Below are 55179 nucleotides of genomic sequence, written 5' to 3' on the forward strand. Positions count from 1 at the left end.
AAGACAAACCGGCGCCGTCCAGGCGGCGAAGCGCGGCGAGCACCTCGCTGAGCGCCACCGGCGCCAGGGTTCCCAAGAGCCATCTCTGAGTGGGCTGATCCTCCACCGCGCTGGCGTCGGAAGCCCAGGCGGCCAGGATCTCGCGCTTGGCGGCAAGATCGAGGTCCTCGTCCTTGACGACCTCCAGCGGATGGAGAAAGCCGACGGCGGGCCGCACTCGCCAAGGCGAAGCGCGATCCGCAACAGCCGTGGAGAAGGGCATGGCCGTTCCCTCGTTAGGCCGCGCGCCGGGCCTTCGGCGCCTTCAGCGCCAGAGGCGACACCCCGCTCGTTCGGATCGGGATCTGCCGCGGCTTGGACGCCTCGGGGATTTCCCGAACCAGATCGATCGTCAGGACGCCGTCCGCGTGACGGGCCTCCTTGACCACCACATAGTCGGCCAGCTCGAACCGACGCTCGAAATTACGGCGCGCCAACCCCTGGTGGATGAAGGTTCGCGCGGTCTGGCTGTCGGCTTGCGCCTTGCGTCCCCGGACCACCAGGAGATTGGGCTGGGCGATGAGTTCCAGGTCGTCCCGCGCAAAGCCGGCGGCCGCCACGGAAACGCGGTAGCCGTTTTCACTGGTTTTCTCGATGTCGTATGGGGGATAGCCGCCTTCCTCGTGACCGCGCAGCGCGGCTTGCGCCAGATCGACCAAGCGATCGACACCGACCATGGTGCTGTAGAGCGGGGAAAAATCAAAAGCGGTGCTCATTTCCATCTCCTCGAAAGCAAGTTGGACATGAGGGGCGCATCGAAGCGCTCGAGCGCCCCAGGCCGCAGGGCCCTGTCGGCGCCCGGCAAGCACCGGATCAATTAGTTCGCGTCGAACGGCCGTCAAGAGGTGCGTTGTCCCAAAAAACAGCGGCGCTCTCAGCAGGCCGAGCGGCGCCATAAGCCAACCCAACGATCGCTTCACAAAGCGGACCTTCGGGCCTCAGGACTAGAGCGTTAGCCTCTGCTTCAACCGGTCGCGGCCAGCGACGGCCATAGATGTGCACGGTAGGCCTCGTAGCAGCGGCGGCCGGCTTCCAGGCGCATGAGCGCGCCTTCGGCGATGAACCGCGCGCAGTCGGGATCGGCCGTGACCAGCGGGCGCAGGACCTCGGCGTTCCAGGCTTCCGAATGGGCGATGTCGAGCGTGGCGTGCAGCGCGAAGTACTTGCGCGTCTTGCCCACGCCCAGGCGTTTGAGCCCCTTGGCGACCAGATCGGCGCGCCAGGGCGCGGTCAGCTCCACCGTGCCCAGCGCGCCAACAGCGTGGTAGGCGTAGCGCCGCGTGGTCGCGAAGGCGACGAGCGTGTTGCCCAAGGCCAGCGACGCCGGTTCGGTCGTCTCTATCGCCGGCCGTAGCTCCAGGGCCTGGGCTAGCTGGTCCAGCATCGGCCCGTGCATGCCGGCCTGCGCGCCGCGCCCCATCTCGTCCCAGTAATTGCGAGCCAACTCCAGCTTGGCGACGACAGGCATCTTCACCTGGGTCAGGGCGACCAGATCGTCGAAGCCGGCTTCGCCCGCCACTTCTTGCTCAAGGAACCAGCGCATCGACTCGAAGTCGGCGGCCCTCTCGAGCCACGGGAACAGAGGATCGTCCTGGCCTGGACCGTCGACCTTCAGCCCTTCGAACCAGGCGATGAAACCTTCGACGTCGCTGGGCGCGGCGGCGGCGCGGTCGGCGACCAGCAGGCGCTGGCTTTCGACGAAGGCGCCTTCCAGCTGGCGCATCGCGTGCTCTTCCGCAAGGTCGGCTTCCCAGTCGGCGTGGGGCTTGGCCGGGTCGAGCCGGCGGTGGTTCCAGCGCGACAGGCGCCGCTGGAGCGCCGCGTCGATGGCGGCGGAGTCGTCCAGCGCCGGCGTATTGGCCGGGCTGACCTGGGGACGGTGGGCGAACGTGTTGATCATGGCGGCGTAAGACCCTCAGCGCGTCCTGGGTTCCCGCCAAACCATCATCCGATAGGTCGCCGAGCCCGTAGAGGAACCACCCGGAACCGGCCCATGGACGGCGTGTTCTTGCATCCCGTTCTCGGTAGGTGACGACATGCACGACTATCCGATGGTGAGGTTCTCAATCGCCCCGACAAGCTCCGGCGCCTGGCTTTGGCGGACCTTCGATCTGGACGGTCAGCTTCGCGCCCAGGGCCTGGTGGCCACGCGGAAGCTGGCCGCAGCCCTGGTGATCAGGGACATCGTATCTCCCGATCTTCGGTGGGTTTCGCAGCTTTCCGCCAAGGCTGCCTGACATGCGCATCCTGGAGGCGGCGACCTATCGCGGGCCGCATCTCTACGCCGCCCGGCCCATGGTTCGCATCCAGCTGGACCTCGGCGCGCTGGAGGCCTGGCCGACCAACCGGCTCCCGGGCTTCACCGATCATTTGATGGCGGCCCTGCCGAGCCTCGAGGCGCACGGCTGTTCCTATAAGTCCCATGGCGGGCTGCTGCTGCGGATGCGCGAGGGAACGTGGCTCGGCCACGTGATCGAGCACGTCGCCCTGGAGCTGCAGAAGCGGGTCGGGGTGGAGGTCGGGCGCGGCAAGACCCGTTCGGTCAAGGGGCGTCCCGGCGTCTACAACATCCTCTACGCCTATGAGGGCGAAGGCCTGGGCCGGGCCGCCGGACGCGCCGCCATCGAGTTGGTCCACAGCCTGCTGCCCCGCGACCTGCGGGGCGTGGAGGGTCTGGACCGCGTGGCCCCGCCGTTCGGCGACCTGACGCCGCCGCTGTTCGATTTGCCCCGCACCTTGGAGCAACTGCGGGCGATCTCCCGCCGTGAGACGCTGGGCCCGACCACGTGGTCCCTGGTGCAGGAAGCTCGTCGCCGCGGCATCCCCGCCCAGCGCCTGGATGAGCAGAGCCTCGTGCAACTGGGCTGGGGCGCGCGTCGAAAGCTGATCCGCGCCAGCATCACCGGCCAGACCAGCCACATCGCCGTCGTGACCGCGGGCGACAAGGCCCTGACCAAGACCCTGCTGGCGGCCGCCGGCGTCCCCGTCCCTCGCGGCGGTGTCGTGCGCACGCTCGACGAGGCCCAGGCCCAGGCCGCGCGGATCAAGGGACCGGTGGTGCTCAAGCCCCTGGACGGCAATCACGGCCGCGGCGTCAGCCTGGGCTTGGAGACGCCCGAGCAGGTGCGGTGGGGCTATGAGCAGGCGATCAAACACGGCCGCCGCGTGATCGTCGAGGAGCAGTATGTCGGCCGTGACTACCGGATCCTGGTGGTCGGTGGTCAGGTGGTCGCCGTGGCCGAGCGGGTGCCCGCCCAGGTCGTCGGCGACGGTCGCGGCACGGTGCTGGACCTGATCGAGACGGTGAACCAGGACCCTCGACGGGGCGTCGGCCACGAGCAGGTCATGACCCGGATCGTCGTCGACGACCAGGTGCGCGAGATGCTGGCCCGCGCCGGCCTGGGACTGGATGATGTTCCCGCCGCCGGTGCGGCGGTCACCTTGCGCGCCACCGCCAACCTTTCGACGGGCGGCACGGCGATCGACCGGACCGATGAGATCCATCCCGACAACGCCGCCATCGCCCGCCGGGCCGCCCTGACTGTCGGGCTGGATGTGGCCGGCATCGACTTCATGGCGCCCGACATCACCCGCTCCGTGCGCGGGACCGGCGGCGGCATCGTCGAGATCAACGCCGCCCCGGGCTTCCGCATGCATTTGGAGCCGTCCCAGGGCCAGCCGCGCGAGGTGGCCAAGGCCGCGATCGCCAGCCTCTTCCCGCCCGGCGCCCGCAGCCGCATCCCGATCGTCGCGGTCACCGGCACCAACGGCAAGTCGACGGTCGTGCGCATGGTCTCCCGCATCGCCCGCGAGATGGGCAAGACGGTGGGACTGACCAACACGACCGGCGTCTACATCAACGACGAGAAGATTCTCGAGGCCGACGCCAGCGGGCCCAAGAGCGCCCGCATGGTGCTGCGCGACCCGACGGTCCAGGTCGCGGTCCTGGAGACCGCGCGCGGCGGCATGCTGCGCGAGGGTTTGGCCTTCGACCGCTGCGACGTCGGCGTCGTCCTGAACGTCACGGCCGACCATCTGGGCCTGAAGGGCGTCGACACGCTGGAGGACCTGGCGGCGGTCAAGTCGATCGTCACGGAGTCAGTCTCGCGCCGCGGCGTCAGCGTCCTCAACGGCGACGATCCCCTGACCCTGCGCATGGCGCGTCACGCCGGCGGACGGATCGCTTACTTCACGCTCGAAGGCGGGCTGGAGATGAGCCCTTTCCTGCAGAAGCACCAAGCCGAGGGCGGACTGCTGGTCGCGTTGGAACCCTCCGTCGGCGGCGGGGATCTCGTCCTCTACGACAAGGGTCGGCGCTGGCCGATCCTTCGAGCGGACGAGATCCCCGCCACCCTGAACGGCCAGGCCCGTTTCAATGTGGCCAACGCCCTCGCGGCGGTCGCCGCCGGGCATGGGCTTGGCGCGACGCCGGAGGTGATGGCCAGGGCCCTGCGGGCCTTCACCTCCTCGCACGCGGAAAATCCGGGACGGTTCAATGTCCACGACACACACGGCTTCCGGGTCATCGTCGACTACGCCCACAATCCCGGCGCCATGCGGGCGATGGGCCAGTTGGTGACCCAGCTGCGGCCGTCGGTCGGCCGGGTGATCGGCGTGGTCAGCATCCCGGGAGACCGCCGCGACGAGGACATCCTGGAGATGGGCGCGATCGCGGCGGAGATGTTCGACGACCTGATCTTCCGCGAGCTGCCCGACGGCCGTGGGCGTCCGGCCGGATCGGTGCTGTCTCTTCTGACCCAGGGCGCGCTGGAGGCCGGCTTTCCCGCCGAACGGCTGCATCGCATCGCCAGCGAGTCCCGCTCCGTCGACGCCGCGCTGCGCATGGCCCGGCCGGGTGATTTGGTCCTGGTCTTCCCGACCGCCGTCGGGGCGGTCTGGAACCAGGTGGTGGCCTTTCAAGCCGCATCCCCGCCCCTTTCCAACGCCGGACAGGACGCCCTCCATGCCTGAGACCGCCTGGGCGATCATCCTGCACGGCGGGGCCAAGACGATCGCGCCCGACCAGGAACAGGCGCATCGCGACGGCTGCCTGCTGGCCCTGGCGGCCGGCCAAGCCATCCTCGAAGCGGGCGGCGACGCCCTGGACGCGGTGGAGGCCGCGGTCCGCGCCCTCGAGGACGATCCGGCCTTCAACGCCGGCTACGGGGCGGTGCGCAACGCCAAGGGCGAGGTCGAGTGCGACGCCGCGATCATGGACGGCCGAACCCTGGCGGTCGGCGGCGTCGCGGCCGTACAACGCCTGCGTCACCCGATCTCGGTCGCCGCCGCCATGCTGCCCGAAACACCGGTCCTTCTAATCGGACACGGCGCGGAATGCTTCGCCAGGGAGCATAACGCCGAGCTCTGCGAGCCCGCTGACCTTGTCGTCGAGCGGCCCGGCGATCCCGGCTGCGACACCGTCGGTTGCGTCGCCCTGGATATCCACGGCAATCTGGCGGCGGGCACCTCGACCGGCGGCCTGAGCGGCTGCCACCAGGGCCGGATCGGCGACTCTCCCCTGCCCGGCTGCGGCCTCTACGCCGACAACGCCGTCGGCGGGGTGTCGCTGTCGGGCGACGGCGAGAGCCTGATCCGCACCACCTTGGCCGCGCGCCTCATGCACAGCCTGGAAGCCCTTCCCCCGGGCGAGGCCATCGCTGCGGCCCTGGCCCGCCTGGCGCGGGTCGGCGGCGAGGCCGGCCTGATCGTCATTGACGGCGACGGCCGCCTCGACTGGGGTCACAACAGCGCCCACTTCGCCGTCGCCCACGCCCGCGCGGGACATCTCGCGCAGGCCTTCGTGAACCGGGCCGAAGACGCCCAGAAAGAACCGACATGACCGCACCTCCCGCCCCGGAAGGCCCGCTGATCATCATCGGGGGGCATGAGGACAAGGAAGGCGACAAGGTCATCCTCAAGGCCGTGGCCGAACGTCTCAAGGGCGGCCGCCTGGTGCTGGCCACCGTCGCCTCGCACGCGCCGGAAGGCTATTTCGAGACCTACCGTAAGGCGTTCGCGCCCTTAGGCGTGACCGACCTGATCGAGCTCTATGTCGACGACCGCGCCGAGGCGCATGACGCCGGCAAACTGGCCCTGCTGGACGGGGCTGCGGGGGTGTTCTTCTCCGGCGGCGATCAGCTGCGGATCAGCAGCCAGATCGGCGACACCCCCATCGAAGCGCGGATCCGCGAGATCTGGAAAGCCGGCGGCGTGCTGGCCGGCACCTCGGCGGGCGCCTCGGTGATGAGCGACACCATGATGGTTCGAGGCTCCAGTTCCGAGACCCATCGGATCGGCGACCTGCAGATGGCGCCGGGGCTGGGCTTGGTGCGCGACGCGATCATCGACCAGCACTTCGCCGAGCGCGGACGGATCGGACGCCTATTGGGCGCGGTCGCTCAAAGCCCGCGCGTGCTGGGCGTCGGCATCGACGAGGACACCGCCATCGTCGTCGAGGGCGACGACTTCAAGGTGATCGGCAGCGGCGCGGTCTATGTGGTCGACGCCGAGGGCGTCAGCGCGTCGAACGTCGCCGAGGCGCGGGCCGAACGGGCCCTGTCGATGTTCGACGTCCGCTTGCATGTCCTGGCCAGCGGCGACGGCCTGAACCTGACGACACGCCGGCCCCACGGACAGCCACAGCCGCCCATGCCGGCGCAGACCTAGGCCAGGCGCTGGATGACGGCCCCAACGGCGGCGATGCGCTCGACGTCGTCATAGGCCTCGCGCCGCAACTCGCCGGCGAAGATGTCGGGATCCAGCTCTTCGTAGGTGAGATGGTGAGACGAACTCGCCACCAGGCCTTCGAGAGCCGAACGAAAGGCGTCGATCCCGCCGTCCAGGATGGCGCTGCCGCTGTAGAGCACCAATTTGCCGCCGGGGCTCAGGCGCTCCAGCGCTTGGCCGCTCCAGTCCAGGGACATTCGCGCGCCGTGCAGGTCGCCGCCGTCCTTGTATGGCCGGCCGGATTCTCCGGCGACATAGGGCGGATTGGCGACGATGAGATCGTATGGCCCGCCGAGGGCGGCCATGCCGTCGCTCAGCCGCGCTTCGAACGCGGCCCCGGCATGGGCGGCGTTGATCGAAGCCAACTCCAGGGCGCGCGGATTGACGTCACCGAGCGTCAGCCGCGCGCCAGGAAACAACCTGGCGGCGGTCAGTCCGCCGACCCCCGCGCCGCAGCCGATCTCCGCGATCGAGCCCACCCGGTCGCCAGCCGTGGCCTGGGCGATCAGGCGGGCGAAGCGGTAAGAGTCCGGCCCCAGGAACACCGCATCGGCGGCCGTCGCCGGAAAGGCCGAATGCAAGAACAGGGTTCCAGCCAGACGCGACACCCGCAGGTTACTCCGGAACCGCTCTCCCTCCTCGACCAGCGCGCCCCCCGCCGCCAGCAGGTCGAACAGCGCGGGCTCAAGCTCGCCGTGGTCGAAGGTCTGGCTCCAGCCGAGGATGGCCCGGAGCGGATCGCCTTGTGACAACCGCCGTTCCGCCGCCCGCCGGCAGACCGACGGCGTGGGCGTGACGAAGTCGTAGGCCCGCGCGTCGAGCGCCGCCAGCAGGGCGCCGAGCGCCGAGGATCTGTCCAAGTCTGATCTCCCTGGGGCCGTCAACAGCCCCATCTTTTGATGTCGTGGCCGAGCGAGCGCCCAGCGATTGTTCAGCGTCGGGCGGCCCGTTTCGGGGCGTCGTCGACGCTGGACGCGAGACCAGAGCCCGCGCCTGCCCCTTTAAGTCCAGGCTCGCCCCACCGTTCCCTTCCGGCCGGCCGGAAGGCGGGCGGAACACCCCCGGGGACCAACGGTTACAGTCACACGCAAAACGCGTGGTTCCCGAAAGCTGCAATGCCCTTGATCATCCTCGCGCGGATCGCGCTCTCGCTGTTGTCCCTGGTCGTGCTCGCGGCTGGCGGATACGCCCTGTGGTCCTGGTACGACGGGCGATGGATGCTCGATGCGGCCGGCCACGCGCTGCACGTCCGCGACGACTGGCGTCTGTGGCTGGGCCTGGGGCTGCTGGCCTGGTCGTTCCTGGGTCGCCTGGTGATCATGCCGCTCCTGGCCCGCCGCGACAGCGATCCCAGCCGACCGGAGCGCGGCGAGGGCCAGTTCCTGGATAGCCCGACCGGCTCGCGGCTTTATGTGGAAGTCCACGGCCCGGCGCACGGGCCGACCGTGATCCTGACCCACGGCTGGGGCCTGGACAGCACCATCTGGTTTTATCTCCGCCGCGCCCTGACCGCCCGCTACCGCGTCATCGTCTGGGACTTGGCGGGCCTTGGCCGCTCGCGCGCGGCGAAGGGCGCGGTGGACCTTTCCCACTTCGCGCAGGACCTGCAGGCTGTGATGGCCTTCGCGGGCGCGCCGGCCGTGCTGGTTGGCCACAGCATCGGCGGAATGACCATCCAGACCCTCATTCGCGACCATCCCGGCTCGGCCGAGGCCATGGCGGGCGTGGTGCTGGTCGACACCACCTACACCAATCCCCTGAAGACCATGGCCCTGGCGCCCCTGGCCCAAGCCCTGCGCTGGCCAGTCCTCGAACCGGTCCTGCGGTTGGCCATCCTGTTGCAGCCCCTGGCCTGGCTGTCGGCCTGGCAAAGCTATCTGAGCGGTTGGGCCCATCTGGCCAACCGCCTGGGGTTCGCCGAGCACGTGACGCACAGCCAGCTGGAGCACACCACCCTTCTGGCCACCCGCAACCCGCCGGCCGCCCTCGCGCGGGGCAACCTGGCGATGTTCGACTGGGACGCCGACGGCGCATTGCAGGCCGTGACGTCGCCGATCCTGATCCTGGCCGGAGACGAGGATATCGTCACGCTGAAGTCGGCAAGCCAGGTGCTGGCCCGCGCGACGCCGGGCGGCCAGTTGCTGACCATCGACGCGGCCAACCACATGGGCTTCCTCGAGCGGCACGACATCTACCTCGAAAAGATCGAGGCCTTCTGCCTGACCGCCTGGAGCCCAGCGCCTCGGGCCGCGTTCGAGGTGCACACGATCCGTGACCACGGTCTTGAGGTCGGAGAGCGGTCATGACGCGTTGGATCAAGGACAACAGCCTCACCTTGGTTCTGATGCTGATGTTCGCCGCCAGCTTGGTCGGCCAGTGGCTGACCGGGTGGCGGGTGGCGGTCGAGGACCTGCAGCGCCACGGCCAGGCGGCCATCGGCCCGTTGATCTATCTCTCCGACCCGATGTTCATCTCGACAGTGTTCGAGAACTGGGAGAGCGAATTCCTGCAGATGGCGGTCTACGTCGTTCTGACGGCGTTCCTGATCCAGCGCGGCTCATCGGAATCCAAGGATCCGGACGCGCCGGAGCGCGATCGCCTGCCCAGCCGGAATTCCAAGGCTCCTCGCCTCGCGCGTGTCGGCGGCGCGCTTGGCTGGCTCTACGCCCATTCGCTGGGCATCGCCCTGGGCCTGCTGTTCGTGGCCTCGTTCCTCCTGCACTGGACGTTCAGCGCAAAGGCGGCGGCGCAGGAGGCCGCCGAGCATGGCCAGGTAGGAGTTTCGGCGCTGGCCTATCTGGGCGATCCGCAACTGTGGTTTGAGTCCTTCCAGAATTGGCAGAGCGAGTTCCTGTCGACCGCGGTGCTGGTGGTGCTCTCCATTGTCCTGCGCCAGAAGAGTTCACCGGAGTCCAAGCCCGTGGCCGCGTCGCACGGCCAGACTGGGGCCTAGCCAGGCTCAAACCGCGTCGCTCTGCAGACGAAGGTAGGTCGGGTCGAACTGTCCAAGGCTCACCAGCCTGTCCCAATCGGGAATGGTCACCAGGCCCGCCCTCCATTCGAGAAGACCTTGCTGGCGCAGGTCCATCAGGACGCGGTTGACGTGGACGGGCGTCAGGCCAAGGACATCGCCTAGATCGACCTGGGTCATGGGAATGCTGAACCGGTAGTCGCGCGCCAGACCCGCGCTCTCCAGGCGGCGGTAGAGCTCGCAGACCAGGTGAGCCAGACGACTGGCTGCATTCTGCTGTCCCATGGTCACCAGCCATTGGCGATGAATGGCTCCATCGACCACGGTCTCCAGCCACAGGAGCCGCGCCAGGTGCGGATGGCTTTCGGTCAGCCGTCGCAGGTCGGCGTGGGCGGCGGGCGCGATGACGCAGTCGCCCAGCGCCACGACGCCGTGGTCCATCTGGCGCATCAGCAGACTGTGAAGATCGACGAAATCGCCCGGGACATTGACCTCGGTCAGTTGCCGCCCGCCGTCCACGGTCAGGCTGTAGCGCGCGCAAAATCCACTCACCAGGAAGGTGCTGAAGCCGGGCCGGTCGCCCGGTTCGACCAGCAAACCGCCGGCCGGAACGTGCCGTTCGGGTCCGAGCAGGCCCGCCAGGACGCTGCGCTCCTCGTCGGACAGGGCGTCGCGCCGCGCCAGCTTGTGGATCAGGGGCGTAATCGTCGGTGATGAGGACATGGCGCTCAGGGACGCTACGTCCCGCTCTGGGTCAAGACCGGTCGGTCGGCCGACTGATCGCACATCAAATGATCGGTCGAACTAACCTAGATCAACGCCCGCCTCCGCCCATCCGCCTAGGATGTGTCGATCCACGGAGGCTTTGTGTCGACCAGACCTATCGAACGCGGCGGCGCCGACAGGGTTCAGCGAGCCCCAGCCTTAAGAGGGCCTGCTTGAGCCGCCTGCTCATCGCCAGCCTGGACCGCTTCGGTCCCTTGCGCGACAGCGTCCGCGACAGCCTGATGTCGTGCACCCAGACCGTCGAGCGCTTCGAGGCGGGACAAACGATCCTGGCGGCGGGCGGGCGATCGCAGTTGCGACTTCTGTCGCGCGGCCTGGCGGTCAGACAGCGCGTGCTGCCAGACGGCGGGCGGCAGATCTTCGGCGTCGCCACGCCCGGCGACCTGATCGATATGGCTGGGCTGTTCGTCGGCGCCGATCACGAGGTGCAGGCCCTTGGGTCGTGCGAGGTGCGCAAGACCACTACCCACGAACTGCGCACGATGGTCCGCGCGCATCCTAATCTGCTGGCCGCCCTGTGCCGTGTCGTGCTGACCGAAGCCCAACAGCAGCGCAACTGGATGATCGGCCTGGGACGGCGTTCGGCCGCAGCGAGGACCGCCAATCTGCTGTGCGAGGTCTATTGGCGCCATCAGGCGCTGCAGCTGGCGCGGGACGGTCACTGCGAGTTCCCCGCCGTGCAGGGCGACATCGCCGACGCCTTGGGCCTTTCGGTCGTCCACATCCACCGCGTGCTTCGGGGCCTGCGCGACGACGGTCTGGCAACACTGCGCAACGGGACGCTGCAAATCGACGACTGGGACAAGCTCGCGGCCCTAGGGTCGTTTGACGCCGAACGGCTGCGGCCGCAACAGGATCCCGCAGAGCAGGCCACAGTCACGACCGCCCGACGTCACGCGATAAGCCCTGACGAGGCCTGACCCATAGTCCGATCAATTGATCGCAAGCGCGACCAGGCAAGGCGTGAGCGGTCAACCAAAGCTGACCGTTAAACCGCCTATCGGCCTTGGACGTGGAACAGCGCCGCTCAGGGAACCTTGATCAAAGGCGGGCCAGACCGCGCGAGGTGCGGCGATGAAGACCTATCACTTCGATATTTCGGGCGAGGTGCGACCGACGCTCGAAGTCGTCGAAGCCGCCGACGACGCCGCGGCCGCGCGCCAAGCGCTGCTGTTGCTATCGGAAATCCTGCGCGACCGCGCCCTCTCCGCCGATGCCGGCGTGGTCCTGCGTATCGTGGTTCGCGATGACCAAGGCCGTATGATCTGGGACGGCGCGGCCTCAGGCCGGCTCTGACGCGGAACGTCGTATCGCGCGTGGCGCTATGTGACCGAAGGGATCTTAAATGACCAACCGCCTGACCAAGGCCCAGGCCATGGAGGCCCAGTCGGCGCCGGCGCTGCCGACCGACCCGGGCTGGTGGTACGAACCAAAATGGGACGGCTTTCGCTGCCTGGCTTTCCGGCAGGGCCAGGTCGTGACCTTGCAGGCCAAGTCCGGCAAGCCGCTGACCCGCTACTTCCCCGAGGTCGTCGATCTGCTGGCGGCCCTTCCCGAGGACAGCTTCGCTCTCGACGGCGAATTGCTGATCCCCATGAACGATGGTTTCTCCTTCGAGGCCTTGCAGATGCGGTTGCATCCGGCGCAAAGCCGCATCCTTCGCCTGTCGGCCGAGACGCCGGCCATCCTCGCCGCCTTCGACATGCTGCAGGCGCCCGACGGCGCTGACCTGCGCGACGCGCCCTGGCGCCGGCGGCACGCCGTCATAACCACCTTCCTCGAGCGTCACGGCGGCCCTCGCCTGACACTGACGAAAGGGACCAAGGACGCGGCCCTCGCCCAGGCCTGGCTCGACGAGGGCAAGCTGGAAGGGATCGTCGCCAAGCGGATCGACGGCCCCTATGCCGAGGGCGAGCGGGCGATGATCAAGGTCAAGCGCCAGCGCACGGCCGACTGCGTGGTCGGCGGATTTCGATACGGCAAAGACAGCAAGCTGGTCGGGTCTCTACTGCTGGGCCTCTACGACGACAAGGGCCTGCTCGACCATGTTGGCTTCACCTCTGGCCTCGCGGCCGCCGACAAGCCGGCCCTGACCCAGCGGCTCGAGGCCCTGGCCGGCGGCAGCGGCTTCACCGGCGACGCGCCCGGCGGGCCCAGCCGCTGGTCGGACGAGCGGTCCAGCCAGTGGACCCCGCTCTCGCCCGAGATCGTCGTGGAGGTGTCGTTCGACCACGTTTCGGGCGGGCGGTTTCGCCACGGCACGAAGCTGATCCGCTTCCGGCCCGACAAGGCGCCCGGCCAGTGTCGGATGGAGCAGATCGCCTAGGCGTCGAGCTCGATCCAGGTCGGGGCGTGGTCACTGGTCTTGTCCCAGCCACGGACGTGACGATCGACCTGGGCCCGCGACAGTCTCGGCGCCAACTGGGGACTGAGCAGCAGGTGGTCGATCCGCAGCCCCGCGTCCCGCCCGTAGGCGTTCCGGAAATAGTCCCAGAAGGTGTAGATCCGCTCGTCGGGATGGAGCGTGCGTAGAGCGTCTGTCCAGCCTTGATCGACCAGGCGACGATAGGCTTCGCGCACTTCGGGACGAAACAAGGCGTCGTTCAGCCAGCGCTCGGGCTTGTAGACGTCCAGGTCGGTGGGCATGACGTTGTAATCGCCGGCCAGCACGATGGGGACCTCGTGCGCCAGCAAGGAGGCCGCATAGGCCTGAAAGCGGGCGAACCAGCGCAGCTTGTAATCGAACTTCGGACCCGGCGCGGGATTGCCGTTGGGCAGGTAGAGGCACCCCACCAGCACGCCGTTCACGGCGGCCTCGATATAGCGGCTGTGCAAATCCTCGGCTTCGCCCGGCAAGCCGCGGCGTGTCTCATGCGGCTGATCTCCGCGCGCCAGGATCGCCACGCCATTCCAGCTCTTCTGGCCCAGCCAGATCGCGCCGTAGCCTGCCGCCTCGATCGCCGCGAGCGGAAACCTCTCCTGCGGGGCCTTGAGTTCCTGCAGGCAGACGACGTCGGGCCGGGCCTCGTCCAGCCAGCGCAGCAGCACCGGCAGGCGGCCGTTGACGCCGTTGACGTTGTAGGTGGCGATCTTCATGCGGCGGTCGGCGAAGCCATCCACACCTGAATCTTATGCGCCGCGCCGGGACCGTCTTCGTTGAGCTGCAGATCGACCCGCCACGCGGCCAGGCCGGGATGGCGACCGAAGAATTCCTGGTCATGGGCGGCGTGGACGACGAACTCGGCGTCGGCCGGACGGGTCGGGATGTCGGCGTTGGCGGCGATCCGCGCAGGGTCCTGGCCGGGGTTCGGCTTGAGCCAGACCAGGACGGTCCACTCCGCCAGGTCCGCCTCACCGGGGTGCATGGTCACCTTGTAGCGGTCGACATCGGGATGCCCATCCCAGAAGCCCTCGTCGTGGGGCGCGGCTTTGATCAGGAGGTCGGCGCCTTCTGGCGCTTCGGGCGCCGGGATCGGGGCCGCCACGGCGGGGTCGGAAGAAACGGCTTCGAAGGTCATGACGGCTCCTGAGCGCAAGGAACTGCGCGGCGTCGGCGCATGGGGCGCCCTGGTTTGCGGAACGCGTGACCGGCCTATCGGCCGCATTCGAGCTGGCTGTCTTCTGTTCTTCGATCCGGCTCGCATTTCGTGGTGATCGCGGCCGGCGAGATTCTCGAACCGCGCGCTTTTGGCGCACTGTTCCTGCCCCAACCGGTGTGGAGCTTTCCGGTGTCCATCCCCCTCTGACTCTTTTACCAAGCTTATGAATCGGAGACGCGATGGCCGGCGGCTGGACGCATGACGGCGGGGTTCTAGACCAGATCAACGACACGGTGTCGGACGGCGTCTCGCACGCTCGCGCCCGCCTGCCCGTCGGCGAGGGCACGGCCTTCTGCGTCGAATGCGGCGAGGACATTCCGGCGGCTCGTCGTCAGGCGCTGCCCGGTGTGCGGACGTGCGTCCACTGCCAGTCGGGCCGTGACAGCCGCATCGTCCTGGGTGGGATCAATCGGCGGGGCAGTAAGGACAGCCAGCTGCGCTAGGCGGGATCGTCCTTCCGGAACGCGACCCAAAACGCCTCGATCAGACCTCGCGCCAGCGCCTCGAACCGATCGGCCGCGCCGGCCGGAACGCGCACGCGAAGCTCGCCGCCCCTGTCCGTGAGGGAGCCGCCGGTAAGGGCCACGATCAGATGTAGCTGGTCTTGGGCGTCCCGCGTCCGATCGGGCGCGCTGAACGACGCCGCCTCGGCGCCTGGCGGAATGATGAAATGATAGACCGCGACCCGGCGGACCGCCGTGGCATGCGCCTCCAAGCGGGCCAGCCGGGCGGCGACGCTGTCCTGATCCTCCGTCAGCGCGAAGGCCTCACCGATCGCGTCGAATCCAAGATCCCCCGGATAGCTTTTCATGACCGGCGAGGTCATGGCGCCTAGCCTTGGCGATCGCCCTTGTCGCCCTGGCCCGGGCCGGCGTCGTGCTCGGAATGGCGTCGCTGGTCGGCGGCCGAGGACTTGCCGACATCGGCCGCCTCGGTGAAGTGGCCTTTGTCGTCGCGGCGGACATAGCGCTTGTCGCCGGGCGTGGGTTCGATCAGTTCGCGTTTGGACATGTGAAGACTCCTTGCCGAAACCAAGCCGTCGGACGCGACAAGGTTCCCGATCGGCTTGTCGGGCTTCAGCTTCTGGTCGCTGCCGAATTGGCGGCGATCGAAGCGGCCACAGCGCCTGGATCGACCGGCTTGGCCATGGCGTCGGATTCGCGATCGACCCGGTCGGCGACATTGGGCTGGTCGTGACGCAGCTCCTCGAGCAACGCGATGATCTTGGCGCTTCTCTTGTCGGCCAGCAGGGCCAGTTCCAGGGTCAATTGCGCACGCTTGTCCGCCAGTTGGTCCTCGCGCCGCTGGGTGACGAGGATCAGGACCGAGACCAGGAGGGCCGCGATGGTGGCAGCCAGCTCCAGCCAGGCGAATGACGGCTGATCGACGCGCCCGCCGCCGCGCCAGGCCGCCAGGCCCGCCCATATCCCGACTATCGCCGTCAGGACGATGACCGCCCAGGGGCGGCCCAGGCGCTCGGTGGTCGCGTCGATGACCTTTTGCAGGCCGCTGGCGCCTCGGTAATGCTCGCGATGGAAATCGGCTACAGCCTCGACGGACTGGACGACGTGATCGTCCAGATCGCCTTGCGGCGCTGAAGCGTCCAGCTGTTGCGCCGTTTCACTCACGACGCGGGTCACCCCCGCTGGGCGACGCACGAGGCCGAGGCGCGTTGCTCCTCGATCATCACGCGGCTTCCTTCCGCCAATCGGGCTTGAGGACGACCTTGGTCACCTCGTTCTGGTTTTCCTTGAACATCTTGTAGCCGTCGGGGGCGCTCTCCAGCGGCAGGCGGTGGCTGATCAGGAAGGTGGTGTCGATGACGCCCTCGCCGATCAGATCCAGCAGCGGGCGCAGGTATTTGTGGACGTGAGTCTGGCCGGTGCGGATCTGCAGGCCCTTCTCCATCAGGGCGCCGATCGGGATCTTGTCGCCCATGCCGCCGTAGACGCCGGGCACGGAGACCCGGCCGCCGGTGCGGCAGGCCATCAGCACCTCGCGCAGCACGTGGGCGCGGTCGGTGCCCAGGCGGGTGGCGACCTTGACCGCATCGACGACATTGTCGATCGAGAAGCCGTGGCTCTCCATGCCGACCGCGTCGATGCAGGCGTCCGGGCCGATGCCGCCGGTCATGGCCATCAGGGCCTCGCGCACCTTGACGTCATGGTAGTTGATCACCTGGGCGCCAAGGGACTTGGCCAGCTCCAGGCGGTGGGGATGGTGGTCGATGGCGATCACCTTGTGGGCGCCCTGAATCAAGGCGCTCTGGATCGCGAACAGGCCGACGGGGCCGCAGCCCCAGACCGCCACCGTGTCGCCCGGCTCGATCTGGCAGTTCTCGGCCGCCATCCAGCCGGTGGGCAGGATGTCCGACAGGAACAGCACCTTGTCGTCCTCCAGCCCGTCGGGAACGACGATCGGGCCCACGTCGCTATAGGGCACGCGGACATATTCGGCCTGGCCGCCGGCATAGCCGCCGGTCATGTGCGAATAGCCGAACAGCCCCGTCATCGCCGTGCCGTAGGCGATCTCGCCCAAATCCTGGGTCTCGGCCGGATTGGAGTTCTCGCAGCCTGAGAACTGCTGCTTCTCGCAATGGAAGCACTTGCCGCAGGCGATGACGAACGGGACGACGACCCGCTGACCCTTCTGCAGGGTCGAGCCGGGGCCGGTCTCGACGACCTCGCCCATGAACTCGTGGCCAAGGATGTCGCCTTTCTCCATCGAGGGGATGAAGCTGTCATAGAGGTGCAGGTCCGAACCGCAGATGGCGGTCGAGGTGATCTTGATGATCGCGTCGCGGGGATTGACGATCTTGGGGTCGGGAACGGTGTCCATCCGGACATCGTGTTTGCCGTGCCAGGTCAGGGCGCGCATGCGCGTCTCCATCAAATGAGGGTTTGGGATCAGGCTTGCGGCGCGGCGTCGGGCGACTTGGCGGTGGAGATTTCGCCGGTCTCGATGAGTTGCTTGAAGCGGCGAAGCTCCCGGCGCGCCTGGATCTTCGGCTCTTTCTGGAAGAGCTTGGCGATCAGCTTGCCCAGATCGCCGCCCGGCGGCTCGTAGACGATGGTCGCGGTAACCTCCGTGCCGCGTCCCGGCGGAGCGTCGCGGAATTCGATCCGGCCAGCGTTCTTGATATCCGCGCCATCCGCGGATTCCCAGGCCAAGACCTCGTTCTCGACCTCTTCGGTGAGGACGCTGTCCCACTCGACGGTCTTACCGGCCGGGGCCTTGACCACCCAATGGGAACGGCCGCCCTCGCTCGGCGTGACGCTCTCGACGTTCTCCATGAACAGGGCCAGGTTGCGGAAGTCGCGCCAGAAGGCGTAGAGCTCGGCGCGCGGACGATTGATGGTGATCGTGCGGCCGACCAGAGCGGCGGCGTGCCAGTCCTGATCTTCGGCGATGACGTGGGCGACATCGCGCTGGCGGACGGCGGCGGTAAGCGGCGCGTCGCTTTCCAGCGCGCGGGCGATGGTCTCGTCGGACATTGGGGATGTTCCTCCTGCCCGCTGACAACCGCTCGCGACCAAGCCCGTTCCTATAGTGAAGTCAAAGACTTCCTATGTCGCCCAGCCGACCGAGTCATGCGATCGGACGGCGTGTCGGCCTTGCCACGCCAGGCCGGACTCCTGCGTCACGCCCCATGAAAACGCCCTCGGAACCGGGTTCCGAAGGCGTGAACCGTCGTGATGCGTCGAGGATCAGCGCGCGTCGCGAAGATAGATCGTCTTGCTGCGACCACGCAGGAGAAAACCCACGACGATGCCGATGGCCCCGGCGATCGCCACCGCGGGCAAAGGCTTTGACAAGACGTAGGTCTCGACCGCGTCGAGCTGATCGTGGACCTGGCTCCGCACGCCATCCAGGCTGTCTTCGAGCGCATTCTTGACGCTGCTCTTGGCCTCGCCGAAGGCCTGCTGCACCGAGCCGACCGCTTCCCTGATCTTGCCCTTGGCCTGGAGATCGGCATTGCCGGTCAGGCCGCCAACGGCGTCTTGGACGCGTCCCACGCCTTGGTTCGCCACGCCCGTCACTTGCTCGTTCATCACCGGCTCCCGCTGGTTTGACGCCCGCTTGATCGCGAGCCCTCCTCAAACCCCCGCCGTCACGGCTTGTTCCTGGGAGGCTTGACGCGGCGTTCGTGGACGGTGGCGAGGAGCATCATTTGATGGGCCGTGACGGGATCGTCGGAACGGCGGCCCCGGGGAGTCGGTTGATGAGGCCTCTCCCAATCGGAACTCGCCCCATGGCCACCACGGCTAAGACCAAAGCCAGGAAGACATCGACGCGCGCGGCCACCAAGGCCGCCGCCGCGCCCAGGACCGCCGGGCCGGACGCCATCTCCCTGCTTATCGCCGACCATCGAGAAGTCGATGACTATTTCGACCAATACGAAACCCTCACCGACGACGCGGCCAAGAAGGCGTTGGCTGACAAGATCTGCCTGGCGCTGAAAGTGCACGCCCAGATCGAGGAAGAATTCTTCTATCCCCCGGCCCGCGAGGAGACCGGCGACGGCGACCTCATCGACGAGGCCATCGTCGAACACATGGGCGCCAAGACCCTGATCGCCCAGATCGAGGCCGGCGCCCCCGGCCAACCGCTTTACGACGCCAAGGTCAAGGTGCTGGGCGAGCAGGTCCGCCACCACGTCAAGGAGGAAGAGGAAGAGCTCTTCCCCGAGGTGCGCCAGACCAAGATCGATCTGGACGCCCTGGGCGCCAGGCTCGCCGCCCGCAAGGCCGAACTGATGGCTTTGCTCGCCGTCCCTCCGGTCCTGGCCTGAACGCCCCTTCCCTTTCATGACGAGCGCCCGCGCTCGAAGGACATCCCATGGCCAAGAGCCCCTCGAAGACCATCCCCAAGTCCCCGGCGAACCCCACGTCCCCCGCGAACGGCGCCCAGGACCGCAACGGCGCCGTCGGCGAAACCCTGGTCGCGCCGGGCGGCGAGTTGCACCAGCAGGCCGGCGAACCGGCAAGCCAATTGACCACCAACCAAGGCGTGCCGATCGCCGACAACCAGAATTCGCTGACGGCCGGCGCGCGGGGCCCGGTTCTCCTGCAGGATTTCATCCTGCGCGAGAAGATCATGCACTTCGACCACGAGCGCATTCCCGAGCGCGTGGTCCATGCCCGCGGCTCGGCCGCGCACGGGTTCTTCGAGTGCCTGGACTCGGCGGCCGACGTCACCAGCGCAGACTTCCTGCAGCGGCCCGGCGAACGCATCCCCGTTTTCACCCGCTTTTCGACCGTCGCCGGCAACAAGGGCTCGATGGACCTTGCCCGCGACGTGCGCGGCTTCGCGGTTAAGTTCTACACCCAGCAGGGCAACTTCGATCTCGTCGGCAACAACATCCCGGTGTTCTTCATCCAGGACGCGATCAAGTTCCCCGACCTGATCCATGCGGCCAAGCCCGATCCCGACCGGGAGTTCCCGCAGGCGCAGACCGCGCACGACACCTTCTGGGACTACATCTCGCTGACGCCCGAGAGCATGCACATGATCATGTGGATCATGTCGGACCGGACGATCCCGCGCTCCTATCGAATGATGGAGGGCTTCGGGGTCCATACCTTCCGGCTGGTCAACGCCGCCGGAGCCTCGACCTTCGTCAAGTTCCACTGGCGGCCCAAGCTGAACGCCCAGTCGGTGGTCTGGGACGAGGCCGTCAAGATCAACGGCGCCGACCCGGACTTCCACCGCCGCGACCTCTGGGAAGCCATCGACACCGGCGATTTCCCTGAGTGGGAATTCTGTCTTCAGACCTTCACCCAGGAACAGGCCGACGCTCTGCCTTTCGACGTCCTGGACGCGACCAAGGTCATTCCCGAAGAGGTCATCCCGCTGCGGGTGGTCGGGCGCGTGGTGCTGGATCGCAACCCCGACAACTTCTTCGCCGAGACCGAGCAGGTCGCCTATTGCGCCTCGCACGTCGTGCCCGGCATCGACTTCACCAACGACCCGCTGCTGCAGGGGCGGCTGTTCTCATATCAAGACACCCAGCTCAAGCGCCTTGGCTCGCCCAACTTCCATCAGATCCCGATCAACCAGCCCAAATGTCCGTTCCACAACCTGCAGCGCGACGGCCACATGCAGATGGGCGTCCCCAAGGGCCAGGTGAACTACGAGCCGTCCAGCCTCGGCGCGGACGTGGCGCGGGAGTCGCTCGAGACCGGCTACCGCACCTTCCCCGCACCCGAGACCGGCGAGCAACTGCGCGTGCGGCCCGAGACCTTCGCCGACCACTTCACCCAGGCCCGGATGTTCTTCTTCAGCCAGACCGAGCCCGAGCGGAATCACATCGTCGCGGCCCTGATCTTCGAGTTGAGCCGCTGTGAGGTGGCCGCCGTTCGCGAGGCGATGCTCTCGCGCCTGGCCAATATCGACGAGACGTTGGCCCTTCGCGTGGCGGCCGGTCTTGGCCGGGCCGGCGACATCACGCCCGCGCCAGCCTTGGTCCCGGCCGCGGAGATGGAGTTGTCCCCGGCGCTCAGCATCCTCGCCAAGGCCGCCCCGGGGTTGATCGGTCGAAAGGTCGGCTGCCTGGTGACCGACGGCGTGAATGACGCCCTGCTGGCGCAGGTCCGTGAGGCGGTGGCCGCGGCCGGCGCCAAACTCGCCATCGTCGCCCCGACGATCACCGGCGTGGTGACGGCGGGCGGAGAACGCGTCCCCGCCGACTTCCGCGTGGACGGCGGCCCTTCGGTGCTGTTCGACGCCGTCGTGCTGCTGCCCTCGGACGAAGGGGGCGCGGCGCTGGCGTTGGAGGCCACGGCCGTCAACTTCGTACGCGATGCGTTCGGGCACCTGAAGGTCATCGCCTACCTTCCGTCCGCTACGCCCCTTTTCGTCAAGGGCGGGCTGTCGGACGCCAATCCTGACGCCGACATCGGGCTGATCACCCTGCCGAAAGCCTCGATCGCCGACTTCATCGCGGCGGCCGAAGCGGGACGTGTGTGGGCGCGTGAACCTCTGGTGCGCAAGGTCTTCTAGGCGTCAGAACGTCGAAGCCCCATGCGCCGTCGTGCGTATGGGGCAAGCCCTAGAGCATGATAGGACGCTAGCCGCTGTCGTTGAACGCCCGTCGATCATCGTTTCCAACCCAGATCAACGCGGACCTCTCGACGGTCGGCTACGAGATCGCGGAAGTCAGCCATGTCGCCGAAGATCGGATCGATCGCCACGTGGTCGCGTACGTCGGAGCCGAAATCGCGCATCGGCGAGCGATAGAACGGCGACAGCCAAAGCGCGTCCACGTCCAGATCGACCAGATAGTCAAAGCGGCGCACCACGCCACGGAGGTCACCGATTCCATCCCCGTTCGTGTCCTGGAACGAGCGCGGGTAGATTTGATAGATCACCGCGTACTTCCACCATACTTCGGCGCGTACAGCCTTCTCTGGCGCCATCCCCTGCGCCAAGCTTGGGCGCGCCAGAACAACAAACCCGACCGCGCCTGGCGGTCGCGCTCGATCACCAGAGCCTGTCGCTAACCCTCCAGCGGCCTTGCGGTTCAACGCTGGCGCAACTGCGGTGGAACACGCCAGCGCCCCAGCGGTTAGAGCCTCCGAGCCAATTGGGGGCCCCATGTCCAAGTATAGGCCGATCAACCCACCCGCCGTGGTCGGAGCCGGACGTCGAGAGTTGCCGGCCTATGTCTCCAACGGCCTCATCGGCCTGCGCGTTCGTGACGTACCGCTGACCACGGGCATGACTTTGCTCAGCGGCTATAGCGGCGAGCATTATGAGCGTCAGATCGAGGCCGCCGCCGTCGCGCCCTACCCGATCGCCGGGGACATCGCCCTGGACGGCGCCTGGTTGTCGGACATGCCCCATCAGGTCTTCGATCTGCAGCAGGTCTACGACTTCTCGGCGGGCGAACTGACCAGCCGGTTCACGTTCCAGGCCGAGGGCTTCACCGCCCAGGTCGAGGTCCTGACTTTCTGCAGCCGCACCGATCCGACGCTTGTATGCCAAGAGGTCAGCGTCAAACTCGACAAGGCCTGCAGCCTGGGCCTTCGCGCCATCGTCGACGCCAGCGGCGCCGACGGTCGCGCTCTCAGGCACAGCCGTGTGACCCCCGGCGAGCCCGAGCCCGCCACCGACGGAACCTTGCTTTGGGAGTCGGCCGGCGCTCTCTCCACCTGCGGGGTCGCCTTCGTCACCGAGCTGCTGGGCGCGGGCGATCGGGAAGCCACGCATCCGAAGTTGCGCGATCACCGGCTGGTCACTGAGTACGGCTTTCGCGCGCGAGCCGGGCGAACGGTGCGCCTGCGCCAAATCGCCAGTCTCGTGCCGTCGGCCCTCCATGCCCTGCCCGACCAGCAGGCCGCGCGCCTGGCGGCCAAGGCGGCCAGCGACGGGTTCGACAAGATCCGCCGGCAGAACCGCGCGGTCTGGAACGAGCTGTGGAAAGGCCGCATCCGCCTGGAGGGCGCCGGAGACCGCTGGCAGGGACTGGCTGACGCGGCCTTCTTCTATCTCAACAGCTCGGTTCATGCCTCGTCGCCCGCCTCGACCTCGATCTTCGGCTTGGCCACCTGGCACGACTACCACTACTATTTTGGCCATGTGATGTGGGACATCGAGGCCTTTGCGGTCCCGGCCTTGTGCATGGTCCAGCCTGATGCGGCCGAGGCGCTGCTCGATTATCGGTCCTCGCGGCTCGAAGCCGCCCGTCAGAACGCGAAGCTGATGGGCCGCCGCGGTCTCCAGTTCCCCTGGGAAAGCGCCCCGACAAGCGGCCAGGAGGCCGCGCCGCTCCCCGGCACGGCGGCTTGGCACGAGGACCATGTCTCGCTCGACGTGGCGCGCGCCTTCGCGTTTTATGCCGACGTCACCGGTGATCGGGAGTTCCTGCGCACCAAAGTCTGGCCGGTGCTGGCCGGGGTCAGCGAGTGGATCACCACGCGGGTGACCAGGACCCGCGAGGGCTATGCCATCAACGCGTCCATGGGCATCGCCGAGCGCGAGAACCCGGTCGACAACGCCGCCTTCACCAACATGGGCTCCGTGGTGGTGCTGCGTAAGGCCATCCGCGTCGCGGCCGATCTAGGCCTGCCAGCCGATCCGGCCTGGGAAAAGATCGCCGAAGGCATAGCCATCCCCATGCGCGGCAAGGCGGTGATCTCGCACGACGCCTATCGCGTCGACGAAGAGAAGGGCGCCACGCCTGACCCGCTGATGGGCCTTTTTCCGTTCGGCTATCCGTTGGCGCCCGCGGAGGAGAAAGCCACTCTCGAGCTTTATCTGGGGATGGCGCAGGACTATATCGGCAGCCCGATGCTTTCGGCGCTTTACGGCGCCTGGGCCGCGCGGCTGGGCGACCGCCCGCTCGCTCTCAAGCTGCTGGACGAAGGCTATGGGCAGTTCTGCACCGGACGGTTTCTACAGACCTTGGAATACCGCGCCGACCGTTTTCCCGAACAGCCGCAGGCAGGGCCCTTCTTCGCCAACATCGGCGGGTTTCTGACCGGCCTGCTGTTCGGGTTTACGGGTCTGCGGGCTGGGCCCGATGCGCTCGAGACGTGGATCGAGCGCGAGGTGGTTCTGCCCGACGGGTGGACGGCCATTGAGGTCGATCGCCTATGGATCCGTGGGATGGCGACCCGGCTGTCCGCGCGGCAAGGTGAGAGGGCCCGCCTCGAACCTCTGTGATCCGTCGCATCGGTGTTGCGCCACGAGCTGACGTTGGCCCAGCTCCGGCAATTGGACCTTAAAGGCGCGTCGTTGCGCCGAGCCGATCCTCAAGGACGCTGCGTTGCGTATTGCCTTCCACATAAAGGCCGAGCATCGTCGCGCCATTCCTTGAAGTGGGCTTGAGCGTGACGGAAATCGCTGACGACATTGCGGCGATCGCCTCGATCGGGCTTGTTCCCAGAATTCTACAGAACATATGCCGCCTGACCGGTATGGGGTATGCGGTCGTCGCTCGGGTCACGGCCGATCGTTGGGTCGCCTGCGCGGTGGCTGACGACATAAACTTTGGCTTGCCGGTCGGCGGCGAGCTGAAGGTCGAGACGACGCTTTGCGGCGAAATTCGCGACCATCACCGATCAGTCGTGATCGACCACGTCGCGGCCGACCCGGTCTATAGCAACCATCCCACACCTGCGATGTATGGACTGCAAAGCTACATCGCCGTCCCCATTTTCCGCCGCGGCGAGTTCTTTGGCACCCTGTGCGCAATTGATCCGGCGCCGGCTCCGCTGACGGATCGCGACGCGCAGGAGACCTTCGAGATCTTCGCGGAATTAATCGGCCAGAAGCTAGCGGATCAGCAGCAGCTGGCGTTGAGCCAGGCGGCGCTGTCAGATGAACGGGCCGGTTCTGAACTGCGCGAGCAGTTCATCGCCGTGCTCGGCCACGACCTGCGCAACCCGTTGGCCGCCATCGAGGGCGGCGTGCGCCTTCTGCGCAAAGACCCGACCGGGCCGAAGAGCGGCTGGATCCTCGGGCAGATGGAGACGAGCACCGCGCGAATGGCCGGCCTGATTTCTGACGTAATGGATTTCACACGCGCCCGTCTGGGCGGCGGCTTCAATGTCGATCTTTCTCTCGAAAACGACGTCGGGTCCGCACTGCTCGATGTCGTGTCTGAGCTTCGGACCGCCCATCCCGAACGGATCATCGAGGCTGACGTCGACATTCCCACGCCGGTGCCGGCCGACCCCGCCCGATTAGCTCAGCTCCTTTCGAACCTTTTGGCCAATGCGTTGACCCATGGCGCCGGAGACGCGCCCGTTTCGGTCGAGGCCAAGATTGTGAACGGCGTGTTCGAGCTCTCCGTGGCCAATCAAGGTCCGCCGATCCCTAGAGAAACGCTTGCCCGTCTTTTCCAGCCGTTCGAGCGGGCCGCGGCCAAGCCGACACAGCAGGGCCTTGGGCTTGGCCTTTACATCGCGTCCGAAATCGCGCGCGCCCACAATGGGAACCTGAGGGCCAGTTCGGATGCGACCAAGACGCGCTTTACCTTTCGCATGCCGCTCGAGAACTAGCGCGACCACTCAGATGCGTGTGCCGCCCCCCCAACCAGCTTGTTGGTGGACTGTGGCCGACCCGCGCCATTAGCGGACATTGGCTCACCTCCCGGAAGCCGCCCTCCGTGCGGCCTAAACTGAAAGTACGCAAAGACGAGAACGTCGATCGAAACGCTGATGCCGCACTGACGATCGCCGCAGGTCTTACGTCAGGACCGATGGACCATTCTCCCGTCATCCACCGCAGAGAAAGGTTCTCCCCATGCTTTCGAAGACCACGATCCGCCCCGCCGTCGTCCTGGGCGCCGGCGCCGCGACCTTGCTGCTCCTGACCGGCGCCGCCCTCGCCCAACCGCGAGCCCAGGCCGCGAGCGCCAGCTTTGCGCGCGCCGCCGAACGGGTGGAAGCGCAAGGCTTCACCATCCTGGAAATGGACCGCGACCGGAAGGGCTTCGACGTCGAGGCCGTGGCGCGTGACGGCCAACGCATGGAGCTCGACGTCGCCGCCGACGGCGCGATCCTTCGCCAGCGACCCGACCACTGATCTCTTGCGCCCGACGCCTCGGCGTCGGGCGCCCTAGCCCTGGGCGGCCGCGATGATCGCCAGAAAGCTGTCGGCGCGCAGCGAGGCGCCGCCCACCAGCACGCCGCCCACCTCGGGCGCGGCCAGGATCGCCGCCGCGCTGTCGGCCGTGACCGAGCCGCCATAGAGGATCGACGCCCGGCCGGCGTCGGGTCCCATGTCCAGCAGTTCTTCCCGGATCGCCTGATGCATCGTGGCGATGTCGCCTTCCGAGGCCCGCGCGCCCGTGCCGATCGCCCAGACCGGTTCATAGGCCACCGCGATCGCGCGCCCCGCCGGGACCGGCGGCAGCGAGCCTCGCAGCTGGCGGCGCACCACCTCCAGGGCCCGTCCGTCCTCGCGCTCGTTCCACCGTTCGCCGACGCAGACGATCGGCTGGAGCCCCGCCTCGAAGGCCGCCAGGACCTTGCGCGCCACCAGGGCGTCGCTCTCGTCGCGTCCCCAGCGCCGTTCGGAATGACCCAGGATCACCAGCCGCGCGCCGGCCTCGGCCAGCAAGGCGGCCGAGACCTCGCCCGTGAAGGCGCCGGAGGCCTCGACATGGCAGTCCTGGCCGCCCGTCAGGACCCCCGAGCCCCGCACCTGTTCAGACACCCTGTGCAGCAGCGTGGCCGGCGGACAGATCGCGACCGTCGGCCCGGAGATCTTGCCGGCCAGGGCGGCCGCCACTGTCGCGGCTTCCCGCAACGGGTCGGGACCGCCGTTCATTTTCCAGTTGCCGGCCACCAGGCGCGACGAAGCGGGCGTCGAAATCGCCATGGGTCGTCTCTCGATGTCGGGGAAGAGCGGACGTGACAAGGCCCGGACGTCACGGGGACGCCCGGGCCTCGCGCGAGGTCTAGAAGGTGTAGGACAGGCCGAAGCGGTAGGAGCGGCCGTAGGTCTCGGACTCCGCGAAGCGGCTGCGGGTCTGGTAGTAGTAGTAGTCGGTCGCGTCGTTGAGGTTGTTGCCCTCGGCGAAGATCTCGACCTTGTTGATCCGATAGGCCACGCGGGCGCTGAGCGTGGTGACCTTGTCGAAATAGATGTCGCTGGCCCCGGTGGCGTCGCCGGTGTTCAGCTCGAACAGGTAGGCCGAGCGGTAGGTGTAGGCCAGGCGGGCCGAGAAGTTGTACTTCTCGTAGTACAGCTGGGCGCTGGCCAGTCGCTTGGACTGGTTGGGCAGCTGGATCTTCCGCGAGCGGTCCGGCACGTTCATCTTGCCGTCGACCAGGGTGGCGTTGAAGTTCACGCCCAGGCCGTCGAACGGCGACGGCAGGAAGGTCAGCGGCTTCTGGACGTTGAACTCCAGGCCCGTGACCCGCGCCTTGTCGCCGTTGGTCATCTGGGTGACGTCGGCGTTGACCAGGGCCACGCCGCCGAAGGTGCCGCTCTCCGTGACCGTCGACGAGAAGATCGGGTTCTCGATCCGCTTGTGGAACAGGCCCAGCGAGATGCCGCCTTCACCGGCGAAGTAGTATTCCAGCGAGGCGTCGAAATTGACGGCCTTCTGCGGCTGCAGGTCGGGGTTGCCGAGCGTGACCTCGTTGTCGGCGGCGCTGACCGCCAGGGTCGGCGCCAGGTCCGCGTAGTTCGGGCGGCCCAGAGCCGTGGTCACCGCGGCGCGGGTCAGCAGGCGCTCGGAGATGTTGTACTTCAGGTTCACGCTGGGGAACCAGTCGGTGTAGTCGTACGCGCCGAACTGGTTGTAGGTGTCGTTGACCGTCGAGGTCGGCGTCACGGCGATGGCCGAGGTCTTGCCCTCGGTGTGCTCGACCCGCACGCCCGGGATGACGGTCAGGTCGCCCCGCGTCAGGCTGGCCATGCCGTAGCCGGCGGTGATCTTCTCGACGACCTTGAAGTCCGAACCCAGGGTCTCGATCAGGCGATCGGTGGCGGAGTCGGTGAACAGCCCCTTGTTGGCGTCGAAATAGGCTCGGGCCAAATTGTAGTCGACGGTCGGGCCGAACGCGAAGCGACCCTTGTAGACGGTGGGGATGGTCGCGTCGGTCTCGCCCACCAGGGTCTCGCCGTTGCCGCGCGTATAGACGTGGCCGTTGGCGTCGGTGAACTTGTCGCGATCCAGGTACTTGGCGCCGAATTTCAGGTAGCTGCCCTCGCCCCAGGCGTCCATCGGCAGCTTGTAGTCGACCCGCGCCTGGTTGAGGTTCTCCTCGGCGCGGCGGCTGACTTGCTTGTACTGGCGCAGGTTGTAGGTGCTGGCCGCCAGGGCCGAGGTTCCGGCCGTCAGGCTGTCGGGCAGGCCCACGGTGCCGGTGAAGGCGCCGGTCAGGGTTCCGGTCGAGCGGTAGTCGAACTCGTCGCGGATCGGGTCCTTCTTCTCCGACAGGGCGTGGGTGCCCTGGACGGTCAGCACGCCCTTGCCGACATTGAAGTCGCCGCCGAAGGCCAGGGTGGTGGTGTCGGTGATCTCGTTGCGCAGACGCACCAGGTGCCGCGCGGTCGTCGAGGTGATCACCCCGCCGTCGGCGTTGAGCGAGGAATAGCTGCCGGCCGATCCCGGGAAGAAGAAGCGGAAGCGATCGCGCGTCTCGTTGTCGTCGAACTTGGAATACATCAGGCGGGCGTACAGCTTGACGTCGTCGTTCGGCCGCCAGTCGAAGTTGGCCACCGCGCCCGAGCGCTTGCGGACCGCGGGGCTGTACGAACGCATGTCCAGTTCGGCGGGCAGGTCGACGCCGCCGACGATCTGGCGGCTGCCGGCCAGCACGTCGTCCGACACCGACGGACGCTTGGAATAGTTGCCGGCCAGGACCAGGCCGAACTGGCGATCGGGGCCGAACTTGCCGCCGACCGAGACGTCGCCTTCGGTGCCCTTGGCGTCGGTGGCCTCGAACGTGCCGCGCACGATGCGGGCGCTGAGGATGTTCTTGTTCCGGTCGAAGGCGGTCAGGGTGTTGATGTCGACCTGGCCGGCGATGGCGTTGGCGTCGAGGTCCGGCGTCAGCGACTTGATCACCGTGACCGAGCCGATCAGGGCCGAGGGGATGTCGTCCAGCTTGACGTTCCGCGACTCCGGCTCGGGCGCCGAGGCGGTCTGGTTGTTGATCGTCACGTTGGCCAGGTTGGGCTCGATGCCCCGGATGATCAGGTAGCGGCCTTCACCCTTGTCCGTGGCCACCGACACCCCCGACAGGCGACGGACGGCTTCGGCGACGTTCTGGTCGGGCAGCTTGCCCACGTCGTTGGCCGAAACGACTTCGACGGCGCTGACGGCGTCCCGCTTCTTCAGCAGCGAGTCGCGATCCGAGGCGCGTTGGCCGGTCACCACGACTTCTTCGACCGTCGTGGTGGCGGCTTCCTGCGCGGCGGCCATGCACGGCGCCACGATGCAGGAGCTCAGCAGCAGCGCGCCAATTAGATTCCTGGATGCCATGGTCGTCACCCTCCCCTTCTGTTCGCCGACTCTCCGCAACGGCGCCATTGGGCGCTCTGGGCCGACGACCAGACACTACGAACAGATTTTCTATTTTGCAAGTGAGATAGAAAATTTCGTGCAGTTTTCCATTTCGACCGTTCATTCCAACACGGTCGTTCACCGCGGCCCTACACGACGTCGGCCGCCCGCGCCCTCCAGAGGATCGATACGGCCAGGCCGCCCAGGTCCGAACGCCCCAGGCTGAGTTCGCCCGCCGAGGCCTCGACCAGATCGCGGACGATCGCCAGGCCCAGGCCGTGGCCCGGTCCGGCCTCGTCAAGCCGTCCGCCCCGCATCAGGGCCGCTTCCGCCCGCCCCTCCTCCATGCCCGGCCCGTCGTCGTCGATGGACAGGCGCACCCCGCCGTCGGTCACGACGCCCGCCACTCGCACCTGCCGGCGGGCGAAACGGGCGGCGTTCTCGATCAGGGCGCCGAGCATTTCGGTCAGCACGTCCTCCGCCACCGGCGCGCTCAGGGTCTCGTCGAGCTCGACGTCGAAGATCAGCCGCTCGCCCTCGGCCGTGCGCTCGACCACCGCCACCAGGCGTTCGGCCACCGCCAGGGGCGAGGCCTGGGCGTGAAGGGTGGTTTCGCGCGCGGCGGCGGCGCGGGCCCGCGCCAGCTCGGTCTCCAGCGCCGCCGCCATGGCCTCGATGGCGCGGTCCAGGCCGTCGGCGGCGTCGACCGCCCCGGCGGCCCGGGCCCGGCGGCTCTGGGCCGACAGGGCGGCCAGCGGGGTCTTCAGGCTATGGGCCAGGTCGCCGGCCCGGCGGCGGGCGCGCGCCAGATCGGCCTCGCGGGCCTGGGCCAGGTCGTTGATGGCGCCGATCAGGGGCGCGATCTCGCGCGGATGGTCATCGGCCATGCGGGCCGAAGGGCTGCCGCGCAGCCGGGCCAGGTCGGCGCGGATCCGGGTCAGGGGCGACAGGCCCAGCACCACCTGCACGGTGGCCGCCGCCGACAGCACCAGCCACAGCCCGCCCAGGAAGATGGCGAGGTCGCGGCCGAACTCGGCGCGGGCGGCGCGCAGGGCCTTCTCCTCGCTGGCCACCTGGACCAGCACGGCGGGGCCGGCATGGTCGGGCCGAACGCGGCGCTCGACCAGCAGGATGCGGTCGTCGAACGGTCCGGCGGCGATCCGCGCGCGCCAGGTCTCGGCCGGTGCCTCGGCCGGCGGCTTCAGGGCCTGGTCCCAGAGCGAGCGCGACCGCACCGCCCCCGCCGCCGTCGACACCTGCCAGTAGAGGCCGCCGGCCGGGGTCTCCAGGCGCGGATCGGCGGGCGCGGCGGCGACCACCGGCTTGCCGGCCGGATCGACCGACAGCCCGGCCACCAGGTTCAGGGCCACGCGGGTCAGTTCGTCGGTCTCGCGGCGCTCGATGTGGCGCTCGAACAGCCAGGTCATGGCCAGCCAGGCCACGGCCAGCGCGACCAGGACGGCCATGGCTCCGCCGAGGATCAGGCGCAGACGGAGCGAGCCGGCCTTCACGGGCGAACCTTCATGCGGTCGCGCCGCCCAGCTGGTAGCCGAAGCCCCGGCGGGTCTCGATCACCTCGGGCCCGACCTTGCGCCGCAGCCGCACCACCAGGGCCTCGATGGCGTTGGCGTCGCCGCTGTCGGCCACGCCGTACAGCTGCTCGGCCAGCTCGCCCGCCGACACCGCCCGCCCCGGCTGGTGGGCCAGGCAGTCGAGCAGGCGGAACTCCAGCGGCGACAGCCGCACGGGCGCGCCGTCGATGGTCGCCGACATCCGCCGGGTGTCGAGCGCCAGGCGACCGATCTCGATCACCGGCGACACCCGGCCCGCCGCGCGACGCACCAGGCCGCGCAGCCGCGCCAGCAGTTCGCCCATCTCGAACGGCTTGGCCAGGTAGTCGTCGGCGCCGGCCTCGATCCCCTCGACCTTTTCGGTCCAGTCGCCGCGCGCCGACAGGATCAGCACGGGAAAGGCCCGTCCGTCGGCCCGCCAGCGGCGCAGCACCGACAGGCCGTCCAGGCGCGGCAGGCCCAGGTCCAGCACCACGACGGCGTAGTCCTCGACGCTGCCCTTGAACGAAGCGTCCTCGCCGTCGCGCGCCAGGTCGACCACGAAGCCGGCGGCGCTCAGCGCCTTGACCAGGTCGGGCCCGACGACGGGATCATCCTCGACGACCAGCGCCCGCATCAGTCGTTCTCGATCTTCAGCACCGTCCCGGTGCGGGCGTCGATGTCCAGTTCGCGGACCCGGCCGTTGCGGCCGAGGATCTTGACCTCGTAGACCAGCTTGCCGTCGTCGTCCTCGAGCTCGACCTTCAGCACGTCGCCGGGGGCGCGCTGTTCGGCGATGGCCAGGATGCGGGTCAGCGGCAGCACCTGTCCCCGGGCCAGGGCGGTGCGCGCGGCCTCGTGGTCCTTGCTCTTGTGGTCGTCCGCCCAGGCGGCGGCGGGGACCGCGGCGGCGAGCGACAGGGCCAGGACGGCGACGAGGCGTGAGGTGAGGTGCGGTTTCATGGGGCCCAGGATTCCATGGCCATCCTGACACCGCCCTGACGAACCGCAACGGCCGGATGTCAGGCGCGCACAGACAAAGCTTCTCCAGGGACGCGGAAGGGCCGCGTGGGGAAGACCGACATGACCGCAAGATCCTTCGCCGTTCTGGCGGCCGGCCTGATTTCGACGGGCGCCGTCACCCAGGCCCAGGCGGCCCAGGACGCGGTCACGCCCTACCCCGCCGCCTATTTCGCCGACGCCCAGCCCTATTCGGCCTTCGACATGGTCAGCCGCCTCCCCGGCTTCGGCTTCGACGGCGGCGACAGCGACATGCGCGGCTTTTCCGGCGCGACCGGCAACGTCCTGATCGACGGCCAGCGGCCGACCAGCAAGTCCGAGAGCCTGGAGACCATCCTGCGCCGCATACCCGCCCGCTCGGTCGTTCGCGTCGAACTGATCCGCGCCGGCGCCGCGGGCGTCGACATGCAGGGCCGGGGCCTGATCGCCAATGTCGTGCGGGTGCGCGAAACCACGACTCGCGGCCGGCTGGAGGCGTCGAGCGCCTTCCACCCCGACGGCGTCATCGCCCCGCGCCTGGCCGGCGAGGTGTCGCGGCGACGCGGCGACCGGCTGCTGGAGCTGTCGGCCTCGATCGGCCGCACGGTCGACGACGAGAAGGGTCAGGGTCCGCTCATCCGGACGCGTCCGGACGGAACCCTCCAGCGGGACGCCCTCTATCGCGAGGACAAGGGCGCCCGCGTGGCCGAAACGGCGGTGGGCTACGAGCGCCGGGCGCTGGGCGGGAAACTGCGGCTGGACGCCAATCTGAGGAATGAGAAGACGCGCGCGGACATCCTGGAAACCGAGCGCGCGCCCGACGCGTCGGTCGAGGCCGTGGTCGAACGCGAGCATGTCCAGGAGACCGAGTTGGGCGGCCGCTTCGAGCGCCCCGTGTCCTCGCGCTGGACCCTGGAGGCGCAAGCCCTGCGCCACGCCACCCGCACGCGGGCCGGCGACCATGCGGTCGAGGGAACGGAGACCTCGACGACCCGTCTGTCGTCGGAGGCCGGCGAGACCATCGCCCGCGTCCTGCTGCGCCGGGACGCCGCGACGGTCACCCTGGAGCTGGGCGGAGAGGCGGCGCTGAACAGCCTCGACAGCCGCTCGGCGCTCGAGGAGAACGGCCAGGCGATCGCCCTGCCCTCCGCCAATGTCCGGGTCGAGGAACGGCGGAGCGAAGCCTTCGCCACGGCGACCTGGCGCGCGCGCCCGGCGCTGACGATCGAGGCCGGCGCCCGCGTCGAGGCCTCGCGCCTGCGCCAGACCGGCGACAGCCAGATGGAGAAGACCTTCCTCTACCCCAAGCCTCGCCTGCAAGTGACCTGGGCCCGCGACGCGCGTCACCAGCTGCGGTTCGAACTGGAGCGCCGCGTGGGTCAGCTGGACTTCGAGGATTTCGTCAGCTCGACCTCCCTGACCTCCAACACGGTGACCGCCGGCAATCCCGATCTCGAGCCGGACAAGACCTGGCGACTGGCCGCCACCTGGGAACGGCGCTTCGGACAGGCCGGCGCGATCGTGCTGACCGCCCGGCACGACGAGATCACCGACGCCATCGACCGCGTGCCGATCGTCGGCCCCGGCTACGCCTTCGACGCGCCGGGCAATATAGGCCACGCCACGCGCGACGAGATCGCCCTGAACCTCAGCCTGCCGCTGGATGTCCTGATCCCCGGCGGTCTGTTGAAGGCCGACGTCGTCGCGCGTCGCAGCCGTGTCGTCGATCTCGCCACCGGCGCGCGGCGCGGCCTGTCGGACGAACCTGCCCTGGAAGGCGCCCTGCACTTCACCCAGGACCTGCCCGCCCGCCGCATGCGGTGGGGCGTCGACGCGGTGATGGGCGAGGAAAAGCGGGAGTATCGCTTCGACGAAGTGCGGACCGACAAGGTCGCCGCGCGCTGGTCCGCCTTTCTCGAGATGCGCCCCGCCCCCGCCTGGAATCTGCGTCTGGAGGTCGACAACCTGACCAGCGGCGCGGTGGACCGCCGGCGCGAACAGTATGCGGGCCTGCGCGGCGGGGCGCCGCTGAAGCGTGTCGAGACCCGGAGCATGGATCACGGAGCGTTCGCCGGCGTGACCCTGCAGCGGTCGTTCGGCGGCTAGGCCGCCTTGCGCGCCGCCCCGCCCATCGCCCGCCAGCGCTCGCGCTTGGCCAAGGCCCGTTCCAGGGTCGAGCGCTTGACCGGCAGGCCCTTGCGCAGCTTCACCCAGGTGAACTCGCTGATCCCGAACACGTCGAACAGATAGCGGTCGGTGATGGCCGGAAGGCTCGCGCGCAGGTCGGCGAACTCTTCGGCGGTGACGGTGACAAGGTCGAGCATGGCGATCGGTCCTCTTGGCGCATGCGGGATCGACGAGCGGCCGGGGTCGGCGCTCGGTACAGCGGTTTGGTTACAGATGTAAGAACGTCAGGCGGTCTCGACCGGCCTCAGTTCGTGCAACAGAGCCGCGCTCAGTTGCGGCGTCACGGCCAGGACCGTGCCGTTCATCAGGTCCAGCGGCCGACCCAGGGTGTCGGTGACCATGCCGCCGGCTTCGCGGACGATGACCGCGCCCGCCGCCATGTCCCACGCGCTGACGCTCTGCTCCCAGTAGGCGTCGAAGCGGCCGCAGGCGACATAGGCCATGTCGACGGCCCCCGCGCCCAGGCGGCGCACGCCCGACACCCGGTCGGTCAGGCGCTTCATCTCGGCGTGGAACTGCGCCTGGCGCGGCTTGCCCATGAAGGGAATGCCCACGCCCAGCACGGCCTGCTCCAGGCCCTGGCGGGTGGAGACCTTGATCGGCTGGTCGTTGAGCCAGGCGCCCTGCCCGACCTCGGCCCGGAACATCTCGTCCAGCATCGGCACGTAGGTCACGCCGGCGATCACCTCGCCGTCGCGGGCCAGGGCGATGTTCACGGCCCAGATCGGCAGGCCGATCAGGAAATTGGCGGTGCCGTCCAGCGGGTCGCAGATCCAGGTGTGCGAGGCGTCGGCGCCCGGCACGACGCCGCCCTCTTCGCCGAGGAAGCCATAGTCCGGATAAGCCTCGGCGAGGATCGTCTTCACGGTCTGCTCGGCGCGGACGTCGGCGATGGTGAAGGGGTCGGCCGGACCGTTCTTGTGCTTGATCTCCAGGGTGGCGATCTCGGCGAAGTCCTGCTTCAGGCGGTCGCCGGCGGCGCGGGCCGCGCGGATCATGGTCTGGATCAGGGGGGAAGGCTGGCTCACGCTCAATCTCTCAGTTTCGTGCGCCACAGGCTGGTGGCGAGGGTCAGGGACAGGACCGACGCGCCGATCCAGAACAGGATGGCCGGTCCGAAGTCGTAGTGGCGCACGCCGTCGACGACGCGCATGCCCTTGTCGATCAGGGCGCCGCTGACCTGCTCCTGGATGGCGGCGCCGATGTAGCTGAACACGCCGATCAGGCCCATGGCCGCGCCGGCCACCCGCTTGGGGCAGATGTCGGTGGCGAACAGACCGCCCAGCGAGGTGACCAGCGCGGTCATGCCCAGGCCGAACAGGACCATGCCGGCGATCAGCACCGGATAGGTGTTGGGGCCGTAGAAGATGATGGCCAGCCCCGCCAGCTCCATCAGGCCGAACAGCAGGTTGGCCGGCGGACGGCGGGCGTTGAACAGCTTGTCCGAGATGAAGCCGTAGCCGATGGCGCCGAAGATCCCGGCCAGGGTGCTGATCATCAGCATGCCGCCGGCCTGGGCCAGGGAATAGCCCCGCGCCTCCTGCAGATAGAGCACGCCCCAGCTGTTGATCGCGTAGCGGGTCACGTAGATCAGGGCCGACGACAGGGCCAGGGCCCAGACCGCGGGGATCTTCAGGATCTGCAGCTGGGTCTTGAAGGTGCTGCCGGCCGCCGACTTGGCCTTCTCGGCCTGCCAGTGATCGTTGCGCCAGTCCGCGACCGGCGGCAGGCCCAGGGTGCGGGGGCGGTCCTGGATCAGGAAGTAGCTGCCGATCGCCACCAGGATCCCGACGAAGGCCGGGGCCCAGAAACCGTAGCGCCAGCCGAAGGCGCCCACGACGCCGCCGACCGCCACGAAGGTCAGGCCCTCGCCGATCGAATGGGCGGTGCTCCAGATGCCGTAGTAGCGGCCGCGCTCGCGGTTGGAGAACCACTGGGTCATCGACACCACGCCGGCCGGCGCGCCGAAGCTCTGGAACCAGCCGTTCAGGCCCCACAGCACCGCCGACAGCGCCACGGTGGTCGAGAAGCCCATGCCGATGTTGGCGATCGCCGAGATCAGCACGCTGAAGGCGAAGAAGCGCTTCATGTTGGCGTGGTCGGCCAGGAAGCCGTTGGTCAGCTTGCCGAAGGCGTAGGTGTAGAACAGGGCCGAGCCGATCAGGCCCAGCTCGGTGGGCGAGAACACGCCGGCGTCGATCAGCGGCTTCTTGACCATGCCCAGGGCCAGGCGGCAGGTGTAGGACAGTCCGTAGCCGAGCGTGATCGCCACCATGATCCGGAAGCGATGGCGCTTGTAGAGCGTGTCGATCATGCCCTTGTCGCCGAGCAGCGGCGCGTCGGGACCGGGCGCGAAGAACTTCAGCAAGGCGCTCATGTGCGGATCGTCTCCCCGGTCCCCCGCGACGCTTCGAGCGGCGTCGTCATCGACCTTCATTCGAACAGACTATTTCATTTCGATTTTGAATGGAAGATTTTTTCTACTTCGAGAACGATTTGGAACACCCAAAAAGAAGGCCCCGAACCCGTGAGGTTCGAGGCCCAGTTCAGCGCACGCAGGAGCGCTTCCGTCCGGGGGAGGAGCCCGAAGTCACATCGTCGGAATGACGAAGCTCTGGTCCAGCACGGCGCCGCCCTTGGGCCAGCGCTGGGTCACGGTCTTGGTGCGGGTGTAGAACCGCACGCCGTCCAGGCCGTACTGATTGAGGTCGCCGAAGCCCGAGCGCTTCCAGCCCCCGAAGCTGTGATAGGCCACCGGCACGGGGATCGGCACGTTGATCCCGACCATGCCGATCTCGACCTGGTCGGCGAATTCGCGAGCGGCGTCGCCGTTGCGGGTGAAGATCGCCACGCCGTTGCCGTACGGGTGGCGCGAGGGCAGCTGGATGGCCTCGGCCAGGCTCTCGGCGCGGACGATCTGCAGCACCGGGCCGAAGATCTCGTCCTGGTACGATCGCATGCTCGGCTTGACGTGGTCGAACAGGGTCGGGCCGACGAAGAAGCCGTCCTCGTGGCCTTGCAGGGTGAAGCCGCGGCCGTCGACCACCAGCTCCGAGCCCTCGTCGACGCCCATCTGGATGTAGCTTTCGATCCGCGCCTTGTGGGCGGCGCTGACCACGGGGCCGTAGTGGGCGTCCTTGTCGGTGCTGATCCCGACCCGAAGCCCGCCGATCGCCGCGACCAGCTTCTCGCGCAGGGCGACGGCGGTCTTCTCGCCGACGGGCGTGACCACCGGCAGGGCCATGCAGCGCTCGCCGGCCGAGCCGTAGGCGGCGCCGATGATGTCGGCCACCGCCTGGTCGAGGTCGGCGTCGGGCAGGACGATCCCGTGGTTCTTGGCCCCGCCCATGGCCTGCACCCGCTTGCCGTTGGCGCCGGCCCGCGAGAACACCGACTGGGCGATGTCGGAGCTGCCGACGAAGCTGACGGCCTTGATGGTCGGATGGTCGAGGATGGCCTCGACGCAGTCCTTGTCGCCGTGTACGACGTTGAGGATCCCCGGCGGCAGGCCGGCCTCGAGCAGCAGCTCGGCCAGGCGCACCGGCACCGACGGATCGCGCTCGGACGGCTTGAGGATGAAGGCGTTGCCGCTGGCGATGGCCGGTCCCATCATCCACATCGGGATCATGGCCGGGAAGTTGAACGGGGTGATGCCCGCCACCACGCCCAGCGGCTGGCGCATCGAATAGACGTCGATGCCCGGCCCGGCGCCCTGGGTGTATTCGCCCTTCAGCAGGTGCGGGATCCCGCAGGCGAATTCGATCACCTCCAGGCCGCGCATGATGTCGCCCTTGGCGTCGGCGATGACCTTGCCGTGCTCGGACGACAGCAGGTGGGCCAGCTCGTCCATGTTGGCGTTCAGCAGGCGCACGAACTCGAACATCACCCGCGCGCGGCGCTGGGGATTGGTCGCGGCCCAGGCCGGCTGGGCGGCGGCGGCGTTGGCGACGGCCGCGTCCAGCTCGCCCTTGGTCGCCAGGGCGACGCGGGCCTGGACCTGGCCGGTGTTGGGATCGAAGACGTCGCCGAAGCGGCCGGAGGCGCCTTCGACGGCGCGACCGCCGACGAAATGGGGAATGCTACGCATGGGTCGTCCTTCCTTGGGAGACCGGATCAGCTCTTGCGGGCGATCCAGTCGTGGGCCGGGTCGTTGCGGAAGATCCACTTCCTGTGCGGGCCGGCCATGACGTTGAGGTAGTAGAGGTCGTAGCCGTGCGGGGCCCCGACCGGGTGGTAGCCGCGCGGCACCATCACCACGTCGCCGTCCTGCACGCAGAGCGTCTCGTCCAGGCTGCGATCGTCGGTGTAGACGCGCTGAAAGGCGAAGCCCTGCGGCGGGTTCAGGCGATGATAGTAGGTCTCCTCCAGCGCGGTCTCCTCGCCGTCGGTCGCCGTGTCGTGCTTGTGCGGCGGATAGCTGGACCAATGGCCGCCGGGGGTGATGACCTCGACCACCAGCAGGCCTTCGGCCGGCGCGGTCTCGGGCAGGATGTTGCGGACGTGCCGGACGTTGGTCCCCTGCCCCCGTGCCTCGCGCGGCATGTCGCCGGCCGCGATCAGGCGGGGCGGCAGGCCGGGCTTGGCCGGCGCCGAGCACAGGGCCAGCTCCACCGGCGTGACCGCCGTGACGCTGAACGCCGCGCCGGCCGGGGCGTAGACCGCGCCGGGGGCAGCGTCCTCGAACACGCTGGCGCGGCCGCCGATCTCGCCGAACGCCTTGTCGGCCACGGTCACCGCCGCCTTGCCGCTCATCACGACCAGGCAGGTCTCGCGCGCGGCGTCGCCGCCCTCGAACCGCTGGCCGGGCTCCAGCGTGACGACCTCGAAGCCGACATGGGTCCAGCCGGCGCTTTGCGGCGTGACTTCCAGCACCGAGCCCGAGGCGTCGGGCGCATGGGGACGGACGAGAAGGTTGGTCATGACCTCACGCCGCCTTCAGGCCCGCCGCTGCGGCTTCCCTCTTGAGGGTCGCCAGGCCGATCTCGCCGTATTCGCGCGGGTTGGCGATGGCCGGATCCTGTTCGGCCTCGACGATGATCCAGCCCGAGTAATTGATCTCGGCCAGGGCCTGCATCACCGCGCCGTAGTCCAGGTAACCGTCGCCCGGCACGGTGAACATGCCGGCCAGAACGCCGTCCAGGAAGCTGCCGCCGCCGCGCGAGATCACCTTGCGGAACACCTCGCTGCGGATGTCCTTGCAGTGCACGTGGGCGACGCGGTGCGGATAGCTGCGGATCATCGACACCGGGTCCAGGCCGCCCAGGGCCGCATGGCCAGTGTCGACGGTCAGGCCCACTGAGGGACCGGTGTTGGCCAGGAAGGCTTCCAGGTCCTCGGGCCGCTCGACCACGGTGCCCAGGTGATGGTGGTAGGCAAACTTCAGGCCTTGCGAGGCGATGTAGTCGGCCACTTTGGTCAGGCGCGCGCCGAACTCCTTCCAGCCCTCGGCGTCGAGGCGCGGCGTGGCCGACAGGGCCTTGGACTTGTCGCCGTGGATGGCGTTGCTGGTCTCGGCGTGGACGAAGACGGTGCTGCCCATGGCCTTGAGCAAGGCCAGGTGCTTTTGCAGGGCGGCGATTTCCTCGTCGGCCGACTGAACTAGAAGATTGCCGCTGTACCAGCCGCCGACCAGCGACAGGCCGTAACTGTCGAGCAGCGGCTTCAGCACCGCTGGATCGCGCGGGAACACCCCGCCCAGCTCGACACCTTCGAAGCCGATCGCCTGGCAGTCGGCCAGTACGCTGGCCAGCGGCGTGTCGCCGCCCAGCTCGGGCATGTCGTCGTTGATCCAGGCGATGGGGCTCACGCCGAAACGGATGGTCATGGGCGTCTAGTCTCCCGTACGCTGTTGCTTGATCTTGTTTTCGTAAGTTTCGCGGGCCGCGTTCACCGTGGGGCGCATCGAGACCTCGGGCACCGCCACGTCCCACCACGCGCCGCCGCTCTCGGTGGTCGGCATCGGGTCGGTGTCGATCACCACGACATAGCTACGGTCGCTGGCCTTGGCGCGTTGCAGCGCCGCCCCCAGCGCCGCGAGATTGGCGACCTTCTCCGAACGCGCGCCCAGGCTGGCGGCATGGGCGGCGAAGTCAATGTCGGGCAAGGTCTGGTGGACCGTGTCGGCCAGCAGGTTGTTGAACGGCGCGCCGCCGGTCGCGGCCTGCAGGCGGTTGATGCAGCCATAGCCGCGGTTGTCGAGCACCGTGACGATCAGCTTGGTCCCCAGCATGACCGAGGTGGCCAGCTCGGAATTGAGCATCAGATAGCTGCCGTCGCCGACCATAACGTGGACCTCGCGGTCCGGCGCGGCCATCTTCACGCCCACCGCGCCGGCGATCTCGTAGCCCATGCACGAGAAGCCATATTCGACGTGATAGCCGCCAGGCTGCTTGGTGCGCCAGAGCTTGTGCAGCTCGCCGGGAAGGCCGCCGGCCGCGCAGACCACCACCGCATCGTCGGACGCCGCGCGCGACACCGCGCCCAGCACCTGGGCGTCGGTCGGCAGGGCGCGCTCGTCCGGCGCCGTGGCGGCGTCGAAGATGGCGTTCCAGCCGGCAACGCGTCCCACGCTCTCGTCCATCCAGGCGGCCGGGGCCTTCCAGCCGTCCAGCCGCTCGGCCAGGGCGGAGATCACCGCGCCGGCGTCGCCGACCACGCTGACCGCGCCGTGCTTGTGGGCGTCGTGCGGCGCGACATTGACCTGCACCAGCTTACGGCCCGGCGCGCCGAACAGCGCCCGCGAGCCGGTGGTGAAGTCTTGCAGCCGCGTGCCGATCCCGACGATCAGGTCGGCCGCCTCGGCGGCGGCGTTGGCGGCCGACGAGCCGGTGACGCCGACGCTGCCCAGGTTGCACGGATGATCCCAGACCAGCGCGCCCTTGCCGCCCTGCGTCTCGGCCACCGGCACGCCGGTGTCGAAGGCCAGGGCCGCCAGGGCCGCCTCGGCGCGGGCGTACAGCACCCCGCCCCCGGCCACGATCAGCGGCGTCTTGGCGGCCTTGATCAGGGCGACCAGATCGTCCAGCTCGCGCGGGTCCGGCTGCGGCGCGCGGATGCGCCAGACGCGCTTGGAGAAGAAGGCTTCCGGATAGTCGAAGGCCTCGGCCTGGACGTCCTGGCAGAAGGCCAGGGTCGCGGGTCCGCAGGTCGCCGGATCCAGCATGGTGGCCAGGGCGCGCGGCAGGCAGTCGAGGATCTGCTCGGGCCGGACGATGCGGTCGAAATAGCGCGACACCGGCTTGAAGCAGTCGTTGGCGCTGATCGTGCCGTCGCCGAAGTCCTCGACCTGCTGCAGCACCGGATCGGGCCGGCGGCTGGCGTAGACGTCGCCGGGCAGGAACAGCACAGGCAGGCGGTTCACGTGCGCCAGGGCGGCGGCGGTGACCATGTTGGTCGCGCCCGGGCCGATCGAGCTGGTGCAGACCATGGCCCGCTCGCGCCGCGACTGCTTGGCGTAGGCGATGGCGGCATGGGCCATGCCCTGCTCGTTGTGGGCCCGCCAGGTGGGCAGCACGTCGCGGACGCCATGCAGGGCTTCGCCCAGGCCGGCGACATTGCCGTGGCCGAAGATCGCCCAGACCCCGGCGAAGTACGGGACGACGCCCTGGCGGGTCTCGACATGTTGCCGGCTCAGCCAGCGGACGGTCGCCTGGGCGGCGGTGAGACGAACAGTAGCCATTACGCGGCCTTCTCCCCAGCGGCGCGCGCTCGGCGCCAGGCTTCGACCAGGACCGTCAGCTTGCCGGCCAGCGCCCGCACGGCCGCGTCGTCGTCGAGACGGTCGCTCAGCCAGTCGCGGGCCACATCGTAGAAGATGGTCCGGCCGACGGCGAAGCCCTTGATGATCGGGAAGCGCGCGGCGACCTCGAACGAGGCCAGCAGTTCGGCCTCGGGGGCGGACAGGCCCAGCAGCACCACGCCGCGGCACAACGGGTCGTTCTCGTTGACCGCGCTCTCGATCTCGCGCCAGGCGGCGGGGTCGGCGACGGGCTCCAGCTTCCACCAGTCGGGGCGCACGCCGATGGCGTAGAGCCGGCGAATGGCGCGGGCCACGGTGTGGGAGTCGGTGTCCATGCCCTTTGGCAGGATCACCTCGACCAGCAGCTCGTGGCGGGTCTTGCGGCAGGCGTCGAACAGCCGGAGCAGCTGGCGTTCCTGGCGCTCGCGCAGCGCGATCTCATCGTCGGGATGATAGAAGACCAGGCACTTGACCACGTGGTTCAGCGGCCATTCGGCCAGTTCGGTGGCCACGTCGGCCGAGCTCTCGAATTCCAGCGGCCGCGACTTGGGCAGCTCGATCGGGCGACCGATCCAGTAGGGGCGATCGGCCGCCTGGGCCAGGGCGTCGAAGCCGAAGCGGCCGTCCAGCAGCACGCCGAAGCGATCGTCGCCGCCCGCCACCGCCTCGACGGCGCGCAGGGCCAGGGTCTTGAAGTGCGGGATGCGCGCGGCGTCGCCGCCGGTCTCGGCGATCAGGTCCTCAAACTGGCTGCGATGGTCCATGGCCAGCACCGTCAGTTCGTCGTGCACCCCCTCGCGGGTGGTGGCCCAGTGGGTGTGCTCCAGGTCGGCGTCCTCGCGCAGGCGGAACGGCCGCTCGCGCTCGCCCAGGAACTGCTCCAGCTCGATCCAGGTCGGCATGGCCGGAGCGCAGCCGTGGCGCGAGACGACGATGGCCCCGCAGGCGTTGCCCCACTCGCAGCAGGTCTCGACCGGCTCGCCGCGCAGCCAGCCGCGCAGGAAGCCGGCCATGAAGGCGTCCCCCGCTCCCAGCACGTTGAACACCTCGACCCGGAAGCCGCGGGCGCTGACGCCTTCGTCCAGCGTATCGGGAACGGCGTCCGGGAAGGCCACGCAACCGTCCGGACCGCGCTTGCAGACCAGCAGGGCGTCGGACCGCTCGCGGATGGCGCGCAGGGCGGCGATGGTGTCGGTCGTGCCGCCCAGGATGTGGATCTCTTCCTCGGTGCCGACGATCAGGTCGCAGAGGGCCAGGACCTCCTGCAGCTTGCGGGTGACGTCCAGGTTGGCGACGAAGCGGTTCTCGCCGGCGTCCTTGCCGGTCAGGCCCCACAGCACGGGGCGGTAGTCGATGTCGAAAGCCACCCGGCCGCCGGCCGCCTTGACCGCCTTGGCCGCCTTCAGGCTGGCCGCGTAGACGTTGGGCTGGGACAGGTGCGTGCCGTTGATCAACACGGCGCCGGCCCGGGCGAACCAGGCCTCGTCGACGTCGCCGGCCTCCAGCGCCATGTCGGCGCAGTTCTCGCGATAGAAGATCAGCGGAAAGGTGTCGCGGTCGCGGATGCCCAGGACGACCAGGGCGGTCAGGCGCTCGGCGTCGGTCAGCACCCCGGCCACGTCGACGCCCTCGCGGGCCAGCTGTTCGCGGATGAACCGGCCCATGTGGTCGGCGCCGACCCGCGTCAGCAGGCCGGTCTTCAGGCCCAGGCGCGCCCCGCCCGAAGCGGTGTTGGTCGGGCTGCCGCCCAGGTACTTGGCGAAGGAGGCCATGTCCTCCAGCCGGCCGCCGATCTGCTGGCCGTAGAGATCCACGCTGGAACGGCCCACGGCGATCAGATCGAGAATTTTAGCGTCCTGCGCCATGCCAGTTCCACGTCACTTGGAGCCGGCTGCTCACCGGCGATATGTAACGCATATTCTAACTCTGGAACGCTTGCAATATCCATTTCATTTTGAGGGCAAAATGGAACAGGCCGTTCAGCCAGGCTTGGCGGTCTTGGCCGAGCGTCCCTTGGCGCGCGAACTCTCGAACGCGAATCCGATGACCAGGGCCTGGGCCAGGCAGATAGAGGCGGCCAGCGAGCGGAAGGTCCGCACCTCCGATTCGCGCACGTGCAGCACCAGCGCCGCCGGCTTGGCGATCGGGCTGACCAGGCTGTCGCTGATCGACAGGATGGCCGCGCCGCGCGCCGCCGCCATCTCGACCGCCTGGATCGTCTCTTCCGCATAGGGGTGGTAGCTGACGGCGATCAGCACGTCCTTGGGGCCGATGGTCTGGACCTGCTGCTTGGTCAGGCCCGCCACGCCGTCGATGAACAGGGTGCGCTTGTTCACCTGCTGCAGCGAATAGGCCAGGTACGAGGCCACCGGGAACGAGCGCCGGAAGCCGACCACATAGACCGTCTCGGCCTTGTCGATCATCTTCACCGCCTGGGCCATGTCAGCCTCGCTGACCGTCTGGGCCAGGTTCTGCAGGGCCAGGGTGTTGCCCTCGACGAACTCGGCCAGCACGTCGGCCCCGCCCTCGGGCTTCTTGGCGACCGCCTCGTTGAAGTGGCGCACGCGCTCGCCGTATCCCAGGGCCGCGTGGCCCGACAGCAGGCCGTCGCGGAACAGCCGCTGCATCTGGCTGGCGCCGGGATAGCCGAACGTCTTGGCGAACCGGACGATGGCCGACGGCTGCACGCCGCAGCGCTCGGAGATCACCGCCAGGGTCTCCAGCGCCATCTCGTTGGGCTCGTCCAGCACATAGCGGGCGATCTGCTGCAGGCGCTTGCTCAGCGAGTCGTAGCGCTCGAGAATCGCCGCGCGCAGCTCCTCGGCCGTCTTCGGCGCCGTTTCCAACGCCGGGGTCGCTTCGTCCATCGGTCCCTCGATATGATCGCTCTAGAATTAGAATATCCGTTCCGCGCCCGAACACAAACGCACCAGATTCATCGCCGCATTCCACTTTCCATCTGGAAGGAATTTTTGTTCCATATTACAGCACAATGGAACGCGGCCCCGGAGAGCCGCCGATCGGGGAGTGACGAACATGATCAAGGTGGCTCAGCTGGGCGCGGGCAGGATGGGGGCGATCCACGCCCGCAACGCCGCCGCCAATCCCCGCCTCGACCTCGTCGCCCTGGTCGATCCCCGCCCCGAGGTCGCCGGCCCCCTGGCCCAGGCGCTGGGCGCGCGACTGGCCAGCTTCGACGCGGTTCTGGCCGATCCGGACATCAAGGGGATCATCGTCGCCAGCTCGACCGACGCCCATCTCGACAACGCCCTGGACGCCCTGCGCGCGGGCAAGGTCGTCTTCTGCGAAAAGCCGCTGGACCTGGACCTGGCCCGCCTGCTGGCCGCCTCGGGCGAACTCGAGAAAGCCGAGGGCAAGCTGTTCGTGGCCTTCAACCGGCGCTTCGACCCGCACTACCAGGCCCTGAAGGCCAGGATCGACAGCGGCGCGATCGGCCAGCTGGAGAGCCTGCACATCGTCAACCACGACCCGGCCACGCCGCCCCCGGCCTTCATCCCGACCAGCGGCGGCCTGTTCAAGGACTTCACCATCCACGACTTCGACCTGGCGCCCTGGCTGATGGGCGAGCGGCCGGTCCAGGTGTTCGCCTGGGCCAGCTGCCTGATCGATCCGGAGATCGGCCGCCTGGGCGACGTCGACACCGCCAAGGTCGTGCTGACCACCGCTTCGGGCCGCCTGTGCATGATCAGCAACAGCCGCCGCAGCGGCTACGGCTACGACCAGCGCATCGAGGCCTTCGGCTCGAAGGGCGCGGCGCGGGTCGACAACCTGACCAACACCGCCGTGTCGGTGTGGGGCGAGGCCGGCGCCCAGGCCGACAAGTTCCCCTACGCCTTCATCGACCGCTACGCCGGCGCCTATGCCGCCGAGATGGATCATTTCGCCGATGTCCTGGAAGGCAAGGCCGCGCCGGAGACCGGCTTCGCGGCCAGCGTCGCCTCCCTGGAACTCGCCGAAGCCGCCGCCCGCTCGGCGGCGACCGGCGCCCCTGTCCGACTCTAGAGTATCGAGGTTCCCATGCACGACATCGCCATTTTGGGCGCCGGCCGCATCGGCCGCATCCACGCCAAGAACGTCGGCGGCCAGCCCGGCCTGCGCCTGAAATACGTGGTCGACCCGGTCGCCGCGGCGGCCGACAGCCTGGCGGCGGACACCGGCGCGAGCGTCACCGACCTCGACACCGCCCTGAACGATCCGGCCGTCGCCGGCGTCATCGTCGCCAGCTCGACCGACACCCACCTCGACTACTGCCTGAAGGCCGTGGCGGCGGGCAAGGCGGTGTTCTGCGAGAAGCCGATCGACCTGGACCTGGCCCGCGCGCGCTCGGCGCAAGGGCTGCTGGGCGGCAAGGACGTCAAGCTGTTCCTCGGCTTCAACCGCCGCTTCGATCCCAACTTCCAGGGCCTGAAGGCCCGGCTGGCCGGCGGCGTCGTGGGCGCGCTGGAGACGGTGCACATCACCAGCCACGACCCGGCCCCGCCGCCGGTGTCGTACGTCAAGGTGTCGGGCGGCCTGTTCAAGGACATGGCCATCCACGACTTCGACATGGCCCGCTGGCTGCTGGACGAGCCGGTCGTCGAGGTGTTCGCCGCCGCCAGCTGCCTGGTCGATCCGGCCATCGGCGAGGCCGGCGACGTCGACACCGCCAAGATCTTGCTGCGCACGGCCTCGGGCAAGATCTGCGTCATCAGCAACAGCCGTCGCAGCGGCTACGGCTACGACCAGCGCATCGAGGCCTTCGGCGCCAAGGGCCTGGTGCGGGCCGACAATGTCATGGAAAGCACCGTCAGCGTCTGGGGCGAGGCCGGCGCGGCCAGCGACAGTTTCCAGAACTTCTTCCTCGACCGCTACGCCGAGGCCTACCGCCGCGAGATGGCGCACTTCGCGGGGATCCTGCGCGGGGATGAACTGCCGTCGGTCGGCTATGTCGACGGCGTCGAGGCCCTGGCCCTGGCCGAGGCGGCGGGCCAGTCGGCGAAGACCGGACAGGTCGTGAAGCTGTAAGACCCTTCTCCCCCTGCGGGAGAAGGTGGCGGCCGAAGGCCGACGGATGAGGGGTCGCACCGGCGAAAGCCGCGCGGCCCCTTCTTCGTCCGGCGTTTGAGAGACCCTTCATCCGGCCCTTCGGGCCACCTTCTCCCGCAAGGGGAGAAGGACGCAAAAAGAACGGCGGCCCTCTCGCGAAGGCCGCCGCTTCCAGTCTCACCTAGCAGGTTGGTTCAGTTCTTCGCCGGATTGGCCAGCTTGCCGCCGACGATCTTCTGGAAGGTCTCCAGCGGGCACACCGTGGCGTCGCCCTTCACGCCGCAGCCGGGGATCGGGAAGTACGAGAAGGCCGGCGGATTGCTGGCGGTCAGCGGCTGCAGCTCGCGCAGCTGGTCCATGCTCTGGGCCGTGTAGAAGGCGCGGACGAAGGCGTGGCCGCCGCTGTCCTTCAGCAGCTCGAAGCCCATGGCGCCGCCGGGGGGCGGATCGTCCCGGGGATAGTCGGCGGCGGTGAAGTGGGCGCCGAAGAAGCCGCGCAGCGCGGCGATGTTGGTGTCGTGGCCGACCAGCAGGGTCAGGCGGCCGGTATCGGCCTCGCCGTTCAGGGCCGACAGCAGACGCTTGGCGATCGGGGCGGCGTAGCGTTCGGCGATGTAGGGCGCGCCGACCTCGTAGTTGAACTTCACCGGATGGAAGCGAAGCATGGCGTGGATGTCGGCCTTGGAGGCGCGGCCCCAGCCGACCTGGTCCATCGGCTTGCCCTCGACATATTCCAGCAGGACGGTCTGGCCGCCGGTCGAGGCGATCGACAGCGCGCCTTCCAGGTCGGGACTGTCGCCCTTGTTGCCCTTCAGCTCGGACGGACGCTTGGCGATGTCGCAGCCGGCCTTGGTGGTCGGATCGCAGCCCAGCACGCGTTGCAGCACCGCGAAGTCCGCCGCGTGGACGCGCGCCTCGGCGGCGACGCCGGGCTTCTGCCGCTGGGCGGCCTTCAGCGCGATGTCGCCGTCGATGCCCTCGGCCGGATGGAAGACCGGGTCGTTGTCCTCGGTCTCGGGATGGTCGACCACGATGCCGCAGCCCGGCTGCAGGCCCTCGACGAACGACTCGGCGGTTTTGATGGCGCGCGACTTGCCGCTGGCCCAGACCACGATCTCGCCCTTGGGCGCGCAGCCGTCGCGCGGGATCAGGCCGCGCGCGCCCAGGAAGGTGCGGTTATAGGCGCCCATCAGCCGCGCGCCTTCGATCCCATGCGGCGTCAGCTCGCCGAACGGCGTGGTCCAGGTCGACCAGGGCTGGGCGGTCGTGCCTTCCGGCGTGGCGGGCGACTTGGTCGGCGGGCGGACGCTGTGGCGCATGACCATGACCATGCGGTCCAGCTTCAGATCGCCGGTCGGACCGCCGTTCGAGGCGGCGGCCGCCGGGCTCGTGACCATGGCCGCGGCTAGGGGCGCGGCGATCATCGCGGCCGTCATCAGTGCGTATCGAAGTCTCGCCATAACGCCTCCCTCGCCGCTCACGGTCGGCGGCTTGCTTGTTGACCGAGTTGTACGAATGGATATTCTATTTTGCAACTCAGTTAGAATTTTTAGTGCAATTTTTGTCGCCCAGCCCGATTTCGTCAGCGGGGCGTCAGGGCGACCGCTCTAGCCAGGTCGCACGACACAGATGCGACATCAGGGGGACCACATGATCCATCGCCGCACCACCTTCGCCGCCGCCAGCGTCCTGGCCCTGCTGATCGCCGCCCCGGCCCTGGCCCAGACCGCCGGGGTGGCCCCGGTCGGCGCGACCGTCCCGACCGCTCAGGGCGGCGCCAACGCCTCCGCCCTGCTCTACAACGCCGCCGATCCGGCCAAAAGCGTCATCGCCGCCACCGGCGAGTTGGGCGGGCTGGAGTTCTACGGCCTGGACGGCCAGCGGCGCTCGGCCCTGGCCGGCGGCGAGACCTACGGCGTCGACGTGCGCGGCGACCTGATCGCGGTGCTGGACCGCAAGGACGGCCGCCTGCGCCTGTCGCGCTACGACTTCGCCGGCGGGACCGCCGCCAGCCTCGACGCCCGCCCCCTGACCCTGGGCTACGCCGGCGAAGGCCTGTGCCTGCACAGAAGCGCCCGCGACGGCGCGCTCTACGCCTTCACCCTGGGCGGCGAGGGCCAGTTGGACCAGTGGCTGCTCTTCCAGGCCGCCGACGGCAAGCTGGACGGCCGCATCGTGCGCCGCCTGCACCTGTCGTCCGAGGCCAAGTACTGCGTCGCCGACGACGCCGCCGGCACGCTGTATGTCGCCCAGCAGGCGGTCGGCATCTGGCGCTACGACGCCGATCCCGAGGCCGAGGCCGTGGCGACCGTGGTCGACATCAACCGCCTGGGCCGCATCAAGGGCGAGGTCGGCGGGCTGGCTGTCCTGAACGGCGGCGCGGGGGGAAACTACCTGGTGGCCGCCAACGCCGACGCCGGCGACTACAATGTCTATGACCGCAACGCCGACGACCGCTTCCTGGGCGCCTTCCGCATCCAGGCCAATGGCGCGGACGTGCTGCAAGGCCCGTCGGGCCTGTTCGGCCTGCGCGCGCCCGTCGGCCCGGGCCTTCCGGCCGGCGCCCTGCTGGTCACCGACGATCGCAAGGCCGGGGCCAACACCCAGGTGCTGTCGTGGAAGGACGTCGCCGCCGCCCTGAACGTCTCGCCCGGCGCCGACGCGCCGACGGTCGCGCCCAGCAAGCTGGCCCTGGTGACGGCCACCATCGAGACCCAGCCGGTCGAGCACGGCGGCGACGCGGCCGACGACCCGGCCATCTATGTTCACCCGACCGATCCCGACAAAAGCGCCATCATCGCCACCGACAAGAAGGGCGGCCTGCTGGTCTACGATCTGGCGGGCAAGCCGCTGCAGTACCTGCCCGACGGCAAGATGAACAATGTCGACCTGCGCCACGGCTTCAAGCTGGGCGGCAAGAGCGTCACCCTGGTCACGGCCAGCGACCGGACGCACAAGGCCATCGCGATCTACACGATCGACCCGGACACCCGGCAGCTGACCAGCGTCGCCGACGGCGTCCAGGCCACCGGCCTATCGGATCCCTACGGCCTGTGCATGTACCGCAACAGGAAGGGCGCGACCTTCGTGTTCATCAGCGATCCCGACGGCCTGGTCCGTCAGTGGAAGCTGGTCGCCACCCCGGCCGGCAAGGTCCGCGCCGAAGCCGTGCGCGACGTGAAGTTCGACACCCAGACCGAAGGCTGCGTCGCCGACGACGAGACCGGCGCGCTGTATGTCGCCGAGGAGGACGTCGCGCTGTGGAAGCTGGGCGCCGAGCCGGCCACGGGCACGGCCCGCAAGGCCGTCGCCCGCGTGGCCGACAATCCCGCCCTCAAGGACGACCTGGAAGGCGTGGGCCTGTACGCCCAGGCCGGCGGCAAGGGCTATCTGGTGGTCTCCAGCCAAGGCAACAACAGCTACGCCCTGTTCCGGCGTGAGGGCGACAACGCCTATGTCGGCAGCTTCGCCGTGATCGCCGACGGCGCGACCGGCATCGACGGCATATCCGAGACGGACGGCCTGGACGTCACCAGCGCCTCGCTGGGCGCGGGCCTGGAAGGCGGCGCCTTCGTCGCCCAGGACGGCCGCAACGTCTCCCCGCCCGAGAACCAGAACTTCAAGCTGGTCCCGTGGTCCACGATCCCCCGGAAGCTGGGGCTGAACTGAGCCGAGCAAGATCGGCATGGCGCCGCTACAGGCGGTCACGCCGATATGCGCCAGGAGTGGACCTTGGCGCACCTCCAGCAAGACGACCTCTGGGACAGCCCGTTGAGGCTGGTAACGCGGGATCGACATGCGTCCCGCAAGTCGGACAGTCCATTGAACAGCCCCCGCCTCCGATGAAGTAGTGGCCACAGCGATCGTGATCTACGCACGTCTCTACGCGCTCATCGGCTTACGCGATAATGCGCTCACGCCCGTCCGGTCGGTCCACGACTTTGCATCGAGCCTCTACTTCTCAAACGTGACCTGGACGACTCTTGGCTATGACGACATCACCGCCGTCGCTCCGCTCGCCCGGCTCTTCGCGGACGCTGAGGCGCTGAACGGGTCGTTGTTCACGGCGATCTTCATCGCCGTCCTCATTGCCTCGTTCGAAAAACTCATGCGCCCACAGACGCCGACTGCATAGTCGTCGCGGCGGCGCTGATAGGGAAGATCAGGCCTAAGGCTTCTGGCTTCGCAGCCGCCCTCCCTCCCCATCGAAGTCTCGAGCAAGGCTCTTGGAAATCGCCTCGGCGTCCCGGTGGGCGGTCGGATAATGTTCCGGCGTGACGCTCCGGCGCGCCAGCAACTGACGGATCCGTTCTGGCGAGACACGCATGTCGGGGGTCGCCACCTCCCAGTCGGCATATCCCAGGAAGGCGTCACAGAGGGCGTAGACCGCCGCCACTCGAGCCATGAAGTTTTCCACGGTGGTGCGGCCAGAAGGCCGCATCGTCCCGCGCGGGCCAAAGCCGGCGACCCTGGTGGCCTGCACCTGAAGTTCGCGCAGGAACAGCCGCAAAAACGGCCGAACTTCCCTCGGCGAGGCGGCGACTGCGTCGCGAAGCTGTGGAATGGCCTCGCTCGCGAGGACGGGAAGTCGCAAGTCGGCACCGCCCCCCTCCCCCTCGTCCCTTTGTTGCGCGGCGATCAGCGCCTGATAATAGGCCAAGCACTCTTCGCAGTAGACGTAGACGGCACTCAAGGTGTGCGGGAGCAAGCCCCACGACGCGTCGAAAGCCCGCGCGAGCCGTTCCTCCTCCTGCTCTCGTGTCAGGACGACCTGGGCCCGAGCGAGCACGACTTGCTTCTGGACGAAGAAGGCGCCGATGAACGCCGCCAGGATGGCTATGCCCCCCGTGATCAAGGTCTGGAACTTGTAGATCCATCCCTCCGCGGTCCAGTCGAAACCCAGGCCAAGTCCAACCGCTACCAGTACGCCAATGGAAGCGCCGAGAAAGGCGATGGCCAGATCCCGACCGACGCCACGGCTGTGTCGATCGCCGCTCATGTTGAAAACTTCGCCATAGCCTCGGCCCGTGCATAGGCGCGCTGGTCCTCCTCTATCTCAAGGACCAAATCGGCGTCGCCGGTGTCTACGGTAGTGTCTGCCGCCGGCAGGCCCGCGATAACTTCAAGCCGCCGAAGCGCCGCTTCGATCCCGCGAACACCGTCCATCGCTGGCTGAACGACGTGACACGCGCCATATGTGTAGCCTCGTTTGTCGTCCGGGATCATCTTTGCGGAAAATGCCTGGGCGTCGTGGGCGTTTGCGTGGAACGTCACGACGGCTACGACCACGTCCGCCGGCAGCATGCCGATCTTCGACGCCAAGGCCCGATAGAGCGCGGGATCGGGCAACCGCAGATCGTCGACCAAGTCTTGGTCGACGTTGCTCTCCCGGTCGAGATCCACGCGTGCGTGGACCCTGGCCAAACGAGCAAGCGCGACCCGGACCAAGATTAGCTCGCCGTAGATCGCCGCGGCGACGGCCGCGACCTCCGCTTGACGCAGGCGATCGTCCCGCAACCGGTTCAGCCGGGCGTTCCACAGGGCGCCGAGGAAAAGCGCGACGAAGCCCAGCACCGATCCGATCGCGCCCTGCCAAGACTTCAGTTCAACATAGAAGGCCAAGGCTGGACTAAGCCGCCAGCTTGGCGCGCTTGGCTGCAGCCGGGCTGACCATTATCTTGGTGTAGACCTTCTCATCGGTTTTGGTCTCGCGATGGAAATAGGCGACGTGGAAGGCTGAGGTCCGCCAATTCCCACGCCCGAGCGAGGGCAGCACGCGATATTCCTCCAAGTCTTCGCCGCTCAGGTGCGTGCGCGAGAAGTCGAACAGGACCAGCAGACTCGGGCCGTTATGCCGGAGCAGCTTCTTGACCTCGGTTTCATTTTCCTTGGCGCACAGCTTGCGCTTGTGCTTGTCGCCGTACTTTCGAACCGCCAGCTCGACCGCGACGTCGCCGACCCGAAAGTCGATGCGCCCACTGCTCGACACGCAGCCTGGCAACGAGCTGGCGATCTCCGGCTCCACCTTCCCAAACCAACCCAGCAGGAACGCCCTCACGATGTGGAGCAGCTCGCTCTCCGAGTAGTGTTCGAACCCCGCCGACTTGGCGAAGTCGCGATCCAGCAAATTGACGAACAACACGCCAAAGGCTTCGACGACTTCATTGATCGCAATCCGCATCGCATCCTCCCCGGGATACGGCGCAGCTTAGGGCGAAGCGTTCGGGAATGCACGCTTGTCAACGCCCGTCGGGATTGCCTCAACGTATAGGGGCGTCGACAAGCCGTTCTGGAACGTCAGATAGGAATTCGCTCTCGCATCACTGCGGCCTAGTGTCGATGCGCGATTCCACCACCTCCTGCCCCGGCCTTTGCCAGCACATAAACGATATCTCTGAACCTTCTCCAGATTCATCCTTCTGGATATAGGTCATACGAATTATATTTCCCCACACAGCACTGGCGCTGTACGAAATGCTTTTCGGATTAGCTTGGGCGTGGTGCAAATATCGCTCTACGATGACCTTACAGCGCGAAAATCCAAGCTCTTCACCCGACATTTTCTTCTCGCCTGACCCATCTGGAAAGGGCTTCTGATCCATGGCTAAAGTTCCATTCAGCTGAAGCGAGACCACGACGACCGTCAAAGCCAAAATGCCCGCTCGCCGCGACACAACGATCTACCTCACGCCTGGCTTCGGCGTTCGCATAGGCTTCGGACGTCTCTCACAGTCAAGTTTTCAACGGGCGCGACCAAGCTCAGGGGCGGTGTGCGGACCGTAAAACTTGCGACTCGATGCGGCGCGAGAGCAAGGCTTCCGTTTCACCAAGGATCACAGGGCCGACGAGATCGATAGTAGCCCCAGGCCTTGCGCAGAACTTGCACTAGGGACTTGCCTCAACGCCGAACCCAGTCATGTGTCAGTCGCGCTGTTGGCGCGGACCAAAAACGCGCCGCTCGCGGCGGACTACATGCGGTGAAAACGTACCTCCGGGGTACGGTGGCGTACTTGGGCATAGGTGCCCCGGGTACGATTCGTACCGCCAGATCGCTCGCATCCGCCCCCCCCCCAGCCTACCCCAGGCCGCCCCGCAACTGCCCGAGATTGACTCCGATGAAGAGAGCCGAGCAATAAGGACAGGGACGCGGCGATCGTCGGCCTCCGCCTCGAATCTACTCACGCGCTGCCCCCGGGCATAACTCGCGAGACGCGGGCTCTACGGCGACCGTTAGTTCGTCGGTCGTGGACAGTCGCTTCTCCGCCTCCACGACCGAGATCGCCGGGTCCCTCGAAGGCTTTTGAGTTATCGTCACGACATCATCAGCCGCGAAGACCTTTCTGCTTTCGGAGGAGCTATCTAGCGGCGAGGACACATTGGGTCCGTCGCCCATTCTCCATCGACTACCATTCGCCATCGCCCACGAACTAAATTATCCGCAACTTCAAACATGGATGCTCGTGATAATCCGTGATTTTGGCCCGCCTCCTGAACGCAAGAGCGAAATACATCCCCGATAACCGACATCAGTTAACTCCCGTTTTTTAGAAATTCCACCAGAATCAAACAATTAAATACTATGCATTACTGCTGCACAACCATCCCAGCGGCGATCCCACGCCCTCGCGGCCCGACATCGAGATGACCAAGCAGATCGTCGAGGCCGGCAAGGCGCTGAAGATCAACGTCCACGACCACCTGGTGGTCGGCCGCGACGGCGTGGCCAGCTTCAAGGCGCTGGGGCTGTTCTAGCCCGGCGTCCGAAGACAGGACCCTCGCGCGACTTGCGGACTTTCAGACCAGGCGCGGGCCCAGCACGGCCAGGAGGGCGCGCGCTTCGTCCCGCTCATCCTCGGAGATGTGGACGCCGCCATCGGCGATCGCGAGGCATCGCAGGGCCAGCTGGACGTTCTTCCGGACACCCACGCCTTCGAGATAGCACTTCGCGAGATCCAGCTGCGCGCCGTCGTCGCCGCCTCGAGCCGCCCGCTGGAACCAGCCGAACATGTCCTGGTAGCGCCCAAGCTCGCGATAGAGGATAGCGATGTTGTTCGCCGCGCCCGTCGAGCCGTGGCGGCGCCAGGCGCGGCGATAGAGTTTCATCGCGAGGGGCTTGTCCACCTCGACCCCCAGCCCTTCGTCATACAGGTAGGCCAGCCGGGTGAGGCACTCCGCCGAGCCGAGGGACGAGCCACGCTCGAACGAACGCAGCGCCAGATCGAAATCGCCCGCCTCCTCGGCGGCGTCGCCAATTCGAAACAGGGCGTCCGTCGTCACCATGACCCTGTTCTTGCATGGCGGCCGGAGCGCGCCAACGGCTCACGAGGCGCCGACGTGAACCGGCAGCGCTTTGCAGCGTTCAAGCCTGAACGCTCGGAACGAGCGGCAGTGGGAGCTTGAGCATGGATCGTCGCCTCTTCGTCGCCTCGGCCCTGGGACTGCTGGTCCCAGGCGCGGCCCTCGCGCAATCGGGCGGACCGCCCGGCGGCGGGAAACCCGGCGGCGGTCACGGCGGAGGCGGACCAGGCGGCGGCGGTCATCCGCCCGGCGGCGGGAATTCCGGCGGCTCG

General features: G+C 68.1%; 56 protein-coding genes (1 of these 56 only partly in view). 22 read left to right on the forward strand and 34 right to left on the reverse strand.

Annotation, left to right across the window (positions count from 1 at the left end; all coding sequences use genetic code 11):
* From WAE60_RS09370 to WAE60_RS09380, 3 genes are all read right to left on the reverse strand, one after another.
* Positions 1 to 262, reverse strand: a 262-nt coding sequence (locus tag WAE60_RS09370; protein ID WP_029907476.1) for a hypothetical protein, incomplete at its 3' end; no start/stop codon positions are given.
* A gap of 13 nt (positions 263 to 275) precedes the next feature.
* Positions 276 to 755 (reverse strand): Hsp20 family protein, encoded by a 480-nt coding sequence (locus WAE60_RS09375; protein ID WP_337685899.1) that lies wholly within the window; start codon positions 753 to 755, stop codon positions 276 to 278.
* Between the two features lie 248 nt (positions 756 to 1003).
* Positions 1004 to 1939 (reverse strand): iron-containing redox enzyme family protein, encoded by a 936-nt coding sequence (locus tag WAE60_RS09380; RefSeq protein ID WP_337685900.1) that lies wholly within the window; start codon positions 1937 to 1939, stop codon positions 1004 to 1006.
* A 136-nt stretch (positions 1940 to 2075) separates the two neighbouring features.
* Between WAE60_RS09380 and WAE60_RS09385 the strand changes: the two genes are divergently transcribed.
* From WAE60_RS09385 to WAE60_RS09400, 4 genes are read left to right on the forward strand one after another with little or no spacing between them, the layout of a single operon-like run.
* The gene (locus WAE60_RS09385) at positions 2076 to 2276 is read left to right on the forward strand and encodes a hypothetical protein (RefSeq protein WP_337685901.1); all 201 of its coding nucleotides are present in this window, start codon (positions 2076 to 2078) and stop codon (positions 2274 to 2276) included.
* A 1-nt stretch (position 2277) separates the two neighbouring features.
* Complete coding sequence (gene cphA, locus WAE60_RS09390; RefSeq protein WP_337685902.1) at positions 2278 to 5010, forward strand: cyanophycin synthetase; 2733 nt, start codon at positions 2278 to 2280, stop codon at positions 5008 to 5010.
* Positions 5003 to 5878, forward strand: coding sequence for an isoaspartyl peptidase/L-asparaginase family protein (locus WAE60_RS09395; RefSeq protein ID WP_337685904.1), 876 nt, complete (start codon positions 5003 to 5005; stop codon positions 5876 to 5878). The genes cphA and WAE60_RS09395 overlap by 8 nt, the downstream gene beginning before the upstream one ends.
* A complete protein-coding gene (locus WAE60_RS09400; RefSeq protein WP_337685906.1) occupies positions 5875 to 6705 on the forward strand; it encodes a cyanophycinase in 831 nt (276 codons plus the stop codon). The genes WAE60_RS09395 and WAE60_RS09400 overlap by 4 nt, the downstream gene beginning before the upstream one ends.
* Here the strand turns inward: WAE60_RS09400 and WAE60_RS09405 are convergent.
* On the reverse strand, positions 6702 to 7625 hold the full coding sequence (locus tag WAE60_RS09405) for a methyltransferase (RefSeq protein ID WP_337685909.1): 924 nt from the start codon (positions 7623 to 7625) through the stop codon (positions 6702 to 6704). The two genes, WAE60_RS09400 and WAE60_RS09405, sit on opposite strands and share 4 nt — an antisense overlap.
* Positions 7626 to 7880: 255 nt before the next feature.
* On the opposite strand from WAE60_RS09405, the gene WAE60_RS09410 reads away from it, so the two are divergent.
* Complete coding sequence (locus tag WAE60_RS09410) at positions 7881 to 9071, forward strand: alpha/beta hydrolase (RefSeq protein WP_337685910.1); 1191 nt, start codon at positions 7881 to 7883, stop codon at positions 9069 to 9071.
* The gene (locus tag WAE60_RS09415; protein WP_337685911.1) at positions 9068 to 9718 is read left to right on the forward strand and encodes a DUF6766 family protein; all 651 of its coding nucleotides are present in this window, start codon (positions 9068 to 9070) and stop codon (positions 9716 to 9718) included. The genes WAE60_RS09410 and WAE60_RS09415 overlap by 4 nt, the downstream gene beginning before the upstream one ends.
* A gap of 6 nt (positions 9719 to 9724) precedes the next feature.
* Here WAE60_RS09415 and WAE60_RS09420 read toward each other — a convergent pair whose 3' ends face one another.
* Positions 9725 to 10459 carry a Crp/Fnr family transcriptional regulator gene (locus WAE60_RS09420; protein ID WP_337685913.1) on the reverse strand — a complete coding sequence of 245 codons (735 nt, stop codon included), beginning with the start codon at positions 10457 to 10459 and terminating at the stop codon, positions 9725 to 9727.
* A 215-nt stretch (positions 10460 to 10674) separates the two neighbouring features.
* Between WAE60_RS09420 and WAE60_RS09425 the strand changes: the two genes are divergently transcribed.
* The 3 genes from WAE60_RS09425 to WAE60_RS09435 all read left to right on the forward strand — a co-directional run bounded on the left by WAE60_RS09425 (position 10675) and on the right by WAE60_RS09435 (position 12848).
* Positions 10675 to 11442: a Crp/Fnr family transcriptional regulator gene (locus WAE60_RS09425; RefSeq protein WP_337685915.1), complete on the forward strand. Its 768-nt coding sequence runs from the start codon at positions 10675 to 10677 to the stop codon at positions 11440 to 11442.
* A gap of 154 nt (positions 11443 to 11596) precedes the next feature.
* A complete protein-coding gene (locus tag WAE60_RS09430; RefSeq protein ID WP_337685917.1) occupies positions 11597 to 11818 on the forward strand; it encodes a DUF905 family protein in 222 nt (73 codons plus the stop codon).
* A gap of 49 nt (positions 11819 to 11867) precedes the next feature.
* A complete protein-coding gene (locus WAE60_RS09435; RefSeq protein WP_337685918.1) occupies positions 11868 to 12848 on the forward strand; it encodes an ATP-dependent DNA ligase in 981 nt (326 codons plus the stop codon).
* On the opposite strand, the gene xth is transcribed toward WAE60_RS09435, so the two are convergent.
* Entirely contained in the window at positions 12845 to 13642 is a 798-nt protein-coding gene (xth, locus tag WAE60_RS09440) for an exodeoxyribonuclease III (RefSeq protein WP_337685920.1), read from the reverse strand. The two genes, WAE60_RS09435 and xth, sit on opposite strands and share 4 nt — an antisense overlap.
* Positions 13615 to 14040 carry a hypothetical protein gene (locus tag WAE60_RS09445; protein WP_029907491.1) on the reverse strand — a complete coding sequence of 142 codons (426 nt, stop codon included), beginning with the start codon at positions 14038 to 14040 and terminating at the stop codon, positions 13615 to 13617. The genes xth and WAE60_RS09445 overlap by 28 nt, the downstream gene beginning before the upstream one ends.
* 260 nt (positions 14041 to 14300) lie before the next feature.
* Here WAE60_RS09445 and WAE60_RS09450 point away from each other — a divergent pair, with 260 nt between their 5' ends.
* Entirely contained in the window at positions 14301 to 14564 is a 264-nt protein-coding gene (locus WAE60_RS09450; RefSeq protein ID WP_029907492.1) for a DksA/TraR family C4-type zinc finger protein, read from the forward strand.
* Here the strand turns inward: WAE60_RS09450 and WAE60_RS09455 are convergent.
* The 6 genes from WAE60_RS09455 to WAE60_RS09480 form a co-directional block, all read right to left on the reverse strand.
* Entirely contained in the window at positions 14561 to 14947 is a 387-nt protein-coding gene (locus tag WAE60_RS09455) for a hypothetical protein (RefSeq protein ID WP_337685925.1), read from the reverse strand. The two genes, WAE60_RS09450 and WAE60_RS09455, sit on opposite strands and share 4 nt — an antisense overlap.
* A 5-nt stretch (positions 14948 to 14952) precedes the next feature.
* The gene (locus WAE60_RS09460; protein WP_029907494.1) at positions 14953 to 15132 is read right to left on the reverse strand and encodes a hypothetical protein; all 180 of its coding nucleotides are present in this window, start codon (positions 15130 to 15132) and stop codon (positions 14953 to 14955) included.
* A 65-nt stretch (positions 15133 to 15197) separates the two neighbouring features.
* Positions 15198 to 15761, reverse strand: a complete 564-nt coding sequence (locus WAE60_RS09465) for a DUF1003 domain-containing protein (RefSeq protein ID WP_337685929.1) — start codon at positions 15759 to 15761, stop codon at positions 15198 to 15200.
* Between the two features lie 46 nt (positions 15762 to 15807).
* Positions 15808 to 16998 carry a zinc-dependent alcohol dehydrogenase gene (locus tag WAE60_RS09470; RefSeq protein ID WP_337685931.1) on the reverse strand — a complete coding sequence of 397 codons (1191 nt, stop codon included), beginning with the start codon at positions 16996 to 16998 and terminating at the stop codon, positions 15808 to 15810.
* Positions 16999 to 17027: 29 nt separating this feature from the next.
* Positions 17028 to 17615, reverse strand: coding sequence for an SRPBCC family protein (locus tag WAE60_RS09475; RefSeq protein WP_337685933.1), 588 nt, complete (start codon positions 17613 to 17615; stop codon positions 17028 to 17030).
* Positions 17616 to 17828: 213 nt separating this feature from the next.
* Complete coding sequence (locus WAE60_RS09480) at positions 17829 to 18173, reverse strand: CsbD family protein (RefSeq protein ID WP_337685935.1); 345 nt, start codon at positions 18171 to 18173, stop codon at positions 17829 to 17831.
* Positions 18174 to 18373: 200 nt separating this feature from the next.
* Here WAE60_RS09480 and WAE60_RS09485 point away from each other — a divergent pair, with 200 nt between their 5' ends.
* Together WAE60_RS09485 and WAE60_RS09490 are read left to right on the forward strand one after the other, a co-directional pair.
* Entirely contained in the window at positions 18374 to 18913 is a 540-nt protein-coding gene (locus WAE60_RS09485; RefSeq protein ID WP_337685937.1) for a hemerythrin domain-containing protein, read from the forward strand.
* Positions 18914 to 18960: 47 nt separating this feature from the next.
* Positions 18961 to 21123: a catalase gene (locus tag WAE60_RS09490; RefSeq protein ID WP_337685941.1), complete on the forward strand. Its 2163-nt coding sequence runs from the start codon at positions 18961 to 18963 to the stop codon at positions 21121 to 21123.
* A gap of 95 nt (positions 21124 to 21218) precedes the next feature.
* On the opposite strand, the gene WAE60_RS09495 is transcribed toward WAE60_RS09490, so the two are convergent.
* Positions 21219 to 21539: an alpha-amylase family glycosyl hydrolase gene (locus WAE60_RS09495; protein WP_081916614.1), complete on the reverse strand. Its 321-nt coding sequence runs from the start codon at positions 21537 to 21539 to the stop codon at positions 21219 to 21221.
* Between the two features lie 178 nt (positions 21540 to 21717).
* On the opposite strand from WAE60_RS09495, the gene WAE60_RS09500 reads away from it, so the two are divergent.
* From WAE60_RS09500 to WAE60_RS09510, 3 genes are all read left to right on the forward strand, one after another.
* On the forward strand, positions 21718 to 23787 hold the full coding sequence (locus tag WAE60_RS09500) for a glycoside hydrolase family 65 protein (RefSeq protein WP_337685942.1): 2070 nt from the start codon (positions 21718 to 21720) through the stop codon (positions 23785 to 23787).
* A 167-nt stretch (positions 23788 to 23954) separates the two neighbouring features.
* Positions 23955 to 25127, forward strand: a complete 1173-nt coding sequence (locus tag WAE60_RS09505; protein WP_337686183.1) for a GAF domain-containing sensor histidine kinase — start codon at positions 23955 to 23957, stop codon at positions 25125 to 25127.
* A 244-nt stretch (positions 25128 to 25371) separates the two neighbouring features.
* On the forward strand, positions 25372 to 25653 hold the full coding sequence (locus WAE60_RS09510; RefSeq protein ID WP_029907504.1) for a PepSY domain-containing protein: 282 nt from the start codon (positions 25372 to 25374) through the stop codon (positions 25651 to 25653).
* A 33-nt stretch (positions 25654 to 25686) separates the two neighbouring features.
* Here WAE60_RS09510 and tpiA read toward each other — a convergent pair whose 3' ends face one another.
* From tpiA to WAE60_RS09535, 5 genes are all read right to left on the reverse strand, one after another.
* Positions 25687 to 26451 (reverse strand): triose-phosphate isomerase, encoded by a 765-nt coding sequence (gene tpiA / locus WAE60_RS09515; protein WP_029907505.1) that lies wholly within the window; start codon positions 26449 to 26451, stop codon positions 25687 to 25689.
* 79 nt (positions 26452 to 26530) lie between these two features.
* The gene (locus WAE60_RS09520) at positions 26531 to 29068 is read right to left on the reverse strand and encodes a TonB-dependent receptor (RefSeq protein WP_337685944.1); all 2538 of its coding nucleotides are present in this window, start codon (positions 29066 to 29068) and stop codon (positions 26531 to 26533) included.
* A gap of 170 nt (positions 29069 to 29238) precedes the next feature.
* Positions 29239 to 30600, reverse strand: a complete 1362-nt coding sequence (locus tag WAE60_RS09525; protein WP_029907508.1) for a sensor histidine kinase — start codon at positions 30598 to 30600, stop codon at positions 29239 to 29241.
* A 10-nt stretch (positions 30601 to 30610) separates the two neighbouring features.
* On the reverse strand, positions 30611 to 31279 hold the full coding sequence (locus WAE60_RS09530; protein WP_197026661.1) for a response regulator transcription factor: 669 nt from the start codon (positions 31277 to 31279) through the stop codon (positions 30611 to 30613).
* Entirely contained in the window at positions 31276 to 31602 is a 327-nt protein-coding gene (locus WAE60_RS09535; RefSeq protein ID WP_029907512.1) for a PepSY domain-containing protein, read from the reverse strand. Before WAE60_RS09535 ends, WAE60_RS09530 begins: the two co-directional genes overlap by 4 nt.
* A 120-nt stretch (positions 31603 to 31722) precedes the next feature.
* Between WAE60_RS09535 and WAE60_RS09540 the strand changes: the two genes are divergently transcribed.
* Positions 31723 to 33744 (forward strand): TonB-dependent receptor, encoded by a 2022-nt coding sequence (locus WAE60_RS09540; protein ID WP_337685948.1) that lies wholly within the window; start codon positions 31723 to 31725, stop codon positions 33742 to 33744.
* Here the strand turns inward: WAE60_RS09540 and WAE60_RS09545 are convergent.
* From WAE60_RS09545 to WAE60_RS09585, 9 genes are all read right to left on the reverse strand, one after another.
* Positions 33741 to 33962, reverse strand: coding sequence for a hypothetical protein (locus tag WAE60_RS09545; RefSeq protein ID WP_029907515.1), 222 nt, complete (start codon positions 33960 to 33962; stop codon positions 33741 to 33743). The genes WAE60_RS09540 and WAE60_RS09545 overlap by 4 nt on opposite strands.
* An 87-nt stretch (positions 33963 to 34049) precedes the next feature.
* The gene (locus WAE60_RS09550) at positions 34050 to 34853 is read right to left on the reverse strand and encodes an inositol monophosphatase family protein (RefSeq protein WP_337685951.1); all 804 of its coding nucleotides are present in this window, start codon (positions 34851 to 34853) and stop codon (positions 34050 to 34052) included.
* A gap of 2 nt (positions 34854 to 34855) precedes the next feature.
* On the reverse strand, positions 34856 to 36202 hold the full coding sequence (locus WAE60_RS09555) for an MFS transporter (protein WP_029907517.1): 1347 nt from the start codon (positions 36200 to 36202) through the stop codon (positions 34856 to 34858).
* Between the two features lie 213 nt (positions 36203 to 36415).
* Entirely contained in the window at positions 36416 to 37912 is a 1497-nt protein-coding gene (locus WAE60_RS09560) for a CoA-acylating methylmalonate-semialdehyde dehydrogenase (protein ID WP_029907518.1), read from the reverse strand.
* Positions 37913 to 37938: 26 nt separating this feature from the next.
* Entirely contained in the window at positions 37939 to 38745 is an 807-nt protein-coding gene (iolB, locus tag WAE60_RS09565; protein ID WP_337685954.1) for a 5-deoxy-glucuronate isomerase, read from the reverse strand.
* 4 nt (positions 38746 to 38749) lie between these two features.
* A complete protein-coding gene (gene iolE, locus WAE60_RS09570) occupies positions 38750 to 39649 on the reverse strand; it encodes a myo-inosose-2 dehydratase (protein WP_337685956.1) in 900 nt (299 codons plus the stop codon).
* Positions 39650 to 39655: 6 nt separating this feature from the next.
* A complete protein-coding gene (gene iolD, locus WAE60_RS09575) occupies positions 39656 to 41503 on the reverse strand; it encodes a 3D-(3,5/4)-trihydroxycyclohexane-1,2-dione acylhydrolase (decyclizing) (protein ID WP_337685957.1) in 1848 nt (615 codons plus the stop codon).
* Entirely contained in the window at positions 41503 to 43428 is a 1926-nt protein-coding gene (iolC, locus tag WAE60_RS09580) for a 5-dehydro-2-deoxygluconokinase (RefSeq protein ID WP_337685958.1), read from the reverse strand. The genes iolD and iolC overlap by 1 nt, the downstream gene beginning before the upstream one ends.
* 114 nt (positions 43429 to 43542) lie before the next feature.
* Positions 43543 to 44430 carry a MurR/RpiR family transcriptional regulator gene (locus tag WAE60_RS09585; RefSeq protein WP_337685959.1) on the reverse strand — a complete coding sequence of 296 codons (888 nt, stop codon included), beginning with the start codon at positions 44428 to 44430 and terminating at the stop codon, positions 43543 to 43545.
* 169 nt (positions 44431 to 44599) lie between these two features.
* Between WAE60_RS09585 and iolG (WAE60_RS09590) the strand changes: the two genes are divergently transcribed.
* Positions 44600 to 45586: an inositol 2-dehydrogenase gene (gene iolG, locus WAE60_RS09590; protein ID WP_029907528.1), complete on the forward strand. Its 987-nt coding sequence runs from the start codon at positions 44600 to 44602 to the stop codon at positions 45584 to 45586.
* A gap of 15 nt (positions 45587 to 45601) precedes the next feature.
* Complete coding sequence (gene iolG, locus WAE60_RS09595; RefSeq protein ID WP_029907530.1) at positions 45602 to 46588, forward strand: inositol 2-dehydrogenase; 987 nt, start codon at positions 45602 to 45604, stop codon at positions 46586 to 46588.
* 215 nt (positions 46589 to 46803) lie between these two features.
* Here the strand turns inward: iolG (WAE60_RS09595) and WAE60_RS09600 are convergent, their stop codons facing one another.
* Positions 46804 to 48045, reverse strand: coding sequence for a histidine-type phosphatase (locus WAE60_RS09600; protein WP_337685961.1), 1242 nt, complete (start codon positions 48043 to 48045; stop codon positions 46804 to 46806).
* 214 nt (positions 48046 to 48259) lie between these two features.
* On the opposite strand from WAE60_RS09600, the gene WAE60_RS09605 reads away from it, so the two are divergent.
* Positions 48260 to 50278, forward strand: coding sequence for a phytase (locus WAE60_RS09605; protein WP_337685962.1), 2019 nt, complete (start codon positions 48260 to 48262; stop codon positions 50276 to 50278).
* Between the two features lie 181 nt (positions 50279 to 50459).
* Positions 50460 to 50744, forward strand: coding sequence for a potassium channel family protein (locus tag WAE60_RS09610; protein WP_337685963.1), 285 nt, complete (start codon positions 50460 to 50462; stop codon positions 50742 to 50744).
* 33 nt (positions 50745 to 50777) lie between these two features.
* Here the strand turns inward: WAE60_RS09610 and WAE60_RS09615 are convergent, their stop codons facing one another.
* From WAE60_RS09615 to WAE60_RS09630, 4 genes are all read right to left on the reverse strand, one after another.
* Entirely contained in the window at positions 50778 to 51608 is an 831-nt protein-coding gene (locus tag WAE60_RS09615) for a hypothetical protein (RefSeq protein WP_337685965.1), read from the reverse strand.
* Positions 51605 to 52231 carry a hypothetical protein gene (locus WAE60_RS09620; protein ID WP_337685967.1) on the reverse strand — a complete coding sequence of 209 codons (627 nt, stop codon included), beginning with the start codon at positions 52229 to 52231 and terminating at the stop codon, positions 51605 to 51607. The genes WAE60_RS09615 and WAE60_RS09620 overlap by 4 nt, the downstream gene beginning before the upstream one ends.
* A 7-nt stretch (positions 52232 to 52238) precedes the next feature.
* The gene (locus tag WAE60_RS09625; protein WP_337685968.1) at positions 52239 to 52790 is read right to left on the reverse strand and encodes a hypothetical protein; all 552 of its coding nucleotides are present in this window, start codon (positions 52788 to 52790) and stop codon (positions 52239 to 52241) included.
* Between the two features lie 139 nt (positions 52791 to 52929).
* Positions 52930 to 53211: a hypothetical protein gene (locus tag WAE60_RS09630; protein ID WP_156035563.1), complete on the reverse strand. Its 282-nt coding sequence runs from the start codon at positions 53209 to 53211 to the stop codon at positions 52930 to 52932.
* Between the two features lie 988 nt (positions 53212 to 54199).
* Between WAE60_RS09630 and WAE60_RS09635 the strand changes: the two genes are divergently transcribed.
* The gene (locus WAE60_RS09635; protein ID WP_081916496.1) at positions 54200 to 54361 is read left to right on the forward strand and encodes a JAB domain-containing protein; all 162 of its coding nucleotides are present in this window, start codon (positions 54200 to 54202) and stop codon (positions 54359 to 54361) included.
* A 42-nt stretch (positions 54362 to 54403) separates the two neighbouring features.
* Here WAE60_RS09635 and WAE60_RS09640 read toward each other — a convergent pair whose 3' ends face one another.
* Positions 54404 to 54889 carry a tetratricopeptide repeat protein gene (locus WAE60_RS09640; RefSeq protein ID WP_029907582.1) on the reverse strand — a complete coding sequence of 162 codons (486 nt, stop codon included), beginning with the start codon at positions 54887 to 54889 and terminating at the stop codon, positions 54404 to 54406.
* Positions 54890 to 55011: 122 nt separating this feature from the next.
* Between WAE60_RS09640 and WAE60_RS09645 the strand changes: the two genes are divergently transcribed.
* Positions 55012 to 55179 carry the beginning of an RcnB family protein gene (locus WAE60_RS09645; protein WP_029907584.1) on the forward strand. Its footprint extends 435 nt past the window's final position, so 168 of the gene's 603 nt are visible here — the first part of the coding sequence; its start codon is at positions 55012 to 55014; its stop codon lies off the right edge, out of view.

This window comes from Caulobacter sp. CCG-8 (assembly GCF_037402475.1).
Taxonomy (GTDB): Bacteria; Pseudomonadota; Alphaproteobacteria; order Caulobacterales; family Caulobacteraceae; genus Caulobacter.

Excerpts from the sequence above, each read along its gene's own strand:
- WAE60_RS09375 (WP_337685899.1), bottom strand. The coding sequence starts at position 755 with ATGAGCACCGCTTTTGATTTTTCCCCGCTCTACAGCACCATGGTCGGT.
- WAE60_RS09380 (WP_337685900.1), bottom strand. The coding sequence starts at position 1,939 with ATGATCAACACGTTCGCCCACCGTCCCCAGGTCAGCCCGGCCAATACG.
- WAE60_RS09385 (WP_337685901.1), top strand. The coding sequence starts at position 2,076 with ATGCACGACTATCCGATGGTGAGGTTCTCAATCGCCCCGACAAGCTCC.
- cphA (WP_337685902.1), top strand. The coding sequence starts at position 2,278 with ATGCGCATCCTGGAGGCGGCGACCTATCGCGGGCCGCATCTCTACGCC.
- WAE60_RS09395 (WP_337685904.1), top strand. The coding sequence starts at position 5,003 with ATGCCTGAGACCGCCTGGGCGATCATCCTGCACGGCGGGGCCAAGACG.
- WAE60_RS09400 (WP_337685906.1), top strand. The coding sequence starts at position 5,875 with ATGACCGCACCTCCCGCCCCGGAAGGCCCGCTGATCATCATCGGGGGG.
- WAE60_RS09410 (WP_337685910.1), top strand. The coding sequence starts at position 7,881 with ATGCCCTTGATCATCCTCGCGCGGATCGCGCTCTCGCTGTTGTCCCTG.
- WAE60_RS09415 (WP_337685911.1), top strand. The coding sequence starts at position 9,068 with ATGACGCGTTGGATCAAGGACAACAGCCTCACCTTGGTTCTGATGCTG.
- WAE60_RS09420 (WP_337685913.1), bottom strand. The coding sequence starts at position 10,459 with ATGTCCTCATCACCGACGATTACGCCCCTGATCCACAAGCTGGCGCGG.
- WAE60_RS09430 (WP_337685917.1), top strand. The coding sequence starts at position 11,597 with ATGAAGACCTATCACTTCGATATTTCGGGCGAGGTGCGACCGACGCTC.
- WAE60_RS09435 (WP_337685918.1), top strand. The coding sequence starts at position 11,868 with ATGACCAACCGCCTGACCAAGGCCCAGGCCATGGAGGCCCAGTCGGCG.
- WAE60_RS09445 (WP_029907491.1), bottom strand. The coding sequence starts at position 14,040 with ATGACCTTCGAAGCCGTTTCTTCCGACCCCGCCGTGGCGGCCCCGATC.
- WAE60_RS09450 (WP_029907492.1), top strand. The coding sequence starts at position 14,301 with ATGGCCGGCGGCTGGACGCATGACGGCGGGGTTCTAGACCAGATCAAC.
- WAE60_RS09455 (WP_337685925.1), bottom strand. The coding sequence starts at position 14,947 with ATGACCTCGCCGGTCATGAAAAGCTATCCGGGGGATCTTGGATTCGAC.
- WAE60_RS09460 (WP_029907494.1), bottom strand. The coding sequence starts at position 15,132 with ATGTCCAAACGCGAACTGATCGAACCCACGCCCGGCGACAAGCGCTAT.
- WAE60_RS09470 (WP_337685931.1), bottom strand. The coding sequence starts at position 16,998 with ATGCGCGCCCTGACCTGGCACGGCAAACACGATGTCCGGATGGACACC.
- WAE60_RS09475 (WP_337685933.1), bottom strand. The coding sequence starts at position 17,615 with ATGTCCGACGAGACCATCGCCCGCGCGCTGGAAAGCGACGCGCCGCTT.
- WAE60_RS09480 (WP_337685935.1), bottom strand. The coding sequence starts at position 18,173 with ATGAACGAGCAAGTGACGGGCGTGGCGAACCAAGGCGTGGGACGCGTC.
- WAE60_RS09485 (WP_337685937.1), top strand. The coding sequence starts at position 18,374 with ATGGCCACCACGGCTAAGACCAAAGCCAGGAAGACATCGACGCGCGCG.
- WAE60_RS09490 (WP_337685941.1), top strand. The coding sequence starts at position 18,961 with ATGGCCAAGAGCCCCTCGAAGACCATCCCCAAGTCCCCGGCGAACCCC.
- WAE60_RS09495 (WP_081916614.1), bottom strand. The coding sequence starts at position 21,539 with ATGGCGCCAGAGAAGGCTGTACGCGCCGAAGTATGGTGGAAGTACGCG.
- WAE60_RS09500 (WP_337685942.1), top strand. The coding sequence starts at position 21,718 with ATGTCCAAGTATAGGCCGATCAACCCACCCGCCGTGGTCGGAGCCGGA.
- WAE60_RS09510 (WP_029907504.1), top strand. The coding sequence starts at position 25,372 with ATGCTTTCGAAGACCACGATCCGCCCCGCCGTCGTCCTGGGCGCCGGC.
- tpiA (WP_029907505.1), bottom strand. The coding sequence starts at position 26,451 with ATGGCGATTTCGACGCCCGCTTCGTCGCGCCTGGTGGCCGGCAACTGG.
- WAE60_RS09520 (WP_337685944.1), bottom strand. The coding sequence starts at position 29,068 with ATGGCATCCAGGAATCTAATTGGCGCGCTGCTGCTGAGCTCCTGCATC.
- WAE60_RS09535 (WP_029907512.1), bottom strand. The coding sequence starts at position 31,602 with ATGAAACCGCACCTCACCTCACGCCTCGTCGCCGTCCTGGCCCTGTCG.
- WAE60_RS09540 (WP_337685948.1), top strand. The coding sequence starts at position 31,723 with ATGACCGCAAGATCCTTCGCCGTTCTGGCGGCCGGCCTGATTTCGACG.
- WAE60_RS09545 (WP_029907515.1), bottom strand. The coding sequence starts at position 33,962 with ATGCTCGACCTTGTCACCGTCACCGCCGAAGAGTTCGCCGACCTGCGC.
- WAE60_RS09555 (WP_029907517.1), bottom strand. The coding sequence starts at position 36,202 with ATGAGCGCCTTGCTGAAGTTCTTCGCGCCCGGTCCCGACGCGCCGCTG.
- WAE60_RS09560 (WP_029907518.1), bottom strand. The coding sequence starts at position 37,912 with ATGCGTAGCATTCCCCATTTCGTCGGCGGTCGCGCCGTCGAAGGCGCC.
- iolB (WP_337685954.1), bottom strand. The coding sequence starts at position 38,745 with ATGACCAACCTTCTCGTCCGTCCCCATGCGCCCGACGCCTCGGGCTCG.
- iolE (WP_337685956.1), bottom strand. The coding sequence starts at position 39,649 with ATGACCATCCGTTTCGGCGTGAGCCCCATCGCCTGGATCAACGACGAC.
- iolD (WP_337685957.1), bottom strand. The coding sequence starts at position 41,503 with ATGGCTACTGTTCGTCTCACCGCCGCCCAGGCGACCGTCCGCTGGCTG.
- iolC (WP_337685958.1), bottom strand. The coding sequence starts at position 43,428 with ATGGCGCAGGACGCTAAAATTCTCGATCTGATCGCCGTGGGCCGTTCC.
- WAE60_RS09585 (WP_337685959.1), bottom strand. The coding sequence starts at position 44,430 with ATGGACGAAGCGACCCCGGCGTTGGAAACGGCGCCGAAGACGGCCGAG.
- iolG (WP_029907528.1), top strand. The coding sequence starts at position 44,600 with ATGATCAAGGTGGCTCAGCTGGGCGCGGGCAGGATGGGGGCGATCCAC.
- iolG (WP_029907530.1), top strand. The coding sequence starts at position 45,602 with ATGCACGACATCGCCATTTTGGGCGCCGGCCGCATCGGCCGCATCCAC.
- WAE60_RS09600 (WP_337685961.1), bottom strand. The coding sequence starts at position 48,045 with ATGACGGCCGCGATGATCGCCGCGCCCCTAGCCGCGGCCATGGTCACG.
- WAE60_RS09605 (WP_337685962.1), top strand. The coding sequence starts at position 48,260 with ATGATCCATCGCCGCACCACCTTCGCCGCCGCCAGCGTCCTGGCCCTG.
- WAE60_RS09615 (WP_337685965.1), bottom strand. The coding sequence starts at position 51,608 with ATGAGCGGCGATCGACACAGCCGTGGCGTCGGTCGGGATCTGGCCATC.
- WAE60_RS09625 (WP_337685968.1), bottom strand. The coding sequence starts at position 52,790 with ATGCGGATTGCGATCAATGAAGTCGTCGAAGCCTTTGGCGTGTTGTTC.
- WAE60_RS09630 (WP_156035563.1), bottom strand. The coding sequence starts at position 53,211 with ATGGATCAGAAGCCCTTTCCAGATGGGTCAGGCGAGAAGAAAATGTCG.
- WAE60_RS09640 (WP_029907582.1), bottom strand. The coding sequence starts at position 54,889 with ATGGTGACGACGGACGCCCTGTTTCGAATTGGCGACGCCGCCGAGGAG.